Raw genomic sequence first — 55,361 nt, forward strand, 5'->3', positions numbered from 1 at the left:
AAACCATTGCCCCCCGCATCACCGCGGCCACCAGCGCCATTTCGTCCGATGTGGAAAGCACGGCCAACCGCATGGACACCGCCGTCCGCAGCGCCCTCGAGCAGATCCGTATGGCCGCCAGCAATATCGACCAGCTGGTGTCGGTGAAGGCTGTCGGCGCCGCCGATGCCATCGAAGAGCGCCTGACCACCATCAACCAGTCGGTCGAGACGCACACCAGCCAGTTCGCCAGCCTGGTCATTGAGAAGTCGGCACAGCTGCAGAATGCCCTGGCCAGCCACGGCAATTTGCTGCGCGATGCATTGAGCGAGAATGCCCGCGAAGCCGAAGAGATCATGTCGGTCTCCACCACGCGCATCCTCAGCGACGTCACCAACGCCCTTAACAAGCTCAACGACTCCAACCTGCTGCTGCAGCGGGTGCTGGACGCGTCCACCGCCAATCTGGCGAGCCTGGAAACCAGCGTCGCCCAGCAGACGGCCAATTACTCCAGCACCATGCGCGAGGCCATGGGCCAGACCGAACAGGCCGGCAACATGGTCACCCAGCATGTCGGCGCTCTGCAGAATACCATCCGCAGCATGGTCGATGAGTTCTCTTCCATTCTGGGTCGCCTCGATGCAGAGGCCGCAGGCATCAATCAGGCTGCTCAGACCCTCGACGCATCCAGCTCCATGGCACTGGAGAACCTGGAAGACCGCCGCGGTGCCATGGATGCGCTGGCGCAGAGCTTTGCCGCCCGCGCCGACGATATCGATGGCCGCATGCGCCTGTTCGCCCAGTCCATCGCCGACACGGTCAACGACACCGAACGCCGCCTGATCGGCGCCCGCCGCGCCATGGACGAGGCGCTCAACGCCACGACCCACTCAGTCACCGACGCCCTGAGCCAGACCACGGCCACCGTCACCCAGGCGCTCGAGCAGAACGCAAGCAGTGTCAATGACGCGCTCTATGCCAATAACGAGCGCTTCTCGACCACGCTGCAAAGCAATGTCTCGCAGATGGACAGCGCCGTTCAGCGCGCTGCCGAGGCGGCCGCCGCCGCTCTCAACCAGACCTCGAATTCGGTGCGCATGGCGCTGAGCGAACAATCCAGCCAGGTCAATGCTGCGCTCGAGGACAATGCCAACCGCGTCAGCGATGTTCTGGCCTCCACTGCCGGCAGCGTCACCGACGTGCTCACTTCGACCACCAGCACCCTGGCCGACACCATCTCGGATTCGACCAGCTCGGTGCGCAACGCCATCGCTTCCAATACCGGCCAGCTGCGCCGCGCGCTGGACGAAACGACCGGCGAAGTCACCGGCAAGCTGGGCGAGTTCCATGAGGTTGCCGATAGCGAAGGCCGCCGGGCCAACCAGGCCCTGCAGGAAGCCCAGCAACGCATGGTCGCCGAAATGCAGCGCGCCATCGAGGAAGCCACCCAGCGCTTCGCTGACACCGCCCGCGCCATGCGCGAGACGGCTCGTGAAGTGGGCACCGAACTCGAATCCACCCGCGCCGAACTGGCCCGTGGCGTCAACGAGCTGCCCGAGGAAACCCGCGCCAGCGCCGCCGCCATGCGCCGCGTCGTGGCCGAACAGATCGAAGCGCTCAGCGAGCTCAATGCCATCGTGCGTTCGCAGCCGGCCAGCCATGACCTGACAGACCGCCGCGCCCCCCAGCGGGCATCGCGCCAGCCAGAGCCGCCGGCCTATCAGCCGCCTCCGCGTCAGCCCGAGCCGGCCCGCGAGACCTATCGGGCCGAGCCGCCGCGCCAGACGCTGGTTGATCCGATCCGTGCCAGTGCCGTGATCGAACAGCCCGCTCCGGCGCCCACGCCAGCCCCTACCCCTGCCCCGGCACCCCGCCAGGCGGCCGAAGCCGAAGGCGGTGGCTGGTTGCGCGATGTGCTGCGCAATGCCTCCGCCAAGCAGGCGGGCGGCGCTGCGCCGCAGGCCCTGTCCGGCCTGACCGAGGAAATTGCCCGCTCGATCGACGACGCCGCGCTGAGCGAGGCCTGGGCGCGCTACCAGGCCGGCGAGAGCAATGTCTTCACGCGCCGCATCTATACGCTCACCGGCCAGGGCACCTATGACGAAGTGCGCAAGCGCATCCAGCGCGAACCCGACTTCGCCCGCACCGCCCAGGCCTATATGAGCGAGTTCGAACAACTCCTCAAACGCGCCGCCGCCGGCCCCAACCCGGCCGCCGAAACCCGCGAATATCTGCTCTCGGACAAGGGCAAGGTCTACACCACCCTCGCCCACGCCAGCGGCCGGTTGAACTGATCGCCATTGCCGAAATCAACAAGGGCCCCGGAGCGTTCAGGGGCCCTTTTTCTTGGTGCCAATTGTCTGGCAGTAGCTGGTCGATAAACGATGCCGACCTCGCTCCGCCCGGACCTACTCGACCGCCGCTCCCGGCTCGACGACGGCGCAGGCAATGCGGTTGCCCGAATTGCCGGACGGATCGCTCATCTGGTCGTCAGCGCCTTCGTGGATGACAATGGCCGTGCCGTCTTCATCGAAGAGAGAGCCTTCCTCACCCTGGGTCAAGGTTACGCGGTCTGTGGTCAGGTCCACCCTGACGGTGCCGTCCTCGCCGGCCGTCACATTGGGCATGTCGCCCAGATGCGGCCCTTCCGGGTTATCAAGGCCGTGCTGCATGTCAGTCGGATTGAAGTGGGAACCGGCGCTTTCGAAACCACTCGAGGCATCGCACTCTCCGGTTTGATGGAAGTGGAAACCGTGCTGACCGGGCGAGAGATCACGCAGCCCGCCAGCCAGTGTGACGCTGCCATCCTCATTGGGTGTCAGAGTAACAGAACCCAGCTCATTGCCGTCGGCCCCGACAAAAACGGCAAGGGCACTTTCTCCGCCCAAGGCGTCAGCGCCGCCTTGAGAGGCGTCGTCCTGCCCCATGGCCGGCGTGGCAAGTGCGAATGCAAGGAGCGAGATCAGGTGAAGCTTGGTTCGCATGAGAAGGTCCTTTCGTGTGTTGCGAAGTGACGCTGTTCAGCAACGATCAGCACCCACCCATGTTCCTCCACTCACGACGATTAGCCCATGACACAGATCGCGACCTGCTCCGGCGGTTCCATAAACCCGGCCCGCCGCCTTCCTTAAACATCCACACCCACCAGCTGTCACCCCGGGTCCGCCCCAGGGGCCAATCCAGAGATGGCGCGCGGCGGACACAACAGGCGCGCGACACACTTGGCGTCACCTCAGGATGGGCTCCGGCTTTCGCCGGGGTGACAGCCGGTGATGGCGAATGGGTTTGGGATCACCCCACCCGTCCTTTTATCCCCGGTGCCAAATCCTCCCGCATAATCCCCTCATTCCTCTCGCGATAGGGCGGCCTGCAGCGACCAGTGGCGGGAGGGAAAGCCGGGCATGGGGCAGTCGCGTGCCGTCATGGTCTGGGGGTCGGTCGGTGAGAGTTCGAGCCTGCTGCTGGTTCTTACCAGTAGCTGAAAGCGGGTGCCCAAGGGGTGGCCGCGCCGGACAGCCTTCCAAGTTATCCCCTATCGAGAAATCCCGGCGTTCCGAGACGGTTTTCGTCTCAGTTTTTTAGTTTCAGGGACGAAGACCGTCTCGGGACTCCGCTCTTTTCGTCAAAACCGGAGACGCCTGCGTCGACCGGGGCATCAACGCGTGGCCTTACCAGTGGAGGTGGACATGCACGAACGATCGTGCTGCTACGCCAGCAGCAATTCAGCCGTTTGCTCGTCGGTGATCAGGCCATTGGCCAGGCGCCGCGTGAGCGCGGCGCGGATGGCGGCGGCCTTGGCTGGGCCCATGGCGAGGGCAATGACGCGGCCATTCTCGCGGCTGGGAATGGGCGCGGAGGCCACCCGGTCATTGGTCTGGCCCTCGATCAGCTTGCCTTCGGCATCGAACACCCAGCCGCAGATTTCGCCCACGGCGCCGGCCTTCTGCAGCGCCTTGTGTTCGGCTTCGGAGATGAAGCCGTCGAGCAGTAGTGGCGCATCCGGTCCCAGATGGCCGATGCCGACAAAGGTGATATTGGCGCGGGCCGCGAGATCCAGCGTCGAGGCGATCATGGGCTGGGAGTGGAGCATTTCGCGCTCCTTGGCCGAGGAAGCGATGACCGGCAGGGGCATGGGAAAGCTGCGTGCCTTGACCGTGTCGGCCACGTTGAAGATGACGTTGTAGAACGCGGCGGAACCGTCTGGGGCGATATTGCCGGTCAACGACACTACGGTGTGGTGCGGGCAATCCATGGGCTGGAGCTGTTCGATGGCGGCCTTGAGCGTGCGCCCGGTACCAATGGCAATAATCACCGGGTCCGGGCTGCGCAGGCACCTCTCGATCTCCGCGGCTCCGGCCTCGGCAATGCCGATTGTGGTCGAGGAACTGCCAGGGTCAGACGGCACGACTTCGCAATGGTCGAGCGCGTAGCGGCTGCGCAGCCGTTCGGCCAGGTCCAGGCAATGGCCGATGGGATGATCGAGCCGCACCTTGATCAGGCCCTCGCTGACCGAGAGCGACACCAGGCGTTGCGCCGACTGGCGGGAAATGCCCATCTTGGCGGCGATCTCTTCCTGAGTGTTGCCGGCGACGTAGTAGAGCCAGCCAGCGCGGGCGGCATCGTCCAGCCGGGTCGCGGAATTGTCGTTGCGCGCAGCCATGCGTCCTCTTCCTTTGCGGTAACAGGATTATTCCGATGCGGCTTTCACCTGCAAGGGCAATGGCGCGTCATGATCGGGTCGGCCGTTCGGCCATGTTGGAGAGAGCGTTGCGGATGTCCCGCTCGGTGTCCTTGAGATGGAGGCGCATTGCTTCTCCTGCGGCGCGCGCATTGCCGGCACGAATGGCCTCGAGAATGCGTTGATGCCAGTCAATGGTATCAAGCAGCGTGTGGCCGCGATTGGCGTGACCCCGGCGGCTGATCTGGATGCCGTGCCGAAGGGGTGCGGACATGGCCTCGAACAAATAGCCCAGAATGCGGTTGCCACTGGCCAGGGCCACCGCTTCATGGAAGCCGACATCGAAGTCGTGAAAGCGCCTGTCCGCTTCCGGATCGTCCGCCATGGCCGCTTCGGCGTTTTCGCGCATGCCCTGCAGGGCGCTCTCGATCGCAGCGATGCCGGCGCGATTGGCCCGCTTTGCGGCCAGCGTTGCACTTTGCACCTCCAGCGACAGCCGCACCTCGACCAAGTCGAACAGCCCCTTGGAGTCATTGTGCATCATGGATGTCAGAAAGTCGGCGAAGGCGGCCCCGTCGGGCTCGCGCACCACGGCCTTGCGGCCGCGGGCCACCTCGAGCAGGCCGCGGCCCGCCAGGAGCTTGACCGCCTCGCGGACAGTGAGGCGACTGACCGCGTAGGTTTCGGCCAGCTCAGCCTCGCTTGGCAGGCTGGCGCCCGGCGTCAACTGGGTCAGAATCTGGCGGGCGAGGTCGTCCGCCACGACCTCAACTGCGCTGCCGCGCTCGGACATCGAATTACCTGTTTGCTAACGACGCTCACCAAAAGGTATCAGATACCTTCATTGCGCCATGACCTGCAATGAGGTGCATGGTTGAAGCTCCTCCCAGAGCGAGGCGCACCATAATTGCGTCCGAACTACCCTGCAAGTAGGCCTTGAACTTTATTGCATGAGTCGAAAAATATGCGGGTGGACGCGACTCTCCGCTTTACAGTCCTATCTGATTATCCTAGCTTTCGGCGCGTGGGCTTGGGAGAGTCCATGGCGGCAGCATTGTCGTCCATGCCGGAGGATTTCATGTAGTTCCATGCGGCAATGCCTTCGGGCATTGACCCTTTCGGATGCGGCGCAAGCCGGTGGTCGAAGGTGCGGCTTTGAGGCCGGGCCCGGGCTGCCTGAACTTTCCGAACCCAACAGGCCAACAACAACCAATCTCGAAAGTTTTTAGGGAGTCGAGACGTGAAGGTTCTCAAATCAATTGCGACGCTGTTCGCTGCGGGTGCGCTGGTCGCCACCGCCGTCACCGGCGCGTTTGCGCAGGACAAGGGACAGATCGGCATCGCCATGCCGACGCAGTCGTCGCTGCGCTGGATCTCGGACGGTAACGAGCTGAAGTCCGCGCTCGAAGGCATGGGCTACACCGTCGACCTGCAGTTCGCGGAAGATGATATCCCGAACCAGCTGGCCCAGATCGAAAACATGGTCACCAAGGGCGTGAAGGCTCTCGTGATTGCTTCGATCGACGGCACCACCCTTTCGGCCGTGCTGCAGCAGGCTGCCGACCAGGGCGTCAAGGTCATCGCCTATGACCGCCTGATCCGCGAAAGCGCCAATGTCGACTACTACACCACCTTCGACAACTTCCAGGTCGGTGTGCTCCAGGCCAACAGCCTGGTGAAGGGTCTTGAAGAGCGCTTCGGCGACCAGAAGCCCTGGAATGTCGAGCTGTTTGGCGGTTCGCCGGACGACAACAATGCCTTCTTCTTCTATGACGGCGCCATGGCCGTTCTGCAGCCGATGATCGACAGCGGTGACATCGTCATCAAGTCGGGCCAGATGGGCATGGAACAGGTTGGTACCCTGCGTTGGGACGGTGCTGTTGCTCAGGCCCGCATGGACAACATTCTGTCGGCCAACTACTCGGACGGCAGCCGTGTCCACGGCGTGCTGGCTCCCTATGATGGCCTGTCTCGCGGCATCATCTCGTCGCTCCGCGGCGTTGGCTATGGCTCGGGCGACCTGAGCTGGCCGATCATCACCGGCCAGGACGCGGAAACCCCGTCGGTCAAGGCGATCATCGCCGGTGAGCAGTACTCGACCGTGTTCAAGGATACCCGCGAACTGGCCCAGTACACCGCTCAGCTGATCGACACCGTGCTGTCTGGCGAAGAGCCGGGCGGTCTGGACACCACCACCTATGACAATGGCGTCAAGGTTGTGCCCTCGATCCTGCTGACCCCGTACGAAGTTGACATCACCAACTACGAAGAGCGCGTTGTCGCTTCGGGCTACATCAAGGCCGAAGAACTGCAGTAAGCTGCATGACCGGTGAGGGGTCCCGCCGAGGCGGGGTCCCTTATTGGACAATTTCACCAGGCCCGCTGGCCGTCCTCGTGGCGACCAGCGGGCCGGGTTCACGAGGGGAAGCCCGAAGGAACCCGTTGTCGGTCACTGAAATGACAGGGTCAGCATGACCAAGACCATTCTGGAGATGCGCAGCATCACCAAGACTTTCCCCGGCGTGAAGGCGCTGTCGGACGTCAATCTGGACGTGCGCGAGGGCGAGATTCACGCCATCTGCGGCGAGAACGGCGCAGGCAAGTCCACGCTGATGAAGGTGCTCAGCGGCGTTTATCCGTCGGGCTCCTATGAAGGGCAGATCATCTACCGGGGTGAAGAGCAGCACTTCAAATCGATCAGCGATAGCGAGCACAAGGGCATCGTTATCATCCATCAGGAACTGGCGCTGGTCCCGCTGCTTTCGATCGCCGAGAACATTTTCCTCGGCAATGAGCAGGCCAAGAACGGCGTCATCGACTGGGATGAGACCCGGGACGGCGCGCGCAAGCTGCTCAAGATGGTGGGCCTGAACGAAGACCCCGACACGCTGATCACCAATATCGGTGTGGGCAAGCAGCAGCTTGTCGAGATCGCCAAGGCGCTCTCCAAGCAGGTGCAATTGCTCATTCTGGACGAGCCGACCGCCTCGCTCTCGGAAAAGGACAGCCAGGCGCTGCTCGATCTGCTGCTTGAATTCAAGAAGCAGGGCATCACCTCGATCATCATCAGCCACAAGCTGAACGAGATTTCCCGTATCGCCGACCGCGTGACGGTCATCCGCGACGGCCGGGCCATCGAGACGATGAACACCGAGGATATCACCGAGGACCGCATCATCACCTCCATGGTGGGTCGGGCCCTGAACGATCGCTATCCCCCGCGCACGCCCAAGGTTGGCGACGTGGTGCTGGAAGTGAAGAACTGGAATGTCTTCCATCCGCAGCATCGCGAGCGGCAGATCATCCGCGACGTCAACATCAATCTGCGCAAGGGCGAAGTGGTTGGCATTGCCGGGCTGATGGGGTCGGGACGCACCGAATTCGCCATGAGCCTGTTCGGTAAGTCCTATGGCCAGAAGATTTCCGGCGAGGTGTTCATCAACGGCAAGAAGGTGGATACGTCCACGGTTGATAAGTCGATCCGTAACGGCATTGCCTATGCCACCGAGGATCGCAAGACCTACGGGCTCAACCTGATCGACCACATCAAGCACAACACCACCATCGCCAATCTGATGGGCGTGTCGCGCTGGGGTGTGATCGACGATCTGGCCGAGCTCGACGCAGCCAATGATTATCGCAAGAAGACCAACATCCGGTCGTCCAGCGTCTATCAGGTGGTGGGCAATCTGTCGGGCGGTAACCAGCAGAAGGTCGTGCTCAGCAAGTGGCTCTACGCCAATCCGGATGTGCTGATTCTGGATGAGCCGACGCGCGGTATCGACGTTGGCGCCAAATATGAAATCTACACGATCATCAACCAATTGGCCTCCCAGGGGAAAGCCATCCTGGTGATCTCCTCGGAAATGCCGGAGCTGCTCGGCATCACCGATCGTCTTTATGTTATGAATGAAGGCCGCATCGTGGGAGAAATGCCCACCAGCGACGCGAGCCAGGAAAAGATCATGCGCTCCATCGTGCGCGCCGAAGGAAAGGCATCATGACCACCGAAACTGCACCGACCGGAACCGGTTCCGCGGCCCAGCCGGCTCAGGCCCATGAACTGACGCTGATTGGCGCCCTGCGCGCCAATATGCGCGACTATGGCCTGCTGCTCGCGCTGATCCTCATTATGCTGTTCTTCCAGTATTTCACCAATGGCGTGCTGTTCAAGCCGGTCAACCTGACCAATATCATCCTGCAGAACAGCTACATCATCGTGATGGCGCTGGGCATGTTGCTGGTCATCGTGGCCGGCCATATCGATCTGTCGGTTGGCTCGGTCTCGGGCTTCATCGGCGCTCTGGCGGCCATGCTGATGGTCGGCTGGGACCTGCCGCCGGAGCTGGCCTTCCTCGCCAATCCGATCGTGGCCGGTGCCATCTGCCTGCTCGCCGGTGCGGTGATCGGCGCGGCGCAGGGCTACCTTATTGCCTATTACAAAATCCCGGCGTTCATCGTGACGTTGGCTGGCATGCTGATCTTCAAGGGGTTGTCGCTGGCTATCCTGGCGGGCAAGTCGGTTGGACCGTTCCCGGCCGAGTTCCAGATGTTGTCCGCAGGCTTCATCCCCGATCTGATCGGTCCGATCACCATGCCCTGGCTGGCCGAGAACGGCCAGAATGTCGTGCTGCATTCTACCACCATGGTCATCGCGATCCTTGCCATTGTCGGCATGATCTTCTTTGCCATTCGTGGCCGGGCCCGCCGCATCGCTCGTGGCTATGACGTCGAACCGTTCAGCCTGTTCGTCATCAAGAACGTGGTGATCGCGGCGCTGGTGCTGTTCTTCGCCTATATGCTCGCTTCCTATCGCGGCCTGCCCAATGTGCTGGTGGTGATGGGTGTGCTGATTGCCTTCTTCGTTTTCATGACCAAGAGGCTGACCTTCGGCCGCCGCATCTACGCCTTGGGCGGCAATCTCAAGGCGGCAGCGCTTTCGGGCATCAAGACCGAACGGACTACCTTCTATATCTTCGCCATCATGGGCGCCCTGGCCGCGCTGGCCGGCATGATCTATGCCGCTCGCCTCAACTCGGCGACGCCGAAAGCGGGGCAGGGGCTGGAACTGGACGTGATCGCGGCCGTGTTCATCGGCGGCGCCTCGGCGCTGGGCGGTGTTGGCCAGGTGGCGGGCGCAGTGATTGGCGCCTTCATCATGGGTGTCATGAACAACGGCATGTCGATCATGGGCGTCAACATCGATTGGCAGCAGATGATCAAGGGTGTGGTGCTGCTGGCCGCCGTGTTCTTCGACCTCTACAACAAGAACCGCTCAGCCTGACCTGACAGGCAGAGTATTCGAGGCCGCCGGAGCGATCCGGCGGCCTTTTGTTTTGGCTGGCGCTAAAGGTTCAGGCTGCTGAAACGACCGCCATGCAGGAAGATGGCTCGATCGAACACATTCAGGTCCAGCGGGTTTGGTAGGCGGATGTCGGCCGGTCCGGGCAGCCCATTGAGGATGGGATCGAAGCGGCGGTCGATCTGGCACACGAAGGCCACAACATGGCCCTGGCTCCGGGCAAAGTTCGCCAGTGTCTCCACCTGTTCCTGAAGGGGCGGGTTTGAGCGCTTCTGGTCGAGCAGCTGCAGATAGTCCACGGCGATGAAAGCTCCCCGCTGCGAGGGGCCGAGCCGGGCGATGATATGCGCTGCCGAGACAGAGTCTGAGCAATCGACTGTCAGGTGGCGCGCGAGGTCTGCGGGCATGGTAGCCAACCTTGCCGCAATATCGGCCTCCGTATAGTCCAGCGAAAAGAAATACGCCGTGCGTCCCTGTGCGACGGCAGATAGAGCCAGGCGCAAGGCGAGTATTGTTTTGCCCTGCAGGGGGCGAGCGGCGAGCAGGACCAGAGCCCCGGGCGCGAAGGATTCCAAGAGCGTGGCGGGATCGGATGATGCCTGGGTGTGCTTGGCAGCGAGCAGACTCCAACTGGAGTAGCCTTCGCTGGCGGCAATCTGGTCGAGCGCTGCATGAAGCGGGATGGCTTCTGTTCGTGCATGCTCACGGGCGGCGCGTTTGAGACGATGAATAGGCGCAGAGGTGCGCATGATTTGCTCCAGTCGTTGCTGGCTCCGGCAATCCCTCCTTTTGCCGTCGCACGACGGGGCTGATCTGAAGCGAAAGACCCTGCAGGACAGCTGCTTTCCCGTTTGGAGGGGGGAGGCGTGGATCGCGCCGACCGCCATGCTAGCTGATTCCCGCCGCGCAGTACGAGCTGGGTTGACGGGGTGCCTAATATGTAACAATAATTGTTACATATTGTGTTGGAGTTCATGATGCAAGCTGTCAACGCCTACGCCCAAAATGCGCTCATACAGGTCCCGGGGTTGGAGGGATTGCACCGCATGACCGATATCCTGTTGTCCGAACGCGTGCCGGAAAACGGAAGGGTGCTGGTGCTGGGAGCCGGCGGCGGCATGGAGCTTGCGAACCTGGCAAAGGCGCACGCCCATTGGACATTCGAAGGTGTGGATCCTTCCCAATCCATGCTTGATGCCGCGCGATTGGCAACCTCCGCGCATGCGGACCGCATCTGCCTTCATCACGGAACCATTTCGGGGGCCTCGAGCGGACCGTTCGATGGTGCCACATGCCTGCTGACGTTTCACTTCATACCGTTGGCTGAGCGCCTCGACACATTGAAGGCTTTGCGTCAGCGACTGCGTTCCGGGGCGCCACTGGTGCTGGCCCATATGAGCTTTGCTCAGGACGACGCCAGTCGCGATCTCTGGATGAAGCGGCACGCGGCTTTCGCCATCTCAAATGGCGTGGATCCCGCGCAGGCAGACGCAGGCCGGGTGGCCATGTTGGAGCGCCTGCATCTGCTGGCACCAGAAGCCGAGGAGGCCATGCTCGCCCAAGCGGGGTTTTCCGGGATCAGCCTGTTCTTTGCCGGCTTCGATTTTCGTGGCTGGGTGGCCTATGCTGGCTAGAAACCTGGCCTAGACCTCGATCTCGGCATTGGGATGCGCGCCCCATTCGGCCCAGGACCCGTCATAAACGGCTACATCCTTTGCCCCCGCCTGTTCCAGTGCCAGCGCCAAGGTGACGGCGGTGATGCCGGAGCCACAGGAGGTAATGATCGGCCGCGTCAGGTCGATGCCGCGATCGGCGAAGATTGCCTGTAGTTCCCCCGATGATTTGAGCTTGCCGTGTTCGGTCAGGAGATTGGAGGGTACGTTGAGGCTACCGGGAATGTGGCCGGGCTTCAGTCCCTTGCGCGGTTCCGGTACCTCGCCATGGAACCGGGGAGCAGGGCGGGCGTCGATCACCTGGCTTTGCTGCGTGCGCAGATTGCTGACCACCGTGTCGAAGTCCACCACGGCATCGGGGTCAAATTGGACATCGAAGCGAACCTTGTCGCGCCGGACCAGCCCAGCCTCGACGGGACGGCGTTCGGCGCGCCATTTCGGCCCGCCGCCTTCGAGGATATGGACTTTGTCCGCCCCGAACAGTCGAAAGGTCCACCAGGCGCGCGGGGCGCTGAACAGGCCAAGCTCATCGTAGACGACGATCGCATGGTCTTGGGATATGCCCAATGCCCCGACGGACCTGGCAAAGTCCGCAGGCGCAGGGAGCATGTGAGGAAGGTCGGTCTGGGTGTCCGCAATGCCGTCAATATCGAAAAACGCTGCCCCCGGAATATGCCCGGCAAGATACTCCGCCTGCGCATTCCGGGCCGCGTTCGGCATGTGCCAGCTCGCATCGACGACTACGACATCCGGGTCTGAAAGGTGCGCTGCCAGCCAGTCAGTTGAAACGAACGGATTGTCCAAGTTGCGACTCCCTCTTTGCCGAGAGAATGATCTGGCATGCAGGCGCGGTCAAACCACAATTCGAGGACCGGTGGCCGGTCGGGCACCTGCTTTTCCTGGTATGGCGCGAAGGTCTGCCTCAGGCGCCCAGGGCGAGAACGTCGCGCGAGGCGAGGTGCAGGGTGACAGCATCACCGCGCTGGGGCGGCGTGGAATTGGCGTTGAAGGTGTCGATGCTGAGGCGGACGTCGGCGACATCGACCTTGAGCCGCAATACCGAGCCCATGAAGCCGATATCGGAGACGATACCCGACAGGGTGGTGTCGGTATCGGGACGCTGCGTGAGGGAGATCAGTTCCGGCCGAATGGCCCGATCGGGGCCAAAGCTGGCGGCCGGCAGGGTGTTGAGATGGCCCACGAAGGTAGCGGCAAACCGGGTGGAGGGACGGTTGTAGATGTCGTGAGGCGTGCCGAGCTGTTCGATATTGCCGGCGTTCATGACCACGATGCGGTCGGAGATGGACAGGGCCTCTTCCTGGTCATGGGTGACGAAGACAGTGGTGATGCCCAACTCGCGCTGGATGGCGCGGATTTCCTCACGCAGGGACACACGGATCTTGGCATCCAGCGCTGAAAGCGGCTCATCAAGCAGCAGCAGTCTGGGACGGGGGGCGATGGCACGGGCGAGGGCCACGCGCTGCTGCTGGCCGCCGCTCATCTCATAAGGGAAGCGCTTCTCGAAGCCGGGCAAGCCGATGAGCTTGAGCATTTCTTCAACGCGGGCGCGCCGCTGTTCCCGGCCCAGACCGGCGACCTTGAGGCCGAAGCCGATATTGTCCCCCACGGTGAGATTGGGGAACAAGGCATAGGCTTGGAACACCATGCCGAGGCGGCGCTGATTGGGCCTCAGGGCCGTAATGTCTTCGCCATCGACCTGGATCGTGCCCGAGCTAGGTGTCTCGAAGCCCGCGATCATGCGCAGGATGGTAGTCTTGCCACAGCCTGACGGGCCCAGCAGGGATATGAACTCGCCCTTGGAGAAATCGAAGCTGACGCCCTTCACAACGGCGTTCGTGCCATAGTGCTTGGTCAGGCCTTCAACGCGAAGGAAGTGCTGGTCGCTCATGGGTTTCAATCCGTGACGGGGGCGGAGCGCGGCGCAAAACGCGCCAGAAGCTGAATCATGCCCATGGCCCCCCAGGTGATGATGAAGGAGATGATGGCCAGGGCAGAGGGCTCATAGGCCCGGTTGGCGCCGATATTCTGGAGATAGGGCCCAAACGCGGGCCGGTTCAGCAGGCTCGCAATGGTGAATTCGCCGATGACGATGGCGAAGGTCAGGAACGCGCCGGACAGCACCGCGACGAGAATATTGGGCAGGATGATCGATGTGATGATGCGAAGCGTGTCGGCGCCCATGATCTGCGCCGCCTCGGTCAGCGTCTTGACATCGATGGCCCGCATGCCGGTATCGACGGCGCGATACATATAGGGCATGGCCAAGGTGACATATCCGCAGATAAGCAGGATGTCGGTGCCCAGCGCCGAGCCGGTGAACGGCACGATCGAGCTCGAATTGTAAAGCCGGATATAGCCGTAGACGAGCACGATGGCTGGAATGATCAGCGGCAGGAGCGTGATGAATTCCATGAGCGGCCGCAGGTGCGGCAAGCGCAGGCGCACGAAATAGACTGCCGGAACCACGACGACGATGCCAACCACGATGGCGAAGACACCGATCAGCGCCGAATAGGCAAAGGTTGCCTGGAAGGCCGGGTCGGAAAAGACGGAGCCATAGCTGTCGAAGCTGTAATAGCCGCGCCGCATCTTAAGCGAGAACTCGAAGGTGGCGATCAGGGGCACCAGGAAATAGGCGGCGCCCAGGGTGAAGACCAACCAGGGCCAGAATTTCCGGGGCTTCATCGCATCCACCTTTCGGCGCGAGCTGAGATCACCAGATAGATGATGTTGGCGAGCGCGGTGATGGCGATCATGCCCAGGGCAAGGGCCGCCCCGAGGCCGGGGTTCTGCAGGGCGTCCCCGCGGATTTGGGCGTAGAGCAGGATGGGCACGATGTTCAGTGAGGAGCCGGTCAAGGCGTAGGCGGTCGCAATCGCGCCGAAGGCATTGGCGAACAAAAGGCTCAGCGTGCCCAGGAAACTGGGCCACAGGATGGGGAAGCCGACATAGAGCCAGAACTGCAGCGCACTCGCCCCCAAGGTTTGCGAGGCCTCACTCCACTCCTTTTTGAGCCCGTCGATCGCCGGGGCGATCATCAGGATCATCAGGGGAATCTGGAAATAGAGATAGGTGAGGGTGAGACCCCAGAAGGACAGGACATTGAAGCCGGCGCGGTAGATATCGAAGTCGAAAACGGTCTTGAGAATGATGGTGACCAGCCCGAGGCGCCCCAGCGTGGAAATGAAGGCGAACGCCAAAGGCACGCCAGCAAAATTCGATGCTACTCCAGAGAAGGTCATGACGGTCGACCGAAGGCCGTCGGGCAGACGGCCGCGGATGATGGCCAGGGCAATGGCCAGCCCGGCAATGGCGCCCAGCAGTGCGGAAGCACCGGATATACGAATGGAAATCCAGTAGGCCGCCAGGATCTGGTCAGTGAAAAGACCGGCGATATTCTCAAGTGTGAACTGGCCGTCGCGGCCGACAAAGGCCGCGCCGACCAGATAGAGGGTCGGCAGGATCAGGAACATCACGGCGAAGATGACGAAGGGGGCAACGCCAAGCCACTCGAAAGTGAAGCGTCTGGTTGGGCGTGGTGGTGCAACTGTCTCTGTCATGACGTGCCGCTGAAGCAGGAAGGGGCCCGCCTAGGCGGACCCCAAATCCCTTATTCGGAGACGTTGGCGCCGACGGTGGAGTCCCAGCCGGTGGTGATCACTTCCTTGGCGGCGTTCTGCTGCTCGATGGTTGGGAACACGGCCTTGGCATAGGCTTCGGCGGGCGGCAGGGCGTCGAGCAGATCTTGCGGGATGGCGCCGGCTTCGGCCAAGGCGTTGAAGCGGATCGGATGGCAATAGCCTTCCAGCCAGAGGAGCTGACCTTCGTCCGAATAGAGATACTCCATCCAGAGCTTGGCGGCATTCGGGTGCGGGGCGTGGGCGGAAATCGCCTGCACATAGACACCGGCGACAACGCCATTGGCAGGGACCACGATCTCGGCCTGCGGGTTGCCCTCAAAGCTGTCGCGCCAGGCCAGCAGATTGTAGTCCCAGGCGATCAGGACCGGCGAGGTGCCTTGGGCAACCGAAGCGGCCTTGCCGATGACGGGCACGAAATTGCCGGCGTCGTTCACGGCCTTGAAGAAGTCGAGGCCGGCCTGGGCGGCGCCTTCGTCCGAACCGGTCTGGGCGTGGCCAGCGGCATAGACGGCCTGGATGGCCTGATTGGAGGCGCGCGGGTCACCGGCCAGGGCAACCGAATTGGCGTATTCGGGCTTGGTCAGGTCGGACCAGTCGGTGGGCAGGGTGGAAACAAGGTCAGTGTTCACCAGCATGGCCATGGCGCCGTAGTAGTCGCCATACCAATAGCCTTCAGCGTCCTTGGCGTCGGCCGGGATGTCATCCCAGGTGGAGACCATATAGGGCTGCAGCAAGCCTTCTTCCTTGGCCTGCGGGCCGAAGGCGAGACCGATATCGAGCACGTCGGGAGCCTGCGGGCCCATATTGCCGATATTGGCGCGGACGGCTTCAAGCTCGTCGGCAGAGCCGGCATCAGGGTTCAGTTCGTTGACGGTGATGCCCGGATACTTGGCCTTGAAGCCCTCGATCACCTTGCCATAGCCGCACCAGGAATGGGGCAGGGCGATGGTCGTCAGCATGCCCTCGGCCTAGGCGGCTTCGTAGAGCGCATCGATGTCGGTTTGTGCGAAAGCAGGGGCGGTCAGGCTGAGTATGGTCAGCAGCGATACCGAGGCGGTGAGCGCGGACTTGAAGGTCATGTTTGATATCCCTCGTGATGACGATCGCACGCCCGGAAAGCGGCGAATGGCGAGGGATTATTCGGCGGCCATGTCAGTCCGATAACGTTTCCATGACGGATTTACGACGCAGGCAGCGCATTCACAGGGTGCGCGGCGCGGGGCCGGAGCTTTCGCGCAGCACCAGCTCGACAGGCCAGAGTTCATGCACCTCTGCGGCTGACTTGCCTGCCAAGATCTGCATGATGAGTTCGGCAATGCGGGTGCCGGCCTGGCGGATCGAGGAGCGGGTTGTCGACATTGTGGGATACATGTTGTCGGCGTTGAGATAGGGAAACACGTCATCATGAGCGATCATGGAAACGTCGCTTCCCAGATGCAGTCCGGCCTGACGGATGGCGCGGAAGACGCCCAACGCGGTCATCATCGATCCGGCCAGAAATGCGGTGGGGCGTGGTCGGAGTTCGAGCATGGCCTGGGCCATGCGGAAGGCTATTTCGTCCGTGAAGGCCGAATTGCCCACCAGTGCCGGATCCGCATTCAGTCCGCGAGCGGTCAGTGCGGCCCGATAACCGATCTCGCGATGCTCGGCAAAGGTGCGGCCCCTGACGCCATTGAGGAGCGCAATGCGCCGATGCCCAAGGTCGAGCAAATGGCTGGTGGCGCGCTCGAGGGCGCTGGTATTGTCGATGTCGAGCCAGGCGACTGGCTGACCAATATTGGTGCGGCCGTGAAGCACGAAGGGGATTTTGAGTTCCATCAGCAATTCGGCACGTTCGTCGCTGACGGTCGGCGAATGCAGGATGACTGCGTCAACCTTCTGACTGGCGGCGAGGCGTCGATAGGCGGCCAGTTCCTCCTGATGATTGGCGACCGTTGAGACTAACATGTCGATTTCCTGGCTGGCCATATAGCTGCCGACGCCCGAAAGAAACTCGGACATATGCGGCCCCAGTTCATCGGCACCACGCAGGACCAGGCCGACCGCGCCAGCGCGGCCGGTGGCCAGCCTGAGGGCGCTGGCATTGGGGCGATAGCCGAGCAGATTGGCAGCCTCCGCAACCCGGCGGCGGGTGGCTTCGTTGACTTCCGGATAGCCGTTGAGCGCACGGCTGACCGTGGTTTGCGACAGGCCGAGGTGTTCGGCGAGGTCTTTCAGTCTCATAGCGGCGATACGGCCCATGCGGTTGGATATCCCGTCAGCTCTCCGCAGGGCGCGCGAATAACCCGGTTGTTCCAGCCATTAGGGCAGGCGGCACCCTTTGAACAGGGGGCTCAGCCTTTCTCCTCCCAAAGGCATTCAAAGCGATTTCAAATTTTGAAGCAAGCCCCTGCAATCGTTTCAGTTGCGTGAGGTTCGTACATCACTGGTTTTACGAGTGAATTTGGGACGCCATTCTCAGCCAGAGCAACAAGTTATTGAAGTTAAATGTGAATTTCCGATGGTCTGGAAAAAGTTCGATATTTCCTTCTGGCGAGCGCTTGACAGTTTTTGAGGGCTCTGGTTCCTTATCTTCCAAAGCGCTTTCAAACTGAACGCCCTAGAACGGTTCGGTGGGGTGCTTTTGAGGGGGAGGAATGTCTGGTCCGGCGCAGTTGCGCAGGGCCTGAACAGTGTGCCTCTCCCGCGACGTATTATTCTCGGGAGGATTTCTAATGAAATTGAAGACGCTGCTCGTTTCGATGATGGCGAGCGTAACCCTGGTGGCCGGCGCCGCCCAGGCGGCCGAATTGTCGATTGTGTCGGGCGACACCGGCAACGGCCTGGCCTTCCTGCGTAGCCAGCTCGATCGTTTCGAAGCTGAAACCGGTCACACCGTCACGGTCGTGCCCATGCCCTCGTCCACCACCGACCAGTTCGGCCAGTATCGTCTGTGGCTTGCCGCCGGCAATACGGACATCGACGTCTATCAGACCGACGTGATCTGGGCGCCGCAATTGGCTGATCAGTTCCTCGATCTGACCGAGGCTGCTGCCGACGTCGTCGATCAGCACTTCCCCTCGATCATCGAGTCGCAGACTGTGGACGGCAAGCTCGTCGCCCTGCCGGCTTTCACCGATGCGCCGGCCCTCTACTACCGCAAGGACCTGCTGGAGAAATACGGCAAGGAAGTTCCCACCACCTGGTCCGAGCTGGAAGCGACCGCCAAGGAGATCATGGACGCCGAGCGCGCTGCCGGTAACTCCGAAATGTGGGGCTTCGTGTTCCAGGGCAATGCCTATGAAGGCCTGACCTGCGATGCTCTGGAATGGGTCGTGTCCAATGGCGGCGGCCAGATCGTCGAGCCCGATGGGACCATCTCGATCAACAATGAGCAGGCTGCTGCTGCGATTGATCGCGCTGCGGGTTGGGTCGGCACCATCGCGCCGGAAGGCGTGCTGGGGTACATGGAAGAAGAGAGCCGCGGCGTGTGGCAGCTTGGCAATGCCGTGTTCCACCGCAACTGGCCCTACGCTTACTCGCTCGGCAATGGCGACGATTCTGCCGTGAAGGGCCTGTTTGACGTGGCACCGCTGCCAATGGGTGATGGCGAAGGTGCGCGCTCGGCCGCTACATTGGGTGGCTGGAACGTTGCTGTGTCCAAGTACTCGCAGGACCCGGAAGCGGCCATTGAACTGGCCAAGTTCCTGGCCTCGGCGGATGTTCAGAAGGAACGCGCTCTGAGCCAGTCCAACCTGCCCACCATCGAAGCGCTCTATGACGATGCCGACATCGCGGCCGCTCAGCCGATCATCCCGAACTGGAAGGAAATCTTCCAGAACGCGGTGCCGCGTCCGTCCGCTCCGACCAAGACCGACTACAACGAGGTTTCCTCGCTGTTCTGGAGCGCGGTGCATGACACCCTGTCCGGCAATGGTTCTGCTGCGGAGAACCTCGAAATCCTCGAGGCCGATCTGCAGGATCTGAAGGGCGACGCCTGGTAAGTCCTCCCGGCGGCCTTAGCAGGGCGGGCGGCCGGGGTTTACCCTGCCGCCCGCTCGGCAATTCTAAATACACTGGGGGAGGAGAACGAATATGGCGACCGACGCCATGGCGCCGATAACATCGGCGAGCACACCCAAGATCAAGTCGGAACTCTTGCAGCAGCGCGTCCGCGCCGCTCGCTGGTTCCTGGTTCCGATGTTGATCGCCTTGGCGATCGTGGCCGGCTGGCCGCTGATGCGCTCGATCTGGTTCTCCTTCACGGATGCGACCCTCAATGATCTCTACGGAGCCGAATGGGTCGGCTTCGGCAATTATCTGCGCTGGCAGGTGCTGGAAAGCGGCACTGTGCGCTATCGCGGCGTGCTGGCAGATCCTGATTGGTGGAACGCCGTCTGGAACACAGTGCGTTTTGCTTTCTGGTCGGTGCTCTGGGAAACCGTTCTGGGCATGATCGTGGCGCTGGTACTTAATGCCGAGTTCCGCGGCCGGGGCATCGTGCGTGCTGCCATCCTCATTCCGTGGGCCATTCCCACCATCGTTTCCGCCCGCATGTGGGGCTGGATGCTCAATGACCAGTTCGGCATCATCAACGATCTGGGCATGAAGCTGGGGTTGCTTGCGGCGCCGGTGGCCTGGACGGCTTCGGCCGACACGGCCATGACCGCAGTGCTGATCGTCGACATCTGGAAGACGACACCCTTCATGGCGCTATTGATCCTGGCCGGCCTGCAGATGATCCCCAAGGACATTTACGAGGCCGCCGAGATTGACGGCGTGCATCCGGTCAAGCAGTTCTTCAAGATCACATTGCCGCTGGTGCGCCCCGCGCTGATGGTGGCGATCATCTTCCGCGTGCTCGATGCGTTGCGCATTTTCGACCTGATCTATGTGCTGACGCCCAATTCGCGCTCAACCAAGACCATGTCCGTGCTGGCGCAGGAGAACCTGTTCCAGTTCAACAACTTCGCCGAGGGATCGACGCAGTCCACCCTGCTGTTCCTGCTGATCGCGATCTTCACCATCCTCTATATCTGGCTGGGCAAGGTGAATTTTGAAGGGGGAGACCGATAATGGGCACGACCTTCGATCTTTGGAAATTCACCAAGTCGGCAGCGTTCTATGCGCTGGTGCTGTTCATCGTGGTGGTGTCGGTCTTTCCGTTCTACTACGCCATTCTGACCAGCCTGAAATCCGGTACCGACCTGTTCCGAGTGACTTACTGGCCGACCTCGCTGAGCTTTGACAATTTCCGGCAGGTCTTCACGCAGGGCGCTTTCCCGCGCAATCTGCTGAACTCGGTCTTTGTCGCCACGGTCACGGTGATCCTGGCGCTGTTCCTGGCGGTCACCGCATCATTCGCGCTGAGCCGCGTGCGGTTCCGTGGCCGCGGCCTGTTGCTGATGACCATTCTGGCCGTGTCCATGTTCCCGCAGATCGCGGTGCTGGCGGGTCTGTTCGAAGTGATCCGGTTCCTCGGCATCTACAATACGCCCTGGGCGCTGATCTTCGCCTATACCATCTTCACCCTACCGTTCACCGTCTGGGTGCTGACCACGTTCATGCGGGACCTGCCGGTGGAAATTGAGGAAGCGGCCATCGTCGATGGAGCGACGCCATGGGTCATCATCACTCAGGTATTCATGCCGCTGATGTGGCCGGCTCTGGTGACCACGGGCCTGTTGGCCTTCATCGCGGCCTGGAACGAGTTCCTGTTCGCGCTGACCTTCACTGTCTCGAACGAAACCCGAACCGTGCCGGTGGCTATCGCCCTGCTCTCGGGCGGTTCTCAATATGAAATCCCGTGGGGCATCATCATGGCGGCTTCGGTGGTCGTGACCGTACCGCTGGTGGCCCTGGTGCTGGTGTTCCAGCGCAAGATCGTGTCCGGTCTGACCGCCGGCGGCGTCAAAGGATAAGGAGAAGCCAAAATGGCATCAATCGAACTGCGCAATATCCGGAAGTCCTTCGGCGCCGTGAACGTCATCAAGGGCGTGGACCTGGAAGTCCGCAAGGGCGAGTTCATGGTCTTTGTCGGCCCGTCGGGCTGCGGCAAGTCCACGCTGCTGCGACTGATCTCCGGCCTTGAAGACATTACTTCAGGCGAAATGCTGTTTGACGGCAAGGTGGTCAATGCGCTGACCCCGTCCAAGCGGGGCATTGCCATGGTGTTCCAGTCCTATGCGCTCTACCCGCATATGACCGTCTACGAGAACATGGCGTTCGGACTGAAGCTTGAAAAGGGCCATAGCAAGGAAGCCATTCGTCAGCGCGTTGAAAAGGCCGCCGACATGCTGCAGATCCGGCAATATCTGGATCGCCTGCCCAAGCAGCTTTCGGGCGGTCAGCGCCAGCGCGTCGCCATCGGCCGTGCCATTACCCGCGATCCCAAGGTCTTCCTGTTCGACGAGCCCCTCTCGAACCTGGACGCGGCCTTGCGTGTGGCCACGCGCATCGAGATCGCCAAGCTGCATGAAGGCATGCACGACGTCACCATGATCTACGTGACCCATGACCAAGTGGAGGCCATGACCCTGGCCGACCGCATCTGCGTGTTGCGCGACGGGCTGGTCGAGCAGGTGGGCACGCCCATGGAGCTTTATGAAAAGCCCGACAGCATTTTCGTGGCCGGTTTCATCGGCTCGCCCAAGATGAATTTCCTCACCGGGGAAAAGGCCGCCGCCTTCAATTGCACCACGCTGGGTATCCGGGGCGAGCATATGCTGGTCAAGCCTGACGGCATCTGGGAGGGCGAGGTCATCCACACCGAAAACCTCGGTGCGGACACCTATGTCTATCTCGAAATGGGGCAGGAAGAGCCGATCGTGGTTCGCCTCGAAGGCGCCATGCAGCACCCCAGCGGATCAAAGCTGCGGGTGTCGCCCATGGAGGATCGCATCCACCGTTTCGATGAGGCCGGCAAGCCGATCCGCTGAGCAACAATTCCATGGTGATGGCCCGGAGGGCCTCACCCCAATCGAACAGCGCAGCCTTTGACGGGAACCTCGGTAGAGCACATGGGGTTCCCGACTACGTGGGAACGGCGCAAAGTATGAACACACCCGGCCCCTCCCTGCCGGGTCTAGATTATTAGGAGACTATCATGGCAATCCGTACCCTGGTGTGGGGCGAGAATGTTCACGAGCAGAAGAACAAGGTCGTCGCCGAAAATTACCCCAACGGCATGCATAACCAGATCGCTTCGCTGCTGCGGCAAGATGCCAATCTGGAGGTCAAGACCACCACGCTGCAGGAACCCGAACATGGCTGCACCGAAGAGGCGCTGGCCAATACGGACGTGCTGCTGTGGTGGGGTCACGCTGCCCATGACAAGGTGGACGATGCCGTGGTCAAGCGCGTCATGGAGCATGTCTGGCAGGGCATGGGCCTGATCGTGCTGCATTCGGGGCATCACTCCAAGGTCTTCAAGGGCCTGATGGGCGCCCCGGCCAACCTGCATTGGCGTGAGGCGGGTGAGCGCGAGCGCTTGTGGGTGGTCAATCCCGGACATCCCATCGCCAAGGGCCTGCCGGCCTATTTCGAGCTTGAATATGAAGAGATGTATGGCGAGCCCTTCACCGTGCCGGAGCCGCTGGAAACAGTGTTCGTGTCCTGGTTCCAGGGTGGCGAGGTGTTCCGCTCCGGCCTGACCTACCGTCGCGGTGCTGGCAACATCTTCTATTTCCGTCCGGGTCACGAGACTTATCCCACCTACCATGACGCCAATGTGGGCAAGGTGCTGCGCAATGCGGTCAACTGGGCCTATCAGGGGGAGCGGCATGCACACTTGATGAAGGCGCCGAATACACCGGTCGGCGAAGCGATCGAGAAGATCGAGGAGCGTGGCGCGAAACTCTCGGCCGCCGATCACGCCGGCGAAGTGAAAAGCTGACCTAAAAGCGCGGGGGTCTTGCCTGGAAAGGGAAGACCTTCGATCAAGCAAACAGGCGTTCCTGCCCAGGCAGGAACGATCCGATCCAGAGACAACTGACGAACGGCCGTCAGCGACGGCCAAGGATTTGAAATATGCGTATCCTCATTCTGGGTACCGGCGGCATGGCCAATACGCATGCCAAGAATTTTGCCAGTATCGAGGGGGTCACCCTCGCTGGCGGGGTGGATGTGGATCCCGCCCGCGTCGAGGCCTTCTGTGCTGCGCACAATATTGAGCGCGGCTTTGGCTCGCTCGATGCGGCATTGGCCTGGGGCGAATTCGACGCCGTCGCCAATGTCACGCCAGATAGTGTGCACTATCCCACCACCATGGCGGCACTGGCGGCCGGCAAACATGTGTTCTGCGAGAAGCCGCTGGCCACCGACCATGCCCGCGCCATGGAAATGACGGAGGCAGCCGAGCGGCTGGGCCTCGTCAACATGGTCAATTTAACCTATCGCAATGTCGCGCAACTGCAGAAAGCCCGCGAGATCGTGCAGTCCGGCCAGGTCGGCACCGTCAAGCATTTCGAGGCGAGCTATCTGCAGAGCTGGCTGGTTTCGCGCGCCTGGGGCGATTGGCGCACCGAGAGCCAGTGGCTCTGGCGCCTCAGCAAGAAGCATGGCTCAAACGGCGTGCTGGGCGATATCGGCGTCCATATCCTGGACTTTGCCGCCTATGGCGCAGGCAGCGACTTCTCCAAGGTGTTCTGCCGGCTGGAGACTTTCGACAAGGCGCCTGGCAACAAGATCGGCGAATATGACCTCGATGCCAATGACAGCTTCGCCATGACGGCGCAGCTTGAGAACGGTGCGCTGGGTGTGGTCCATGCGTCGCGCTGGGCAACCGGTCACTTCAACGAACTCCGCCTGCGCGTCTATGGCGAACTGGGCTCGGTGGAAGTGCAGCACCGCCACGATTGGTCCAAGCTCTATGCCTGCCTGGGTGCGGACGCGGAAACCGGGACCTGGACCGAGGTGGAGGTTGATCCGGTGCCCACCAATTACGAGCGTTTCGTGGATGCCTGCCGCGACGGCCAGAACCGGGAGCCAAGCTTCCGGCATGCGACCAACATCCAAAAAGTGCTGGATCTGGCAACGGTTACCGACCGCGAGCGGGCAGAGCACAAGGTCTGACAGCCGTAATCAAGAAGGGCCCCGTTGAACGGGGCCCTGTTTTTCTGGCCTGTGCGTACGATCAGGCGCGGTCGTCCACATAGACGATCAGCGAGCCATCAGCCTTCGACTTCACGCTCACGACATCCGCGACAGCATAACCTTCGGCCTCGAGCTTTGCCGTGATCGCGCTATTGCCTTCAACGCGCGAATGCAGGCCGGCCTGCGCATCGGCATTGGCGCTGAGCTCGGTGTCCAGTGCGGCCGCCTCGGTGGCAGCATCACCCTGCAGGGACGACAGTGTCACAATGGTGATCTGGGACTGGTCGGTGACGCTGGAAAGGTCCAGATCGGCCGATCCCTTGATCGAGGCGATCACAGAGCCATAGGTGTTGTCTGCCACATCACCGTCGACATTGGCTGCCGCATTGGCGCTGGTGGCTGCGTTTGCTTCGGCGCCGGCATTGGTGTCTGCGCCCATGCCGGTGTCGGAATTGGCGCCCGCGTCAAGGCTCGGGGTATCCACGGAAACACCGGCGTCGACGCCGACCTGGGCGTCCTGCGCAATGGCGGTGGAGGCGAGAAGAGCAGCAATGGCAGATGCAATAATGGTCTTTTTCATAATGGGACTCCTGAATGTGGGTTGTGCCCCCCACTTGAACAGGCAGACAACGGAACCTTCCGCGGAAGGTTGCCGCGCCCCGTTCACATCTCGACATCAAATTTTTCGCCGCGCTTGCAACTGCCTGGATGCATTCCAATTTGTGTGAGGAAAGCAGGAGCGTTACATGAGCATTGTCTGGGCCATCATCGTCGGCTTCTTTGCCGGCCTCATCGCCAAATGGATCACGCCAGGAGACAACAAGCCTTCCGGGTTCATTCTCACGACCGTGCTGGGCATTGTCGGTTCTGTGCTGGCGACCTGGCTCGGGCAGCAGATTGGCTGGTTCGGTCCCGATGACAGCGCCAACTTCATCGGCGCCATACTGGGCGCCGTGATCATCCTGCTGGCCTGGGGGCAATTGGCGCGGCGGGCCTGAGGACGGATCACGCACGAGAAAGGGCGCCCGAAGGCGCCCTTTCTGTGCCGAATATGGCGACTTATTGCGCCATGATGATGCGGCCATCGATGACCGGGGTATAGGGTGCATTGTCCGAGAGGTACTCGGCCAGCACTTCCTCCAGGCCCGGACCATAGTCGTAGGCATCCACCGCATTGGTCGCAAACAGCGCGTAGCCGTCGCCGCCGTTACGCATGAAGTTATTGGTGGCAACGCCGTACATTTTGGCCGGATCGATCGCTACCCAGGCGTCACCTTCACGCACCTCAACTTCGCTCACGCGACCTTCCATCGGGGCAACGCTGGGGTCGAGCTTGAAGCGGAGGCCCGAGACCTGCGGGAAGCGGCCGGCGCCTTCTTCAATCTGGCTGACCCCTTGTTCGAGGGAGGCGACGATATCGGCCCCGGAAAGCTTCATGGTGGCGAGCGTGTTCTGGAATGGCAGGACGGTGAGCACGTCACCCATGGTGGCAGTGCCAGCGCCGATCGACGCGCGCAGCCCCCCCCCATTGGTGATGGCAATGGTGTAATCCTGGCCTGCAAGCCGGGCCAGCATCGCGTCGGTCACGGTGTTGCCCATCTGGCACTCCATGGCCCGGCAGCTTTCGCGGCTGCCATCAATATCGGCGGCAACTTCAGCGACGGGGGCGGCCTTGATGCGCTCGATCGGTTCGGCCATTTCAGCAATGCGCGCCTCGATATCGGCATCGGGCTCGATGCTTGCATCGAGAACCACCGTGTCGCCCGTTGCCGCCGTCACGTAGCCGTCTTCGTCGAACTCGAGTTTCAGATCGCCAAGATATTTGGAATAGGCATAGGCCTGGACGATGGGGACGGCGCGGCCCGACGGATTTTCGACCAGGGTGGCATAAGCCGGGGCGCCCTCGACGGTGTTGGAGAGCAGCGTATGGCTGTGGCCACCAATGATCGCGGAAATACCGTCGACGGCGGCCGCGATCTCCTGGTCACGGGCGAACCCGACATGGGAGAGCAGCAGGACCTTGTTGATGCCCTCGGCGTTGACACGCTCGACGGCGCCCTGGAGGTAAGCGATTTCGTCCTCAAAGGTGACGTCCGGGCCGGGCGAGGAAAGCTCGGCCGTGTCAGGCGTCAGAACCGAGAGAACGGCGATCTTCTCTCCACCGACTTCCAGGATCGTATATTCCTCGAGCAGGCCCGAGAGGGCGCCGCCACCAACCTTCGTGTTCCCCGAGATCACCGGGAACGAGGCCAGCTCAATCAGCTCAGCAAGATTGTCCGGTCCCTTGTCGAATTCGTGGTTGCCGAGAGCCATGGCGTCGAAGCCAATGGTGTTCATGAGCTCGATTTCGGCCTTGCCGTTGTAGGTGATGTAGAAGAGTGAGCCCTGCGACTGGTCACCTGCGTCGAGCGTAACGAAATTGGCGCCTTCGCCCTCGAGTTCGGCGCGGCGTTCCCGCAGCTTGGTCGCCAGGCGACCAAAGCCGCCGAAGCATTCGCCAGCGTCTTCGGCATCGACGGAGCAGGTGGAGTCAAAGCCGCTGATCGACTCCACGCGCGAATGCATGTCGTTGATGTGCAGGACATTGAGCGCGAAGGCGCCGGTATTGGCGCGAGCCGAAGTCATCGAGAAGGTGCCGGCCCCCGCGACCACCATGCTGGCGCCTGCGACTTGAAGGAAGCGCCGGCGATTCATGGCCGTGGGTTCGGAATTGGATTTGAACTTGGAAATAAGCATGTACGTCCCCTGTCTCAGATGCCGATTGCCGCCTGTGGGATGCAGTCCCTTATATGCGGCGAAGCCAGGCGTATTTGTCCCAAACGGTGAGTCAGTTTGATGACATCGCCGTCTTGCTCCGCGGCCAGTAAACGCCAATTCCTCCCGCTCGCGAAGCAAAATTTTTATCGGGTGGTCAAATTGTGACAGTGGCGTCTTTCAAGTGTCTTCATCTTTGCGCAACCATGGAAGCAGGATTGCGCGTCAGCACTGCCGTGGTAGGCAAAATGCAAGGTGCGGCAATTTAGGATGGGCCAGCCATTCCGGCCTGCATAAATGGATGTCGCATGAGTGCCTCGCTTGAAAGTCTGATGCCCGAAATCGCTCCGGGCGAGCAGGGGCCGTCGCAATTGCATCGCCTGGTCATGTTCCTTGTCATTGGTGGGGGCGCTGCTGCGGGCTTTGTGCTTTTGAGCAGCATCGCGATTGCATTGCTCCCCATGGTCGATAACTGGTTGGTCAGCGCGCTCTGCTATGCCGGATTCATTCCGCCCGTCTATCTGCTGCATCGGCGCTTCACCTTTGCGTCGGACGTCGATCATCTGCGCGCCTTGCCGCGCTATGCCGCGGTGCAGATGATGGCGTTGGCGCTCGCGACGCTGTTCAGCTTTCTGCTGCACGGCGCATTGTCATTGCCCAGCCTGTCGGCGGCGATACTGGTCACGACCCTCACCTCGGGCGTAAATTATCTCGTCTTGCGCAATTGGGCCTTCGCTTTCGATAGACAGGTGGAGACCGTGCCGGCATGAGTCTTGCGCCACGGGGAAAGCGGCTTCTCAATCAGGTCCATGGCGCGTTGATCTTCGGGCGGCGCGTTGAGGCTCTTGCGGATGCTCTGGCGAATGCCATCCCCCATGACGCCCGCCGAATCCTGGACTTGGGGTGCGGGGACGGGCAGGTGGCCGTCGCCCTGATGCAGCGAAGGCCCGAATTGGCGGTCGAGGGTGTCGATGTCCTGGTCCGGCCGGTCACCCATATCCCGGTGACGCAATATGACGGCACGAGCTTGCCCTTTGCCGACCAGAGCTTTGACTATGTCACCATTGTCGATGTGCTGCATCACACGGACGATCCGGCGTCGGTGCTGACCGAAGCCGCGCGCGTGGCGCAGCGGGGGGTGGTGATAAAGGACCATTTGCGCGAAGGTGTGTTGGCCGGCCCAACATTGCGGCTGATGGACTGGGTGGGCAATCGTGGCCACGATGTGCGGCTGCCCTACAATTATCTCGATCGTGAAGAGTGGGGATATGCCTTCGCCCGGGCCGGGCTGGGGGAAACCCAGCGGCAGGTGCGGCTTGGACTTTACCCCGCCCCATTGAGCTGGTTCTTTGAGCGGAAGCTGCATTTTGTGAACCGGCTGGAGCATATCAATCCGGGCTGACGGGCTTTCAATACCGGCTCAGTCGGGTATTCTCCGCGCCGTTTGATTTGCAGGGGAATGCTTATGCGCAGTGCTTTGATCGTTTATGGCGGCTGGGACGGTCACGACCCGGAGGAATGCGCCAGCATCTATCGCCGCTGGCTGCATGAGGACGGCTATTCGGTGCGGACCGCCACCGAGACCAGCGCCTTCGCAGATCCCTCCATCGCCGATCTCTCCCTGATCATACCCATTTTCACCATGAGCAAGATCGCCAAGGAAGAGGTGGAAAACCTGACCAAGGCGGTCCGTGGCGGCGTGGGTCTGGCTGGCCATCATGGCGGCATGAGCGATGCTTTTCGGGAGTCGGTGGACTACCAGTTCATGGTCGGCGGCCAGTGGGTGGCCCATCCTGGCGACATCATCGACTACACGGTCGATGTGACCAAGCCCGACGATCCGATCATGGCGGGGATCAAGCCCAGCTTCCCCTACACCTCCGAGCAGTACTACATGCATGTCGATCCGATGATTGAGGTGCTGGCGACCACCACGTTCAGCGGCGAGCATGCCCCATGGATCGAAGGCGCCGTGGTGCCGGTCGTCTGGAAGCACCGCTACGGCCAGGGCCGCGTCTTCCACATGACGCTTGGCCACCGCGCCAAGGAGTTCGAGAACCCGAATATGGCCACGATCATGCGCCGGGGCCTCAACTGGGCTGCCCGCGACGAATAGTATCCGGCGCCTACCAGCGCAGAAGGTATCGCCCGATCAGTGCGCCGAGCAGGGCCGTCAGGGCGATGCCCAGCGAATACCAGACCGCCATGAACATCATGCTGGTTTCCCCGCAATAAAAGGCATAGGCGGCGGCACCAAAGCCGCCCGCCAGCAATCCTGCACCGAAGCCGGCCAGGGTGGGGGAGGCCGGCGCAAACCGGCGCATCGCTGTCAGCAGCACCATCAGCAGCGGTGCCGCGGTGAGAATGATCAGCCAGGGGCAGACCAGCGCCGTTCCACCCATGAGCACGGGCATGGCCCAATCGGCCTGCATCCAGCCAGCAATGCCCGCTGCCAGGGCCAAGAGGATCACCGCGCCGGCGGCCCAGAAAGGCCAGACGCGGTGGGCATCGGGCCGCGACAGAGCCGGAACCGCGACCAGGCCGAGAAGCCCCAGGCCGATCGTATAGGCCAGCTTGCCCCAGAACATGGGGCTGCCCCATGCGCCACCAAACGGACGGCCGACAAGAAGATCGAGCACGATTGGCCCCATCAGTAGGGTGCCCATGAGCCCCAAGGCGATGGCCAGCAGGATCCGCTTTTCCAGATCCCGCGCCGCAGTCGGCTTCAGTTCGGCAGAGAGGCGGTCGATCAGCTCGTCCGTCATTTCCCGCTCCCTGCAAATTTGCTCATCAGGGATTTGAGCCCGCGATGAATGGAGACCTTGGCGGCGGTTTCGGTCATGCCGTGGCGCGCCGCGGCCTCGGCCACGCTCGTGCCTTCCAGCCGCGTCTGGCGGATAAGGTCGGCGGTTCGCTCCGGAACCTGGGTCAGGACTGCGTCGACATCGCGCCGGTCGGCGGCATTGGCGCTGTCGTCAACGGCGAAGATGGGCGCGTCATCCTCCAGCGGCACTGTCGGGCGAATGGCGTGGCGGCGGACATGGTCGACAAATTTGTGATGCGCCACCGCATGCAGCCAGGATGTGAAGGGGCGGCTGCGGTCATAGGTCATCCGTTTGGTGTGCAAGGCGAGCAGTGTTTCCTGCACGAGGTCCTCCGCGTGCGAAGCATGGGACGGGCTCAGGCGGCGCGCGAACCAGGGTCGCAGGTAGCGCGTGAGCTCGGCCAGCAGCCGACGATAGGCGGCTGCGTCGCCGTCGAGTGCGGCGAGCATCAACTCGCGCATCCTCTTTTCGGTCGCATCCGCCTGCATTGGTACTCCATTCGCGCCCAGCACCACCGAAGTTACACAGGACGCCTGAAAAAGCGAGCACCGAACACGCCTGCGTGAACAGGTAACCTCACCGGGCGCCATGCGAATATCTGCGCGAGGCCCTGCGGGTGAGCGTGGCAGGGACCATAACATCGACGTGATGGCGAGCATTGGCGCGATGCGTTAGCGTTACTAAAGGCACAGCGCCAGCCGCGCGCTCCGGAAGGGGGAGAAATGTCTGAAGAACAAGGCCTGCCGCCGATCAGGGGTCCGCTGGTCTATCGCCAGTCCATCTGGACGCGGGTGACCCATTGGGTATGGGCGATCTGCCTGTTCTTCCTCCTGCTTTCGGGGCTGCAGATCTTCAACGCTCATCCCAGCCTCTACATCGGACAGCAATCGGGCTTCGAGTTCGACAATGCGATCCTCAGCATCGGTGCGGTCAATACACCAGAGGGGCCGCGCGGGCGCACGACCCTGTTCGGGCAGCAATTCGATACCACTGGTGTGCTGGGCATGAGTGGCCCGGAGGCCAACCCGACCTTCGTGGGTTTCCCGGGTGCGGTGACCATTCCCTCCTTCCGCGATCTTGCCACCGGGCGCGTTGTGCACTTCTTCTTTGGCTGGATTTTCGTTGCCGCGCTTTTCGTCTGGTTCCTGGCCAGCTTTATCAATGGTCATTTGCGACGGGATATTGTGCCCCGGGGCAAGGACATTGAGGACTTGCCAGGTGACGCGCTCGACCATGCGCGATTGCGCCTCACTCATGGGCGCAGCTATGCTCCGCTGCAGAAGCTGAGCTACTTCACCGTTTTCTTCGTCTTGTTCCCGCTCATCATTCTGACGGGGCTGACCATGAGCCCGGGCATGGATGCGGCTTGGCCGTGGCTTCTCGACATCTTTGGCGGACGGCAAACGGCGCGGACCATCCACTTCGTCGTGATGGTGTTGCTGGTGCTGTTCTTCATCGTCCACATTATCATGGTGCTCTTGGCGGGACCGCTCAACGAACTGCGCTCGATGATCACCGGCTGGTATCGCACTAGCCCCGGCACGCCGAGTGAACAGGGAGACAGGCCATGAGCCGGTTGATCCTCAATCGCCGCAAGTTTCTCATTGGGTCTGCAGCGCTGACCTCGTCGGCAGCCCTTTCCGGCTGCAGCCAGTTCGACTTCTTGGGACAGCGCGACAATCCCATCCGCAACGCCATGGAGCGCGCCAATGTGCTGACCTATTCGGCGCAAAGGGCGCTGATCGGCGAGCAGACCCTGGCCCGGGAATTTGCCGAAAGTGAAATCCGGCAAGGCATGAAGCCGAATGGGTCCACCGAGCCGACCACCCCCGAATACATGTTCCTGCGGCAGGCGAATTTCGAGCCCTACCGGCTCACCATCAAGGGCATGGTAGACAGAGAGTTGAGTTTCTCCCTGGCCGAATTGCGCAACATGCCGGCGCGAACACAGATAACTCGCCATGACTGCGTGGAAGGGTGGAGCTGCATCGCCAAATGGACGGGCACGCCGTTGGGGCCGATCCTGGATCAGGCGGGGGTGAAGCCGGGCGCGCGCTATTGCGTCTATCATTGCTTCGACAATATCCAGCGGACGATTTCCGGCGACATCCTCTATTACACCAGCTCGGACCTCATTGATGCCTACCACCCCCAGACAATCCTCTCCTATGGCCTGAACGATCAGGTCCTGCCCGTGAGCAATGGCGCGCCGGTCCGTCTGCGGATTGAGCGGGCACTGGGCTACAAGCAGCCCAAATATCTGCACACCATCGAACTGGTGGACGATCTCTCCCCGTTCGGGCGCGGCCAGGGTGGCTATTGGGAGGACAATGGCTACGACTGGTACGGTGGGATCTAGGCGCTGCTCCTGCACACCCCTCATGCGGCTGGCGCGCTTGCTATTTGCCGCCAACTCGCCCATATGGGCATGACGTCACGGCAGAATGGCCGTCGATGGACTTCTCTTCTTGCTTCTGCGGTGAGCGGCGAAGTCGACCCGAATACCAGATTGGCCGAGGAGCCAGCGGTTCGGGTTTGAGCCAGCACCCGCGCGATACCCCCTATCGCCCGATTGCATTATTCAACTGCGCCTTCCGCTGTCGGAGTGGCGCTCGCGCGATTTCGCGCCAAAGGAAAGACAATTAGTTTGTCCGATTTCATTTCGCTCGGTCTGCCAACCACCATCACCGACAGCCTGACGGCCGGTGGCTTTACCGAGCCCACAAAAATCCAGACCCAGGCCATCCCTAAGCTTCTTGAAGGCCGGGACATGCTGGGCATCGCCCAGACCGGTTCGGGAAAGACGGCCGCCTTTGGCCTGCCTATCCTGGCCGGCATTCTGGGCCTCACTGGTCGGCCCCGCCCGATGACCACGCGCGCGCTGATCCTGGCGCCGACGCGCGAACTGGCGGTGCAGATCGACGAAAATATCCGTAAGTTTGCCGGTTCCAAGATGAAGCTTGATACCGTGCTCGTTCTGGGCGGCGTCTCGCGCTATCACCAGGTGCAGAAAATCGCCAAGGGCGTCGATGTGGTCGTTGCGACCCCCGGTCGTCTCAAGGACCTGTTAGACGACAACAAGATTCGTCTCAACGAAACCCGCTGGCTGGTCCTGGATGAAGCCGACCGCATGCTGGACATGGGCTTCATTGCGCCTGTCCGCGCCATTGCCAAGGCAATCGGGTTGCGCCGCCAGACCATGCTGTTTTCGGCCACCATGGCGCCGGAAGTCGAGGATTTGGCCAAGTCATTGCTGAAGGAACCGATCAAGGTCGAGGCGGCGCCGCAGGGCTCCACCGTCGTCAAGATCGACCAGCGTGTCATCATGTCCGGCTCCAAGGCCAAGCGCGGCGTACTCAACGACCTTCTGGCCGACGAGGCCGAAGGCATGGAGCGAGTGATTGTCTTCGCGCGCACCAAGCATGGCGCCGACCGCGTTGCCAAGAACCTGGCCATTGATGGTCACGAGGCGGCGGCCATCCACGGCAATAAGAGCCAGAATGCCCGCCAGGCGGCGCTCAAGGGTTTTGCCAGCGGCGGTGTGCGCATTCTGGTCGCTACCGACATCGCGGCGCGCGGCATCGATGTGCAGGGCATCACCCACGTGGTCAATTACGATCTGCCCGACGATGCGGAGAACTATGTCCACCGCATCGGCCGCACCGGCCGCAATGGCGCATCAGGCAAGGCGATTACCTTGTGCGACGGCACCGAGAAATCCAAGCTGCGCGATGTCGAGCGGCTCATCCGCCGCACGCTGCCGGTCTCGGGCGATATCAACCTGGTCGAAGAAGCGCCGGTGCAGCGCCAGCCGCGCAACAATGCTGGCGCTCCGGGCGGGGCCCGTACGGCCCGCAACCCCAAGGCCAAAAGTCCGCGCAAGTTCAATACGCCGCGCCCGGGTGGAGAACGGACCAAGGCGGCCGATGGCAAGCCACAGGATGGTCGGCCTGCTGGTGCCAAACCCAGCGGCGCGAAATCGGGCAAGCCGCGCTGGTCCAAGGGCCAGCGTGATGCTGGTCGGGCACGCCGCGCCTCGGCAAACGCATAAGACCGATAAATCGGTTACAAGGATGGGCGGCCTTCGGGTCGCCCATTTCATTTGGAGGGATTGTCGTGACGTCCATTGCCGTTATCGGGCCTGGTGCCATTGGAGGAACGCTTGCGGCCTGGCTGGCGCAAAGCCCCGCATTTAATGTTTCGGTTTGCGCCCGGACGCCGATTGCCGATCTGCTGGTCGAGACACCGCAGGGCACGATTGCTGCAACCCCAAAGGTTCTCACCGAGCCATCCGAGGCCCGGCCTGTCGATTGGGTCATCGTCGCGACCAAGACCTATAGCGCCGATGCAACGGCACCATGGCTGACGGCGCTGTGCGGCCCCGATACACGCGTGGCAATCGTCCAGAATGGCGTGGAGCATGTGCGTCTGTTTGCGCATTTGGTGCCCGAGGAGCAACTGATCCCGGTGATGATCAATCTGCCGGCCTCACGCTCCGCGCCGGGGCGCATCGTCCAGAGCCGCCATGGCATCATTGCGGTCCCCACAGGACCCAATAGCGAGGCGTTCGTCGACCTGTTTGCCCATACGGAGATCGAGGCGGCGGTGCATGCCGATTTTCTGAGCCAGCTCTGGGTCAAGCTTACAGGCAATAGCGCGGCAATTGTGCCAGCCCTGACCCTGCGCGCCACTGGTCCGGTCTGGTCCGAGGATCTGGCGGACATCATTCGCGCAATTGTCGACGAGTGCGCAGCTGTTGGGCGGGCGGAGGGCGCAGACGTGCCGCAGAGCGTGGTGGAGGCGACGATCGACAACATGCGCAACATGAAAGAGGGCGCCTTAAGCGGTTCCATTCACGCCGATCGCCTGGCCGGCAATCCCATGGAGATCGACGCGCGCAATGGCGTCATTGTACGGTTGGGCAAGAAACATGGCATCGCCACGCCCGCCAACCGCATGCTCGTTACGCTGCTGGCGGCGTCTGGGACGCCATGGATTTCGGAGGCGTAGCCGCTTCGGCCACAGAGCCCAGATAAAGGACGTCGCGCGTGGCGCTGGTCTTGTCCAGACCATCATGGGTGAGATGTTCGAGGAAGCTGACGGCCCAGTCGTTGACATTGTGCTTGCGTGCCGAGTCCATCAGCGCTTCCCAGCGCTGCTTACGCTCGGCAAGCGGCATGTCGAGGGCCATGCGCAGCGCCTCAGAGGTTTCGTCGGTATCAAAGGGGTTGACCAACAACGCCTCGGGGAAGATCTCGGCGGCGCCGGCAAAGCGTGACAGCACCAGCACGCCCGGATCTTCCGGGTTCTGGGCGCCCACGAACTCGTGTGCAACAAGGTTCATGCCATCCCGCAGCGGGGTCACCAGGGCCACCCGAGCCATGCGGTAGAGGCCCGCGAGGCTGGGTTGGCCATAGGCCCTCTTCACATAGGTCAGGGGTTGCCAGTCGGGTTCGGCGAAGTGCCCCATGACGCGCCCGCAGATTGCATCCAGCGTGTCGCTGGTTTCCTGGTATTCCTTGATCGTGTCGCGCGACGGGGGCGCCACCTGCAACAGGTGTACGGAACGGCGCATGCGGGCATTGTTGGCGAGAAGCTTCTCATAGGCTTCGACACGCTGGGGGAGACCCTTGGAGTAGTCGAGCCGATCAACGCCCAGGATCAGCCGTTGCTCGCCCAAAGCGCGTTTCATGCGGTGAACCATCTTGGTCGCTGCCGGGCTGACGGCAAGACGGGCAAAGGCGTCTGGGTCGGAACCGATCGGGAAGGCCTGCACTTCGGTGCTGCTGAAGTCGATCGTCTGCACCTTGTGTCCCCCAAAGGTCGAGGGGGCCTGGTGCTCGGCAAATTCGGTGAAAGCAGCGACGTCCCGCTTGGCCTGCATGCCCACTAGGTCATAGCGCGACAGGTCCCGCATGAGTTCTTCATGGTGCGGAATGGCATAGAGTGCGTCCGTCGTGGGGAAGGGGATGTGCAGGTAAAACCCGATGCGGTTGCGCGCGCCGAGCCGGCGCAGCTCGGCGGCCAGCGGGATCAGGTGGTAGTCGTGGACCCAGACGATGTCATCGGGTTTGAGCAGCGGCAGCAGGGCCTTGGCGAACTGCTGGTTCACCCGGCGATAGCCTTCGTACCAATGGCTTTCGATGGTCGCCAGGTCCAGCCGCAAGTGGAAGCTGGGCCAGAGAATGGAGTTCGAGAATCCGGCATAATAGGCGTGATGGTCCTCGCGGGTGAGGTCGATCTGCGCCACCTCAAGGCCATCAATGTCCTCAACGCGTGCCTCGCGAGAGGGTTGGTCGGTCAGTTTGCCCGACCAGCCGAACCAGAATCCCTCCCGTTCGCTCAGCACCTTGCGCAGCGCCACGGCGAGGCCGCCTGCGGCGGGACCCTTGCCGGGCGTGCGGTTCGATACAATGACGATGCGGCTCATCTGGATGGTGCCCCGTTTTGTGTTCAACGTGTGATTGCCGCGCCGTCCGGCCCGGTCGAGAAAGTCAGTGTGCAGTCGTGGTGTCTGCCAGTATCGGCGCGTCTCCAGCGATGGCGGCGGCGGGTCGTGAGCTGTTGGCGATCTCTGCCAGGCCCTCGAGCAGCGCATGGACCGAGGCCACGTCGGCGATGCGCATCTGCGCCACCGTCCTGCCGGGACCAAGCTTGATCCCGATGCCCCCCAGCTCCTGCGCCACGCGGAACGCGTCTTCGTCCGTCTTGTCGTCGCCAATGAAAATGGGCGTGCGCCCGACGAATGGTTCTTCCTGCATGAAGGCGCGCAAGGCGCTGCCCTTGTCGAAACCGGCCGGGCGCGCTTCGATCACCATCTTGCCCGGCACCAGGGTGAACTCAGCATGGTCGGAGATCGCATCCTGCATGGCGAGCAGGCACTCTTCCTCGAGATAAGGTGCCTGCCGGTAGTGCAGGGCCACCGCGCCGTCCTTGGGTTCAAGGATGAGGTCGGAATGTTCGGCGACCAGCGGCGCAATGGCGCTGGCGATCGCCTGGGCTGCGCTGATGATTTCGGTGTCCAGCTCGATCAAGGTGCCATCGGCCCGCCGACGCTGGGCGCCGTGTGCCCCCGCGACGGGCAAGTGCGCCGGCGCCAGGAAACGGTCAATATCGGCAATCTCCCGACCGGTGATGACAGCCAGGGCGTGACCGAAGTCGCGCGCCACGCGATCGAGTTGTTCGGGCAGGCCAGGGTGAACTTCGACCGCGTCAGGTGTCTGGGCGATTTCGACCAGGGTCCCGTCGAAATCGGTGAAAATGGCGAGCATTGGTGCCGCGCCGCCAGACTGTGCGATCGGTTCGGACATGGCTTCCCCTTTGGTTGCATTGATGGTCACAGCTTGCAACGCGGGGCGGGGCGAAAAGTTCGCCCCTCATGGCTGGTATGCGCTCGGCGGGATTTATGAACGTCACATTAATGGTGCATTGGAGCAGCGTTCAAAGCGGCATCGATAGAAGGAGGGCAGGGCGGATATCGCCGCCCCGGCATCAAATGAGGGTCCTTCACATCATGTCACAGCTCATGCTCACCGCATTGTTCGCCCTGTCGATCAGCTTCCTGACCTTTGCCGCCTCCTTCGCTGAGGCGCCCAGGAGCGAAATTGCGCCCGCCGCTGTTGAGGATGCCCGCTAGGCGAGCGGTATGCCCCTGCCACCTTTGTCTTTCTGATAGCGTTCGGAAAGCTCGGCATAGAGCGCGTTGAGGTCGTCAACGCGCGCCAGCAGGGCCTCCCGGCCGCTGCGATCCAGGCCCGCTATCATCTCCTGCAGGCCATGGCTGGTCCAGAAATCATTGCGCCGATTATAGAGGTCGCGCTCGGCGGAAACCTTCCCGGTTTCCGGTTCCGGCACAGCATAGACGGCTTTGAGGATCTGAATGTCGTAGGGGATCGCGAAGCTGTCCCGGCTGTCCTGGTGGCTGAACAGATAATAGAAATTGTCAAATCCGGACCAGGTAATGCCGGATAGGCAGAGCGAGCAGGGCTCGTGCGTGGCAAGGAACAGGCAATCCTTGGCCGCGGGTCGCTGGCCCTCCGGCAGTTCGAAGAAGCGCTTGATGGCGTGCATTTCGCCGTGCCAGAGCGGATTTTCGATTTCATTATTGGTTTCCGCCACCACCAGCGACAGGTCAGACTTTTTCAGGATGGCGGCGCCAAAGAGCTTGTTGCCCTGCGCCACGCCCTTGGCTGTCAGCGGCGCAATGTCCCTCTCGATGACATCGAGAAGGCGGGAAATCAGTTGCACAGTCTCCAAGTGACTACTCCGAGGGTCGTACCAGACCAATAAGGGGGATGCCTGCAGCATCGAGCAGCCGCAGGGCTGGTCCGTCAAGCTCGTAGAATGCCACGGCGGAGAGAGCTGTGAAGTAGTCCGTCTCCAGTTCCGTCACACTGGCTTCGCAGGCCATGCGGGTGGCTGCCGCCGGTCCGAAGTGTAGTTTTGTTCCCTCGAAGCTGGCTTCTGTGAAGTAGTTGTTGCAGCCCCCAAATCCGCCGGCGCGATTGTCCGCGGCGATTGACAGTGTCGGCGCGCGCGATCCCGTAACCGGCCGACCGCCAATGCTGGTGACTGTCCAGAGCGTGTTGACCAGTTCTGCGGGCGCGGTGGGTATCGGCGGCTCCGGCGGCAAGGCTTGCTTGGGCACAGGATATACCGTGATCGCTGTCGGCATGTCGTGCCCAAGCGCTACGGGGTAGGGAGCGCTGCTGCGGAACAGCACCTGATCCGCGCTGGAGATTTCGGCGGCAAGTCCATATGCCCCCGCAGCATCGTCAAGCTGCGCCTCGACATTGAGTACGAAACGGATCGGCACCTGCCCCTTTGCGGGAATTCCCGCAGAGGCGCCGACAACGGGGGTCATTGTCGACAGATCAACCAGCGTAACGCGCAGCCATGCATTCGGCGGCAGACCGATGCGTTCGCGGTAGGTCACCGTGCCATTGATTGTAGCGGCAGCCAGTGCGGCGGTCGACCAGAATGCCAGGATCACGGCCAGCGCGCCGACCAGTCTCGACAATTGCATTTCCGCCTCCATCCCTTTGCTGACAAACTACAGCAACGGCCTGACGGTTGCGAGACAAGAGGGGAATGTAGGTTAGCGGGCCAGCCTCAGGCGATAGTCCAGGGCTGGTTGAAGTGGTGCTCTTCAAGGTTGTTGCCATCTCCCCCGCGGTCAACAACAAGGTAGGTGCTTTCGCGCTCAAGCGGTGTCAGGACACCGTGCCAGGTGTTCATGGCGATATTGACGCCCTGTCCCGGTGCCGGGCGGAAGGCTCGCAGCCGAACCGGAATGCCGTCATCGTCTTCGGCAACGATGACGAGCCAGGGATGCTCCGAAAGCGGGTAGAAGGCCTGGCTGCCCAGGGGGTGTCGTTCCACCATCCGCAGGGTGAGTGGCAGGGCATAGGGCTGGCCATGGAAGATCGAGATCATCGGGCGGGCGCCCGGGCCGGCCAGTTCGATCCTGGCGAGGTCGTGGTAGCGCTCAGTCATCCCGGCATTGATGGGATAGTGGTGGGCGCCATTACGCTCCAGCACCTGCCCAAAGGGCGCGAAGGTGGTCGCCGTCAAGGGTTCGATCTGGATCGTGCGTTGGTTCTGCATGATCAGAAGGGCAGCTTGGCGTGGCGGTTGACGTCCTTGTAGAGCAGATAGCGGAAGCGCTGTGGCCCCGCGTAGCAGGCCTGCGGACAGAAAGCGCGCAGCCACATGAAGTCGCCGGCCTCGACTTCTACCCAGTCGCGGTTGAGCCGATAGACCGCCTTGCCTTCGAGCACGTAAAGGCCATGCTCCATGACATGGGTTTCCTCGAAGGGGATCACGGCGCCCGGCTCGAGGGTGACGATGTTGACATGCATGTCGTGACGCACGTCGCTGGGATCGACGAAGCGGGTCGTGCCCCAGGTGTTGTTGGTGCCGGGCATCCAGATGATCGGCTCGTCCTGCTCATTGGCCACGAAGGCCGCCGGCACATCGATGCCTTCGACGACTTCGTAGCGCTTGCGCACCCAATGGAAACGGGCGGGCTCGGTGGACTTGTTGACCAGGGACCATTTGATGCCTGGGGGCAGAAAGGCATAACCGCCTTCTTTGAGCAGGTGCGTCTTGCCGTCGATGGTCACGGTCACCTGGCCCGCGACGACAAACAGAACGCCCTCGGCTTCGGGATTCTCCTCAGGCCTCTCGCTGCCGCCACCGGGGAACACCTCCACGATATATTGCGAAAAGGTCTCCGCAAAACCGCTCATCGGCCGGGCGATGATCCAGACACGGCTGTCGCGCCAGTGCGGCAGGTAGGAGGTGACGATATCGCGCATGACCCCATGCGGAATGACGGCATAGGCCTCGGTAAAGACGGCGCGGCCGGTATGTAGGGCCATTTGGGGCGGCAGGCCCGCCGAGGGAGAAGCATAGCTGGTCATGAAAATCTCCGCTCAAGCCTTGCGGCGAATGTCGCTGATGATGGTGCCGGCCGCCAGAACTTCAGCTTCATGATCCGGTTCGCGCCAGGTTTCGGCCAGCCCGGCCTCATACCATTCGACCATGGGCGGCAGCGCGCGCAGGCGCGCCGCATAGGCATCCGTTTCAGCACCAAGTGAAATGCCGTAGGTCTGCAAGCGGAAGGCAACCGGCGCGTAGAAGGCGTCCGCGATGGAGAAGCGATCGCCGGCCAGGAACGGTCCGCCGAAGCGCTGGAGGCCCGTGGTCCAGATTTCGGCAATCCGCGCCAGATCGCGTTCAAGCGCGGGGGAGCGGTGGTGCAACTGCACCCGCATTCCGCAATTCATGGTGCACACATTGCGCAACTCGAAGAACCCGGAATGCATTTCGGCCGTCACAGAGCGGGCATAGGCGCGCGCCGCCCGGTTGGTGGGCCACATGTCCGGATGGGTCTCGGCGACATGGTCCACGATGGCCAGCGAGTCCCAGATGCTGATCTCGCCATCGACCAGCAGGGGCACGCGGCCAGTGGGCGAGAAGGCGCGGAACTGGTCATGGCTGCCGTGGTCGACAAAGGGACGCAATTCCTCCTCAAACGGGATATTCGCCATGCGCAGCGCCAACCATGGGCGCAGCGACCAGGACGAGTAGTTCTTGTTGCCGATGATGAGTTTGAGCATGACGCGGTCTCCTGCCATTAGGGAGTAGCGCGGGGCGGGGCTGCGTCGCAAGCGCTCAGGCGTCGAGCGTTTGCTTGAGCCGGCTCAGCATGGCGGCCGCGTAGACCGCATAGGGCCCGATGAAGCGCTCGTGGATGGCGTGGATGGGCAGGGCGTCGAGGTGGTTCCAACGCTCGCGGCCCCGCTTTTCCGAGACCACGAGCCCCGCCGCTTCAAGCACGCCCAGGTGCTGCATCACCGTGCAGCGGTCGATTTCGGGAAACAGGTCGCACAACATGCCGGTGGTGCGCGGTTCGGTCTTGAGAAAATCGAGAATCCGCCGCCTGACGCGGTGGCTCAATGCCTTGAAAACCAGGTCGTCTGCATCGTCATTTGACATGTTATAAAAATATAACATATTGTGTTGTCAGTCAACCAAGGGAGATCAGTTCATGCGTGCCGTGGTCGCCAAGGAAAAGGACCTGCAACTTCAGTTCCGTGTGTCAGGCCGGATCAACAGACCGGTCCATGATGTGTTCGAAGCCGTGGCCGATCCCGACCAGCTATCAGGGTATTTCACCACGGGAGGCGCCAAGGGGCGGTTGGAAACCGGCGCCGTGGTGACTTGGGACTTTCATGACTTCCCGGGGGCGTTTCCTGTGGAAGTTGTCGAGGTGGTGCCCGATCAGCGGATCGTATTGCGCTGGGATGCGAGCGAGGCAACCGAGCCCAGTAGCACGGGCGAGACACCGCAGCCCGTGGGCTACAAGACGACCGTGACGATGGAGTTCGCTGCGCTTGAGGATGGCCGGACGCTGGTCACCATCTCGGAAAGCGGCTGGCGGCAGACGCCGGGCGGGCTCAAGTCATCCTATGGCAATTGCGAGGGCTGGACCGGAATGCTTTGCGCCATGAAGGTCTATCTCGAGCACGGCATCAACCTGCGCGAGGGGTTCTACAAGTGACCGCCAACCCCGGCCAACCTTGCTCCGCGTTGTGCAGGCAATAAAGTCGGGCGGACCTTTCGGGCGGCGCCGAGGGCAAGAACTCAACCCATTCAGTCGGAGATTTTCATGACCAACACCGTTGCTGCGACCGAATACATTTTTGCAAGCATCTCGCCCCAGCAGGTCTACGATGCTTGGCTTGATCCTGCCCTTGTTCGCCGCTGGATGAGCCGCAACATGCAGGCCAAGTTCGATGATTACGAAGTTACAGATATCCGGATCGAAGCGAAGGTCGACGGCCGCTTCTTCTTCGGCGGCAAACAGGACGGGGAGCAGTCCGACGCCTGGGGCTATTATCGCGAGCTTGTTTCCGGGCGCCGCATCGTCTTCACCTGGTTTGTCGAGGAGGGTGAGGAGAAGGAAGATAATTCAACCGTGACTCTGGACCTCGAACCACTCGGCTCGGGTACGCGTGCCCGGATCTCACACGAGATGGATGCACAGTGGGAGCCCTATGCCGCGCAGACGGCGGACGCCTGGCGCGGCATGCTGGTGGCGATCGACGAAACGTTTGGATGAAGGAGTTTCTGACGATGAAGACGACGCTTCGCGGTGTTTTCCTCACCTCCGATCAACCGGAAAAGCTGGCTGCGTTCTACCGTGATGTGGCCGGTCTGCCGCTCGAAGCGGTGGTTAGTGCCGACTATACATATTGGATGCTCGACAGGGAGGGCATGCAGCTGGCCATCCATGATGCGGAAGCTTTTGCGGACTATGCGCATCCGCCGCTGGCCGGGTCTAATCTGACGCATCTCTACTTCCAGGTCGCCGATCTGGCCGCTTTCCTGGATCACCTCAAAAGCAGCCGGATCGCTATCCATGCGGTCGACGATGTGACGGCGACGGTGATCGATCCCGATGGTCGCAAGGTGCTATTCGGCACGGCCTGATAGGCTTTGTTAGGGTTACCCATTCTTCAACACTTGGCGCTATTCTCCGATAATCATGCGTCAAGTGTTGTTGAGTATCGGCGTTTCCCCGCACCATTGGGTGCAGCACAACCTGCCCTGGCTGGCTGTGCTGGCCATGGTCTTTGGTTTTGACCGAGACGAGGATGAGGGACGCGAGCCTGCGGCCCGCACCGATCGCACCTCCTAGGGCAGGACAGCCTTCAATCGCAGCAGGGCGATGCGCTCCACCTGGGCGCATGCAGTGGCAAACTCGGCTTCCGCAACATTGGCGAGGCGCTGCTCAAAGCTTTCCAAGATGGACGCCTTGGTGTGGTCACGAACCGCGATGATGAAGGGAAACCCGAATTTTTCGACATAGGATGTGTTGAGCGCGGTGAACTTTTCGCGCTCGGCGTCGGTTAAGGCATCAAGCCCGGCCGACGCCTGTTCGGCCGTGGAGTCCGCAGTCAGGCGTTTGGCGGTCGCCAGCCTGCCTGCCAGGTCGGGATGGGCGCGCAACACGGCCAGGCGCTCCTCTGGCGAGGCCATGCGGAACTGACTGCGCAGGGCGAAATGGAGGCCGACGGCGGTGTCATTGGCCGGACCCATCTCGGCATCCCAGGCGCGTTCGGCAATCCAGGGCGAGTGCTCGAAGATCGAGCCATAGCGGGCGACGAAGTCGGCCTTCTCCAACTGGCTGGGAACAACTTCAGGCGCAACATAGGGGTGCGCCTTGGCCCAGTGCTCGGCGATCTCCAGCCGGGTCGGCACCCAGACCTTGTCGAAACCCTTGATGTAGTCGACGAATTTCTTGAGCCCTTGGTATCGGCCGGGCTGGCCGACAAGGCGGCAGTGCAGGCCGATCGACATCATCTTGGGCGAACCTGCCTGGCCCTCGGCATAAAGGCAGTCGAAGCTGTCCTTGAGGAAGGTGAAATACTCCTCGCCATTGTCGAAGCCCGGCCCGGTGACGAAGCGCATGTCATTGGTGGAGAGGCTATAGGGAATGATCAGCTGCGGCTTGCCACCAATGACCTTCCAATAGGGCAGGTCGTCGTCATAGGTGTCCGAGATATAGGCAAAGCCGCCCGCTTCAGCGACGAGTTCAATGGTGTTGAGGCTGGAGCGGCCCGTGTACCAGCCGAGCGGGCGTACGCCGGTGGCAATGGTGTGGAGGCGAATAGCCTCGGCGATCTGGGCGCGTTCCTCCTCTGCCGGCATGTCCTTGTGCTGCACCCATTTCAGTCCGTGACTGGCGATTTCCCAGCCGGCCTCCTGCATAGCGGCGAGTTGCGCGGGCGCGCGCATCAGCGCGGTGGCGACGCCATAGACGGTGACCGGTAGGCTGGCCTCGGTGAACAGCCGATGCAGCCGCCAGAAGCCTGCGCGGGCGCCATATTCATACATGCTCTCGACATTGGCGTGGCGCTGGCCGGGCCAGGGCGCTGCCCCCAGCACGTCGACGAGAAATGCCTCTGAGGCGGCGTCGCCGTGCAGGATATTATTCTCCCCACCTTCTTCATAGTTGAGCACGAACTGCACTGCGACATGAGCGCCACCGGGCCAATTGGCATGAGGCGGATTTTGGCCATAGCCGTGCATGTCGCGGGGATAACGGTTCATGGGGAGGTCTCTACAACATCAGGCAGGAGACCTAATGGTAAGCAGAAGGCGGAGGCGGATGCTAGGCCCCTGACTTGGCGGTCGGTCGCCCCGCCCCCATTCTCCCCATCAAGGGGAGTGACAGGTTGGGGATGCCGCAATAGCTCCTATGCATCCTTGCCGGCCACCTCTTCCAGCTTCTGCAGAAACGCCTTCCAGCCCGCATGGGCGCCGCCATAGGCCTGCTTCTGTTCCGGCCGGAACCCGGTCTGTTCGACGCGCAGATGCGTGCCGGTGGCGGTCGGGGTGAGGGTATAGGTGACCACGCTTTTGAGCGCATAGAGCGGGTCAGGGTTGTCGTGGTCCCAGGCATAGGACAGCGAGCGCTCCGGCTCGATGGCGAGGACCTCGCAATCCAGCACGCCACCCCATTCGCCGCGCAGCTTGAACTTGTGCCCGATCTCGGCCTTGAAGTCGTTGTTCATCAGCCATTCCGAAATCAGATGCGATTGGGTCAGCGCCTTCCAGATCTTGGCGACGGGCTGGTGGATTTCGCGCTCGACGACGACGGAGCGGGTTTCGGGGGCGGTCATCATGGGGTTGCCCTACGTCCTGGCTTTCTTGGTGGCGGCCCCGCCATTGGCGCGCGCCGCCGAGCGGATCAACTCCTTGAAGGCCCCGGCGTCGATGGTTTCGCCTTCGAAGAAGTCGATGGCGCGACGGACATTGCCCTCCAGGCTCGAATTGAACAGGTGGTCTGGGTCGGCAAGCGACGCACCCTTGGGAAAGGTGGTCTTCACCGCCGCCTTGTAGACCTCGCCGGTGCAGAGAATGCCGCTATGCGACCAGACCGGCTTGCCCCATTTCCACTCCTCGACGACGTCGGGAAGGGCCTCGTGAATGAGCTTGCGGATCATGGCGAGCTTGTCGCCGCGCCAGTCCGGCAGATCGGCGATGCGCTTGTCGATGAGTTCGGTGGGCGTGGCACCAGTTGCCAGGTCGGCGGCGCTGTTCTTGGAAAAAGTCATGGTTCCAACCTTCACATCTTCTCGCCAGGCAATTGGCTTGCCTGTTTCACCCAATCGGTGAACTGGTCCTCATCAATGGTGTCGTTCTCGTAGATATCGAGATAGCGCACCTTTTCCTGCTTGGAGGTCCCGGGCGGCTTGGGGTCAAGCATTGCGCCATTGTGGAAGGCGACCTTCACGTATTTGGTCATGCAATGATAGCTGACGAAATAGATGTCCTGCTTAGTCCCGTAAAATGGCGTGTTCCACTTCACGGCCTTCTCGACGCCGGGGACGGCCCTTGCGATGAGGGCATCCAGCTTTTCGCCGACGGCCCGCTGCCAACCGGGCATGGCAGCGATGTAGCGCTGCACCACCTCGTCGCCATAGCCCTTGGCGATCTGCGGATTGCCGCCAGCCAGGCGGACGATGCCGTCCGGTCCCGGTTTGAGCGGCGGCCGTTTTCCCTTGCCCTCAGGCATGGTTCAGCCCGGCGCGACGACGCGCAAAGTAGTGCTGGAAGAACATGAAGAGGCCCGAGAACAACAGCAGGAAGAGCGGCAGCAGCGGCGAATAGGTTACCAGTGCGGGCACATCGGCCTGGCCGAGCAAGCCTATGGCCACGAAATTGGCGATGACGGTGAGCGTGAAAACCATCGAGGTCCAGCGATGAAAGGCACGAATGAAACGGATCATTGGTCTATCCTTGTGAGCAAATTTTCGAGGGCATCCAGCCGCCCCTCCCAGAAGCCGGCCATTTCCCGGGTCCAATCCATCAGGGGGCTCAGGCCTTGTACTTGGGCCGAATAATGCGTCTGTCGTCCGGCGTGGCGATCCCGCACCAGGCCCGCCTGCTTGAGCACTGCCAGATGCTTGGAGACGGTGGGCTGCGCGACTCCGGCGGCATTTGTCAATGTGCCGACCGTCTGTTCGCCCTGTTTGCAGAGCTGTTCGAAAATGGCCCGCCGCGTGGGGTCGGCAAGAGAGCGGAACAGGGCATCCTGACGGTCGTTCATGGTTATCCATTCACGTTTGGCTATGGGTTTATTCATAGCTGATCGTGAATGGATGTCAATCGGTGCTGGGATCAGACTGCGCCCGGCAGGCTCAGGTTTTCGAAATAGGCTTTGGCGTGTTCGTAGAAAATGGCCGGTGCGAGGTGCAGCGAACTGCCCGCGCGCACTAGGATGCCGAAGCGGTTGGTGGGTACGCCGCCGTCCTGAAGCGGCCGGAAAACCAGCCGTCCGGAGGCAATTTCGTTCTGCGCACCAATCGGGGTCATGATCGAGACATAGTGTCCGCCCAGCGCCAGTTCCACCAGCAGGCGAATGGAACTGACCTCCACCAGCGGCGGGGTGATGTTGGCCGAGGATTTGAGGAAGGGCTCGATCACCTCGCGAATGGATATCTCTGGCTTGCCAACGGCGAGGGGATGGTCGAGGCATTGCGCCATGGTCAGGTGCTGAACCGTCGCCAGCGGATGGTCGGGAGACATGAGCGCACCGATAGAAACGTCGCGGCGAAAGGCGACGTCGACCTGGCGCGGGGGCTTGGCGATGAAGCCAAAGCCGATGTCGATCCGCTCATCGACCAACCGTTCAACCACTTCGGCCGAGGGAATGATCGCGACATCTAGTGTCAGGCGGGGATAGCGCTTGCCAAACTCGGTGAGCAGGATCGGCAGGAAGGATAGTCCGACGCTTTCGGCGGCTGCGATGCGCACCGAGCCGGCGCGGACCCCACGCAGCAGTTCGATTTCCGAGACGGCCGCTTCCATGGGCGCTACGAGCCTGCGCGAATGACGAAACAGGATTTCGCCAGCCGGAGACAGGCGCAGGCGGCGCTTTTCCCGCAGAAACAGGGCTATGCCCAGGGCGTCTTCCAGTTGCGCCACCTGCCGTGTCACTGCCGAAGAGGCGACGTCGAGCCGCCGCGCCGCCTCCCTTATGGACAGGTGCGTGGCCACCGCGTTGAAATAGAGCAGGGAAGGCTGGTGAAACACACGCGCCAGAAGGCTTGAGGAAAGCGCATGCTCACGGGGTCGGTCGGCGGCTGGACGGTGTTCCATGGCGCTGCTCCGTTGTTGCCGTTTCGGCAGCATAATGCTCCCAATTTGAGAGTATCAAGAGCAGAAGTGCATGCTAAGGTGCACCTTGGGGAACGAAGATGGAGCAGCAGATGGGCGGAGCCCTCACCACCCATGTCCTGGATACCATGCATGGCAAGCCGGCGCGGGGCATGCGGCTGGAGTTGCATTTCGTGCATGGTGATCACACCCACCACCTGCTCGATAGCTATACCAATGCTGATGGGCGGGTCGATCAACCGCTGCTGAGCGACGAGTTCCAGCAGGGCGAATATGAAATCCGCTTCCATGTCGGCCAGTATTTCGAGCGCATCGGGGTGGAGATCGAGACACCGTTTCTCGATGTGGTGCCGATCCGGTTCACCATCTCCGAGGACAAGCACTACCACGTGCCGCTGCTGGTCAGTCCCTTCGCCTATTCGACCTATCGGGGGAGCTGAGCCATGGTCGAGGTCGGCAACGCCATTCGTTTCCTGCTCAATGGCGAGGAGATCAGCCTCACTGACGTCGCCCCCGACCTGACCCTGCTCGATTGGCTGCGGCTGGAACGCCGTTTGCGCGGCTCCAAGGAGGGCTGCGCCGAAGGCGATTGCGGCGCCTGTACCGTTCTGGTCGGGCGGCTGATGGATGACGAGATCATCTATGACACCGTCACCGCCTGTATCCGCTTTGTGGCGAGCCTGCACGGCACGCATGTGGTGACCATCGAGCATCTGCGTGGCGAAAACGGCGCCTTGCATCCGGTGCAGCAGGCCATGGTCGATCACCACGGGTCCCAATGCGGCTTCTGTACGCCCGGCTTCGTCATGAGCCTTTATGGCTTGTGGATGCGCAATCCCGACCCCTCGCAGGCGGCGGTGGAAAAGGCCCTGCAGGGCAATCTCTGCCGCTGCACCGGCTATGCACCGATCATCCGGGCCGCGCAATCCATGTCCAGCTATGGCCAGCCGCAGGGCGACCCGCTCTGGGCCGAGCGCATTGCTGTCACCAACACGCTCAAGGCCATGCATGACGGATGTCGTGTCGAAATCGGCGAGGGTGATGGCAAGATCATCATTCCTGCGTCTGTCGACGATTTCGCGGCGGCTTATGAGGCCAGCCCGGACGCAAGGATTGTGGCTGGCTCGACCGATGTGGGGCTTTGGGTCACCAAGTTCATGCGCAGGATCGGCCCGGTCATTTTCATCGGGCATCTGCAGGAATTGAAGCGCATCGCCGAGAATGACAGCGAAGTGCGCTTCTATGCCGGTGTCTCTTACTCGGAAGCGCAGCCGGTCATCGCCGCCAATTTCCCGCAACTGGTCGAGCTGTGGGACCGCATAGCCGGTGAGCAGATCCGCAATATGGGGACGATCGGGGGCAATATTGCCAATGGTTCGCCCATCGGTGACACGCCTCCTCCCTTTATTGCGCTGGGCGCCAAGCTGCATTTGCGCCGCGGCGAGCATCGGCGTGAGATCAAGCTGGAAGATTATTTTCTGGCCTATGGCAAGCAGGACCGGGAGCCAGGCGAGTTCGTCGAAAGCGTGACCATTCCGCTGCTGCCGGCAGGGGAGAAGTTTGCCACCTACAAGCTCTCCAAACGCCGCGACGAAGATATCTCGTCATTGTGCGGCGCTTTCCGGGTTTTCGTGAATGATGCTGGCGTGGTGGGCATGGCCCGCATCGCCTTTGGCGGCATGGCCGCAACGCCAAAGCGCGCCAAGGCCGTCGAGGCCGCGCTGGTGGGCAAGCCGTGGACGATGGAAACCATTGAAGGCGTAGTCGGCCAATTTGCCGAGGACTACCAGCCGATCAGCGATATGCGCGCGTCTGCCGATTATCGCATGCTGGCCGCGCAGAACCTGCTCAAGCGTTTCTTCCTGTGGACCCAGGAGCGGAGTGAGCGGCTGGCGAGGGAGGTGGCCTGATGAACAAGCAGAACATGTCCCTCGCCACACTCCATATGCCCACGCGCCACGACAGCGGCCCCAAGCATGTCACCGGCACCGCCGAATATATCGACGACATGATCGAGCCGGTCGGCACCATGCATGCCTATCTGGGGCTTTCGACCCGCCCGCATGCCGAGATCGCCGGCGTGGACCTTGAGGCGGTGCGATCAGCACCGGGTGTCATAGGGGTGCTGACAGCTGACGATATTCCCGGCGAGAACGATGTCAGCCCCAGCCACAAGCATGACGAGCCGATCTTTGCGGTGGGCGAAGTTCAATTCTGGGGACAGTCGCTTTTTGCGGTCATAGCCGAGACGCGGGATGCCGCTCGGCGGGCAGCGCAACTGGCCCGGATCGACTATCGCGACAGACCGTGGATACCCGATGTCCGCGCCGCACAGGCGGCTGGCGGCAAGTTCGTGACCGAGCCGCTGAAACTGGAGCGGGGCGAGGTCGATGCCGGATTGGCGGCGGCACCCCGCCGGGTCAAAGGCGCCATTTCCATTGGTGGTCAGGACCATTTCTACCTTGAGGGACAAATCGCCTTTGCCATCCCGGGCGAGGATGAGGATGTCACTGTCTATTCCTCGACGCAGCATCCCAGCGAAGTGCAGCTGATGGTCGCGCAGGTGCTGGGCATCCGGCACAGCGCTGTGACCGTCAATGTGCGGCGCATGGGTGGTGGCTTTGGGGGCAAGGAAACACAGGGCAACCTGTTCGCTGCCGTTGCCGCGCTGGCGGCCAAGAAGTGGAACCGCGCCTGCAAGATTCGTCCGGATCGCGACGACGACATGCAGGCGACCGGCAAGCGGCATGACTTCGTGGTCGATTACGACGTGGGTTACGACGACAGCGGCAAGATACTTGCGGTCGATGCAGTCTATGGCGCGCGGGGCGGCTTCTCGTCGGACCTCACCGGGCCGGTCACCGACCGGGCGCTGTTCCACGCCGACAATGCCTATTGGTACCCTGCGGTCCGGGTCCGGTCGGAACCGCTCTACACCAACACCGTATCCAATACCGCTTTTCGTGGGTTCGGCGGGCCGCAGGGCATGGTCGCCTGCGAGCGCTGGGTGGAAGACATCGCCTATGCGCTCGGCAAGGACCCGCTCGACATTCGCAAGGCCAATTTCTACGGCACCGACAGCAATAACGTCACGCCCTATCATCAGGTCGTCGAGGACAATATCGTTCACCGCGTGGTGGACGAGTTGGAAAAGTCATCGGATTACCAGGCGCGACGCAAAGCGGTTCTCGCGTTCAACAAGACCAGCACCACGCTCAAGAAGGGTATCGCACTGACGCCGGTGAAATTCGGCATTTCCTTCACCGCCACCTGGTACAATCAGGCCGGTGCCTTGGTCCATGTCTATAAGGATGGCTCGATCCACCTCAGCCATGGTGGCACCGAGATGGGGCAGGGCCTTTACGTCAAGGTCGCCCAGGTCGTGGCCGAGGCCTTCGGGGTTAATCTCGACACGGTCAAGATCATGGCCACGTCCACCGGCAAGGTCCCGAACACTTCCGCCACAGCCGCTTCCTCGGGTTCTGATCTCAATGGCATGGCTGCATGGGATGCCTGCGAACAGATCAAGTCGCGCATGCTGGCGCATGCGGCCAGGCTCTATGATGCCGACGAGGCGGATTGTCACTGGGTTACCGGCGGATTGAACGTCGGCAAGAAGCATGTGCCTTTTGCCGAATTGGCCGCGTCCGCGTACCTGAACCGGGTGCAGCTTTCGGCGGCTGGTTTCTACAAGACACCCAAAATCCATTGGGACCGGGCCACGGGCCGGGGGCACCCCTTCTACTACTTCGCCTATGGCGCCTCGGTCAGTGAAGTGACCATCGATACGTTCACCGGAGAATATACCGTCGACCGCGTCGACATCCTCCACGACGTCGGCAGATCGCTCAACCCTGCCGTCGATCTTGGGCAGATCGAAGGTGGTTTCATCCAGGGCATGGGGTGGCTGACGACCGAGGAGCTTGTCTGGGACCAGAAGGGCCAACTGCGCACCCACGCCCCCTCGACCTACAAGATTCCCCTGGCCTCGGATGTGCCACCGATCTTCAACGTCAAAATTGCCGAATGGTCGGTCAATCGCGAACCGACGATCGGCCGGTCCAAGGCCGTGGGCGAACCCCCCTTCATGCTCGCCATCAGTGTGGTGGAGGCCCTGGGCATGGCGGTGGCCAGCGTGGCGGACTATCGCCATGCGCCCCGGCTCGATACCCCGGTCACCCCGGAGCGGGTGCTGATGGGGGTGAAGCGGCTCAAGGGGCTCGGCATCTGACATGATGACCCCTGTGTCCCTCGAAGCCTTTTTCGCCGCAAATCCTGATGCGATTGCATGCGAGCTGGTTTCGGTCCGGGGGTCCTCGCCGCGCGAGCAGGGCACGTTCATGTTGGTAGGCCTGGAGGGGGTCCTGGGTACCATCGGGGGCGGAGCGCTCGAATATCTGGTTATCGACCATGCCCGCCGGCTGCTCAAGGACGGCCGCGCCGATGAGGCCATGGACGTGCCGTTAGGCCCGGAAATCGGGCAATGTTGCGGTGGCAATGTCACCGTTTCCCTGCGCTATGCAGATGCGCCCCTGCGCCGGAACATCCTCGCCCGGTTGTCCGCCGAAGCCGCCTCCGCTCCCCATGTCTATGTCTTCGGCGCCGGCCACGTGGGACGCGTTTTGGCCCAGATTCTCGCGCTTTTGCCGGTCAGGCTCGAGGTTATCGATACCCGGCAGGGCGAAATCGATGCCTTGCCGGCGGGCATTCCACATCGTCGGGTTGCCATGCCGGAGGCAGTCGTGCGCAGCGCGCCGCCAGGCAGTGCCTATGTCATCGTCACTCATGACCACGCGCTCGACTTCCTGATTGCCAATGAAGCGCTGGCGCGAACCGATAGTGCCTATGTCGGCATGGTTGGGTCGAGGACGAAGCGGGCGCGGTTCGCGCGCTGGTTCGCCGACCAAGGTGGCGACCCCCGGGTGCTGGAACGACTGATTTTACCTATTGGCGCTCAAGGGCTTGGGGATAAACGACCTTCCGTCATTGCGGCACTGGCGGCAGCGGAAATTATGGTCCACATTGGGGGACGGGAAGTTTCGAACGGGCGCAGGTCCATCCCCAGCAATGAGGGGGTGGCGAGTGGAATCTGACATGCCCAATCGGCTTGAGCTCAGTGGAATTACCAAGCAGTTTCCAGGGGTTCTGGCCAACGACAATGTGTCGTTCGCCGTCAAGCCGGGCGAAATCCATGCGCTGCTCGGCGAGAATGGTGCGGGCAAGTCCACTCTGGTCAAGATGATCTACGGCATCATGCAGCCCGATAGCGGCGAAATCCGCTGGAATGGCGAGCCTGTCGTCGTGCCAAATCCGAAAGCCGCCCGTCGGCTCGGTATCGGCATGGTTTTCCAGCACTTTTCCTTGTTCGAAGCGCTGACCGTGCTGGAAAACATCGCGCTGGGCATGGACGCGAAAATTCCCTCGCGCGAGCTTGAGGCCCGCATCCGCGAGGTTATGCAGACCTATGGACTGGCGCTCGACCCGCACCGGACGGTGGCGACCCTGTCGGTTGGTGAGCGTCAACGGATTGAAATCGTTCGGGCTTTGCTGCTCAATCCACAATTGCTGATTATGGATGAGCCGACTTCGGTGCTGACGCCGCAGGAGGTGGAGCAGCTGTTCACGGTGCTGCGGCAGTTGGCCAGCGAAGGGTGCTCGATCCTCTACATTTCCCATAAGCTTCATGAAATCAAAGCTTTGTGCGATACGGCAACGATCTTGCGGGGCGGAAAGCTGGTCGATACATGCGATCCGAAAGAAGAAACCAGCCGGTCGATGGCCGAGAAGATGATCGGCACGGGGCTCAAGGACATCGTCAAGCCCGCAGGTCGCAGTTTTGGCGAACCGAAGCTTGTCGTTAACAGACTGCTGACGCACAGGACTGGCCATTTCGACGTTCCGGTGACGGATGTGTCATTCACGGTGCGGGCGGGTGAAATTCTCGGCATCGCCGGCGTTGCCGGGAACGGACAGAACGCCCTGCTCGACGCGCTCTCTGGCGAAATTCGCAGCGAGGATCGGGAGGCCATCACCATAGATGGCAAGGCCATCGGCCATATGGATACGACGGAGCGGCGGCGTCATGGATTGTGCGCCGTGCCTGAGGAGCGCAATGGTCATGCGGCGGTCGCAGATTTCAGTCTCTCGGACAATTCGGTGCTGACGGCACGTGACCGGCTCGGAATGGTGGTCATGGGCTTGATCAATTCGGGTGCCGCCAGGACCTATACCGGCAAGGTCATCGCCGACTTTGCAGTCAAGGCCCTAGGCCCGGCTGCGACGGCTGGGTCATTGTCGGGCGGGAATCTGCAGAAGTACATCATGGGGCGCGAAATCCTGCAAAAGCCCACCGTGCTGGTAGTCAGCCAGCCGACCTGGGGGGTCGATGCAGGCGCGGCGGCGGCGATCCATCAGGCCCTGGTGGACCTTGCAGCAGCCGGTTCGGCCATCGTGGTGATCAGCCAGGATCTCGACGAATTGCGGACGCTCTCGGACACGCTGGCGGTGATCAATATGGGCCGGTTGAGCGAAAGCCGGCCGGTCGCCGAGTTCAGCGTTGATGAGATCGGGCTGCTGATGGGTGGGGTTCACGGTGCGGAGGCAGCGGCCTGATGCAGTTTCGTCTGGAAAAGCGTCCCGAACCGTCACGCCTGATGCTCTATGGGACCCCGGTGGCCGCCGTGGTGCTGACCATGTTCATCGGAGCGATCATCTTTTCGCTGATCGGCTATGACGGGATCGGCGCTGTGCGGGAGATATTCTTCACGCCCCTGACCAATGCCTTCAAGTGGCAGGATCTGGGCGTGAAGGCCGCGCCGCTGATCATCATCGGAGTGGGGCTTTCGATCGCCTATCGCGCCAATGTCTGGAATATCGGCGCCGAAGGTCAGTACATCATGGGCGGGCTGGCCGCCCCCTGGGGGGCACTGGCCAGCCACGGGGCGGGGGGATGGTGGACCCTGCCGGCCATGATGATCGCGGGCGTGGCCGGCGGCGCTGCCTATGCAGCAATTCCTGCCCTGCTGCGCACCCGGCTCAACGTCAATGAAATCCTGACCTCGCTGATGCTGACCTATGCGTCGGTGCAACTGATCTACTATCTGGTCCGCGCGCCGTGGAAAGACCCCATGGGCATGGGCTTTCCGCAGACGCGGCGCTTTGCCAGCGAGGCTTTGCTGCCCAACATCATCCCGGGCACGATCGTACATGCCGGTGTGCCCATCGCGATCATCGTGGCGCTGGTGGCCTGGTTCATCATGACCCGGTCCGTGTTCGGCTATCAGATGCGGGTCGTGGGCGCGGCGCCCCATGCGGCCCGCTATGGCGGGTTCTCCGAAAACAAGACCATCTGGCTGGCGCTGTTGGTGAGTGGCGGCCTGGCGGGCCTGGCCGGCATGCTGGAGGTTGCCGGGCCGTTCCAGCGCATGGTGCCGGGCTTCCCCACCAATTACGGCTTCACGGCCATCATCGTTGCCTTTTTGGGGCGGCTCAATCCGCTGGGGGTTATTTTCGCCGGCATTGTGATGGCCATCACCTTTGTCGGCGGCGAGATTGCTCAGACCACGATCGGGCTGTCCAACTCAGCAACAGGGGTGTTCCAGGCGATGATGCTGTTCTTCCTGCTCGCCGGGGACATTCTGGTGCGCTACCGCGTCCGCCGCGTGACGCCGCAGGTGGAGGCGCGCGCATGAGCCTGGAGCTGACCATTGCGATCATTGTGAC

General features: G+C 61.9%; 58 protein-coding genes and 2 pseudogenes (1 of these 60 running past the window's edge). 31 read left to right on the forward strand and 29 right to left on the reverse strand.

Features of this window, described 5'->3' with window-relative positions:
* Positions 1-2,273, forward strand: a 2,273-nt coding sequence (locus tag QZ564_RS02950) for a hypothetical protein (protein ID WP_297104337.1), incomplete at its 5' end; no start/stop codon positions are given.
* A gap of 114 nt (positions 2,274-2,387) precedes the next feature.
* Here the strand turns inward: QZ564_RS02950 and QZ564_RS02955 are convergent.
* From QZ564_RS02955 to QZ564_RS02965, 3 genes are all read right to left on the reverse strand, one after another.
* Positions 2,388-2,963, reverse strand: coding sequence for a superoxide dismutase family protein (locus QZ564_RS02955; protein ID WP_297104340.1), 576 nt, complete (start codon positions 2,961-2,963; stop codon positions 2,388-2,390).
* Between the two features lie 722 nt (positions 2,964-3,685).
* The gene (locus QZ564_RS02960; protein ID WP_297104343.1) at positions 3,686-4,639 is read right to left on the reverse strand and encodes a sugar-binding transcriptional regulator; all 954 of its coding nucleotides are present in this window, start codon (positions 4,637-4,639) and stop codon (positions 3,686-3,688) included.
* 67 nt (positions 4,640-4,706) lie between these two features.
* The gene (locus QZ564_RS02965) at positions 4,707-5,450 is read right to left on the reverse strand and encodes a FadR/GntR family transcriptional regulator (RefSeq protein ID WP_297104346.1); all 744 of its coding nucleotides are present in this window, start codon (positions 5,448-5,450) and stop codon (positions 4,707-4,709) included.
* Between the two features lie 447 nt (positions 5,451-5,897).
* Between QZ564_RS02965 and chvE the strand changes: the two genes are divergently transcribed.
* The 3 genes from chvE (at position 5,898) to mmsB (ending at position 9,941) form a co-directional block, all read left to right on the forward strand.
* Positions 5,898-6,974 (forward strand): multiple monosaccharide ABC transporter substrate-binding protein, encoded by a 1,077-nt coding sequence (gene chvE, locus QZ564_RS02970; protein WP_297104349.1) that lies wholly within the window; start codon positions 5,898-5,900, stop codon positions 6,972-6,974.
* A 154-nt stretch (positions 6,975-7,128) separates the two neighbouring features.
* On the forward strand, positions 7,129-8,661 hold the full coding sequence (gene mmsA / locus QZ564_RS02975) for a multiple monosaccharide ABC transporter ATP-binding protein (protein WP_297104352.1): 1,533 nt from the start codon (positions 7,129-7,131) through the stop codon (positions 8,659-8,661).
* Positions 8,662-8,750: 89 nt separating this feature from the next.
* The gene (mmsB, locus tag QZ564_RS02980; protein WP_297104653.1) at positions 8,751-9,941 is read left to right on the forward strand and encodes a multiple monosaccharide ABC transporter permease; all 1,191 of its coding nucleotides are present in this window, start codon (positions 8,751-8,753) and stop codon (positions 9,939-9,941) included.
* Between the two features lie 62 nt (positions 9,942-10,003).
* On the opposite strand, the gene QZ564_RS02985 is transcribed toward mmsB, so the two are convergent.
* On the reverse strand, positions 10,004-10,708 hold the full coding sequence (locus tag QZ564_RS02985; RefSeq protein ID WP_297104354.1) for a DNA helicase: 705 nt from the start codon (positions 10,706-10,708) through the stop codon (positions 10,004-10,006).
* Between the two features lie 297 nt (positions 10,709-11,005).
* Between QZ564_RS02985 and QZ564_RS02990 the strand changes: the two genes are divergently transcribed.
* Entirely contained in the window at positions 11,006-11,593 is a 588-nt protein-coding gene (locus QZ564_RS02990) for a class I SAM-dependent methyltransferase (RefSeq protein ID WP_297104357.1), read from the forward strand.
* A gap of 9 nt (positions 11,594-11,602) precedes the next feature.
* On the opposite strand, the gene sseA is transcribed toward QZ564_RS02990, so the two are convergent.
* The 6 genes and pseudogenes from sseA to QZ564_RS03020 form a co-directional block, all read right to left on the reverse strand.
* Positions 11,603-12,436 (reverse strand): 3-mercaptopyruvate sulfurtransferase, encoded by an 834-nt coding sequence (gene sseA, locus QZ564_RS02995; RefSeq protein WP_297104360.1) that lies wholly within the window; start codon positions 12,434-12,436, stop codon positions 11,603-11,605.
* A 118-nt stretch (positions 12,437-12,554) separates the two neighbouring features.
* Positions 12,555-13,541 (reverse strand): ABC transporter ATP-binding protein, encoded by a 987-nt coding sequence (locus tag QZ564_RS03000; protein ID WP_297104363.1) that lies wholly within the window; start codon positions 13,539-13,541, stop codon positions 12,555-12,557.
* 5 nt (positions 13,542-13,546) lie between these two features.
* Positions 13,547-14,338, reverse strand: coding sequence for an ABC transporter permease subunit (locus tag QZ564_RS03005; RefSeq protein ID WP_297104366.1), 792 nt, complete (start codon positions 14,336-14,338; stop codon positions 13,547-13,549).
* A pseudogene (locus QZ564_RS03010) lies at positions 14,335-15,162 on the reverse strand (ABC transporter permease subunit); the annotation flags it as partial. The gene QZ564_RS03005 and the pseudogene QZ564_RS03010, both read right to left, overlap by 4 nt.
* A gap of 101 nt (positions 15,163-15,263) precedes the next feature.
* Positions 15,264-16,373 (reverse strand): annotated as a pseudogene (locus tag QZ564_RS03015) (ABC transporter substrate-binding protein).
* A gap of 121 nt (positions 16,374-16,494) precedes the next feature.
* Positions 16,495-17,517, reverse strand: a complete 1,023-nt coding sequence (locus QZ564_RS03020; RefSeq protein ID WP_297104656.1) for a substrate-binding domain-containing protein — start codon at positions 17,515-17,517, stop codon at positions 16,495-16,497.
* 491 nt (positions 17,518-18,008) lie between these two features.
* On the opposite strand from QZ564_RS03020, the gene QZ564_RS03025 reads away from it, so the two are divergent.
* The 6 genes from QZ564_RS03025 to QZ564_RS03050 all read left to right on the forward strand — a co-directional run bounded on the left by QZ564_RS03025 (position 18,009) and on the right by QZ564_RS03050 (position 24,345).
* Complete coding sequence (locus tag QZ564_RS03025; RefSeq protein ID WP_297104372.1) at positions 18,009-19,277, forward strand: ABC transporter substrate-binding protein; 1,269 nt, start codon at positions 18,009-18,011, stop codon at positions 19,275-19,277.
* Positions 19,278-19,368: 91 nt separating this feature from the next.
* A complete protein-coding gene (locus QZ564_RS03030; protein WP_297104375.1) occupies positions 19,369-20,349 on the forward strand; it encodes a sugar ABC transporter permease in 981 nt (326 codons plus the stop codon).
* Entirely contained in the window at positions 20,349-21,194 is an 846-nt protein-coding gene (locus QZ564_RS03035; RefSeq protein WP_297104378.1) for a carbohydrate ABC transporter permease, read from the forward strand. Before QZ564_RS03030 ends, QZ564_RS03035 begins: the two co-directional genes overlap by 1 nt.
* Before the next feature lie 12 nt (positions 21,195-21,206).
* Positions 21,207-22,211 carry an ABC transporter ATP-binding protein gene (locus tag QZ564_RS03040; protein WP_297104382.1) on the forward strand — a complete coding sequence of 335 codons (1,005 nt, stop codon included), beginning with the start codon at positions 21,207-21,209 and terminating at the stop codon, positions 22,209-22,211.
* 167 nt (positions 22,212-22,378) lie between these two features.
* A complete protein-coding gene (locus tag QZ564_RS03045) occupies positions 22,379-23,167 on the forward strand; it encodes a ThuA domain-containing protein (RefSeq protein ID WP_297104385.1) in 789 nt (262 codons plus the stop codon).
* Positions 23,168-23,301: 134 nt separating this feature from the next.
* On the forward strand, positions 23,302-24,345 hold the full coding sequence (locus QZ564_RS03050) for a Gfo/Idh/MocA family oxidoreductase (protein WP_297104387.1): 1,044 nt from the start codon (positions 23,302-23,304) through the stop codon (positions 24,343-24,345).
* A 61-nt stretch (positions 24,346-24,406) separates the two neighbouring features.
* Here QZ564_RS03050 and QZ564_RS03055 read toward each other — a convergent pair whose 3' ends face one another.
* The gene (locus QZ564_RS03055) at positions 24,407-24,946 is read right to left on the reverse strand and encodes a hypothetical protein (protein WP_297104389.1); all 540 of its coding nucleotides are present in this window, start codon (positions 24,944-24,946) and stop codon (positions 24,407-24,409) included.
* Between the two features lie 166 nt (positions 24,947-25,112).
* Between QZ564_RS03055 and QZ564_RS03060 the strand changes: the two genes are divergently transcribed.
* The gene (locus tag QZ564_RS03060) at positions 25,113-25,364 is read left to right on the forward strand and encodes a GlsB/YeaQ/YmgE family stress response membrane protein (RefSeq protein WP_297104392.1); all 252 of its coding nucleotides are present in this window, start codon (positions 25,113-25,115) and stop codon (positions 25,362-25,364) included.
* Positions 25,365-25,425: 61 nt separating this feature from the next.
* On the opposite strand, the gene QZ564_RS03065 is transcribed toward QZ564_RS03060, so the two are convergent.
* Positions 25,426-27,102, reverse strand: a complete 1,677-nt coding sequence (locus tag QZ564_RS03065; protein ID WP_297104395.1) for a 5'-nucleotidase C-terminal domain-containing protein — start codon at positions 27,100-27,102, stop codon at positions 25,426-25,428.
* 326 nt (positions 27,103-27,428) lie between these two features.
* On the opposite strand from QZ564_RS03065, the gene QZ564_RS03070 reads away from it, so the two are divergent.
* The 3 genes from QZ564_RS03070 to QZ564_RS03080 all read left to right on the forward strand — a co-directional run bounded on the left by QZ564_RS03070 (position 27,429) and on the right by QZ564_RS03080 (position 29,236).
* Positions 27,429-27,890 (forward strand): GtrA family protein, encoded by a 462-nt coding sequence (locus QZ564_RS03070; protein ID WP_297104398.1) that lies wholly within the window; start codon positions 27,429-27,431, stop codon positions 27,888-27,890.
* On the forward strand, positions 27,887-28,522 hold the full coding sequence (locus tag QZ564_RS03075; RefSeq protein ID WP_297104401.1) for a class I SAM-dependent methyltransferase: 636 nt from the start codon (positions 27,887-27,889) through the stop codon (positions 28,520-28,522). Before QZ564_RS03070 ends, QZ564_RS03075 begins: the two co-directional genes overlap by 4 nt.
* Positions 28,523-28,585: 63 nt before the next feature.
* Positions 28,586-29,236 carry a ThuA domain-containing protein gene (locus tag QZ564_RS03080; protein WP_297104404.1) on the forward strand — a complete coding sequence of 217 codons (651 nt, stop codon included), beginning with the start codon at positions 28,586-28,588 and terminating at the stop codon, positions 29,234-29,236.
* A 10-nt stretch (positions 29,237-29,246) separates the two neighbouring features.
* Here QZ564_RS03080 and QZ564_RS03085 read toward each other — a convergent pair whose 3' ends face one another.
* Positions 29,247-29,885, reverse strand: a complete 639-nt coding sequence (locus tag QZ564_RS03085) for a DUF1109 domain-containing protein (RefSeq protein WP_297104407.1) — start codon at positions 29,883-29,885, stop codon at positions 29,247-29,249.
* Positions 29,882-30,406 (reverse strand): sigma-70 family RNA polymerase sigma factor, encoded by a 525-nt coding sequence (locus QZ564_RS03090; RefSeq protein WP_297104659.1) that lies wholly within the window; start codon positions 30,404-30,406, stop codon positions 29,882-29,884. The genes QZ564_RS03085 and QZ564_RS03090 overlap by 4 nt, the downstream gene beginning before the upstream one ends.
* A 261-nt stretch (positions 30,407-30,667) precedes the next feature.
* Here QZ564_RS03090 and QZ564_RS03095 point away from each other — a divergent pair, with 261 nt between their 5' ends.
* From QZ564_RS03095 to QZ564_RS03110, 4 genes are all read left to right on the forward strand, one after another.
* Positions 30,668-31,516 carry a cytochrome b/b6 domain-containing protein gene (locus QZ564_RS03095; protein WP_297104410.1) on the forward strand — a complete coding sequence of 283 codons (849 nt, stop codon included), beginning with the start codon at positions 30,668-30,670 and terminating at the stop codon, positions 31,514-31,516.
* On the forward strand, positions 31,513-32,304 hold the full coding sequence (locus QZ564_RS03100; RefSeq protein ID WP_297104413.1) for a molybdopterin-dependent oxidoreductase: 792 nt from the start codon (positions 31,513-31,515) through the stop codon (positions 32,302-32,304). Before QZ564_RS03095 ends, QZ564_RS03100 begins: the two co-directional genes overlap by 4 nt.
* Before the next feature lie 288 nt (positions 32,305-32,592).
* Positions 32,593-33,996, forward strand: a complete 1,404-nt coding sequence (locus QZ564_RS03105) for a DEAD/DEAH box helicase (RefSeq protein WP_297104417.1) — start codon at positions 32,593-32,595, stop codon at positions 33,994-33,996.
* Positions 33,997-34,061: 65 nt separating this feature from the next.
* On the forward strand, positions 34,062-34,955 hold the full coding sequence (locus QZ564_RS03110; RefSeq protein WP_297104420.1) for a 2-dehydropantoate 2-reductase: 894 nt from the start codon (positions 34,062-34,064) through the stop codon (positions 34,953-34,955).
* Here QZ564_RS03110 and QZ564_RS03115 read toward each other — a convergent pair.
* Both QZ564_RS03115 and otsB read right to left on the reverse strand, forming a co-directional pair.
* Positions 34,909-36,402 (reverse strand): trehalose-6-phosphate synthase, encoded by a 1,494-nt coding sequence (locus tag QZ564_RS03115; RefSeq protein ID WP_297104423.1) that lies wholly within the window; start codon positions 36,400-36,402, stop codon positions 34,909-34,911. The genes QZ564_RS03110 and QZ564_RS03115 overlap by 47 nt on opposite strands.
* 37 nt (positions 36,403-36,439) lie before the next feature.
* Positions 36,440-37,255 (reverse strand): trehalose-phosphatase, encoded by an 816-nt coding sequence (gene otsB, locus QZ564_RS03120; RefSeq protein ID WP_297104426.1) that lies wholly within the window; start codon positions 37,253-37,255, stop codon positions 36,440-36,442.
* A 203-nt stretch (positions 37,256-37,458) separates the two neighbouring features.
* Here otsB and QZ564_RS03125 point away from each other — a divergent pair, with 203 nt between their 5' ends.
* A complete protein-coding gene (locus QZ564_RS03125; protein WP_297104430.1) occupies positions 37,459-37,581 on the forward strand; it encodes a hypothetical protein in 123 nt (40 codons plus the stop codon).
* Here the strand turns inward: QZ564_RS03125 and QZ564_RS03130 are convergent.
* The 6 genes from QZ564_RS03130 to QZ564_RS03155 all read right to left on the reverse strand — a co-directional run bounded on the left by QZ564_RS03130 (position 37,578) and on the right by QZ564_RS03155 (position 41,447).
* Positions 37,578-38,201, reverse strand: coding sequence for a nucleoside deaminase (locus QZ564_RS03130; RefSeq protein WP_297104433.1), 624 nt, complete (start codon positions 38,199-38,201; stop codon positions 37,578-37,580). The two genes, QZ564_RS03125 and QZ564_RS03130, sit on opposite strands and share 4 nt — an antisense overlap.
* A 4-nt stretch (positions 38,202-38,205) precedes the next feature.
* Positions 38,206-38,970, reverse strand: a complete 765-nt coding sequence (locus QZ564_RS03135) for an META domain-containing protein (protein ID WP_297104436.1) — start codon at positions 38,968-38,970, stop codon at positions 38,206-38,208.
* An 86-nt stretch (positions 38,971-39,056) separates the two neighbouring features.
* Positions 39,057-39,551 (reverse strand): ureidoglycolate lyase, encoded by a 495-nt coding sequence (locus QZ564_RS03140; protein WP_297104438.1) that lies wholly within the window; start codon positions 39,549-39,551, stop codon positions 39,057-39,059.
* A 2-nt stretch (positions 39,552-39,553) separates the two neighbouring features.
* Entirely contained in the window at positions 39,554-40,369 is an 816-nt protein-coding gene (locus tag QZ564_RS03145) for a bifunctional allantoicase/(S)-ureidoglycine aminohydrolase (protein WP_297104441.1), read from the reverse strand.
* Between the two features lie 12 nt (positions 40,370-40,381).
* Positions 40,382-41,068, reverse strand: a complete 687-nt coding sequence (locus tag QZ564_RS03150; RefSeq protein WP_297104446.1) for a glutathione S-transferase family protein — start codon at positions 41,066-41,068, stop codon at positions 40,382-40,384.
* 55 nt (positions 41,069-41,123) lie between these two features.
* The gene (locus QZ564_RS03155; RefSeq protein WP_297104449.1) at positions 41,124-41,447 is read right to left on the reverse strand and encodes a helix-turn-helix domain-containing protein; all 324 of its coding nucleotides are present in this window, start codon (positions 41,445-41,447) and stop codon (positions 41,124-41,126) included.
* Between the two features lie 82 nt (positions 41,448-41,529).
* Here QZ564_RS03155 and QZ564_RS03160 point away from each other — a divergent pair, with 82 nt between their 5' ends.
* From QZ564_RS03160 to QZ564_RS03175, 4 genes are all read left to right on the forward strand, one after another.
* The gene (locus tag QZ564_RS03160; protein ID WP_297104662.1) at positions 41,530-42,012 is read left to right on the forward strand and encodes an SRPBCC domain-containing protein; all 483 of its coding nucleotides are present in this window, start codon (positions 41,530-41,532) and stop codon (positions 42,010-42,012) included.
* 108 nt (positions 42,013-42,120) lie between these two features.
* Entirely contained in the window at positions 42,121-42,573 is a 453-nt protein-coding gene (locus QZ564_RS03165; protein ID WP_297104452.1) for an SRPBCC family protein, read from the forward strand.
* 14 nt (positions 42,574-42,587) lie between these two features.
* Entirely contained in the window at positions 42,588-42,944 is a 357-nt protein-coding gene (locus tag QZ564_RS03170; protein WP_297104456.1) for a VOC family protein, read from the forward strand.
* A gap of 70 nt (positions 42,945-43,014) precedes the next feature.
* Positions 43,015-43,152 (forward strand): hypothetical protein, encoded by a 138-nt coding sequence (locus QZ564_RS03175; RefSeq protein ID WP_297104459.1) that lies wholly within the window; start codon positions 43,015-43,017, stop codon positions 43,150-43,152.
* Here the strand turns inward: QZ564_RS03175 and puuE are convergent.
* The 7 genes from puuE to QZ564_RS03210 all read right to left on the reverse strand — a co-directional run bounded on the left by puuE (position 43,149) and on the right by QZ564_RS03210 (position 47,621).
* Entirely contained in the window at positions 43,149-44,567 is a 1,419-nt protein-coding gene (gene puuE, locus QZ564_RS03180; RefSeq protein WP_297104461.1) for an allantoinase PuuE, read from the reverse strand. The genes QZ564_RS03175 and puuE overlap by 4 nt on opposite strands.
* A gap of 146 nt (positions 44,568-44,713) precedes the next feature.
* The gene (locus QZ564_RS03185) at positions 44,714-45,139 is read right to left on the reverse strand and encodes an SRPBCC domain-containing protein (protein ID WP_297104666.1); all 426 of its coding nucleotides are present in this window, start codon (positions 45,137-45,139) and stop codon (positions 44,714-44,716) included.
* 12 nt (positions 45,140-45,151) lie between these two features.
* Positions 45,152-45,574: a DUF1801 domain-containing protein gene (locus QZ564_RS03190; RefSeq protein WP_297104463.1), complete on the reverse strand. Its 423-nt coding sequence runs from the start codon at positions 45,572-45,574 to the stop codon at positions 45,152-45,154.
* Between the two features lie 11 nt (positions 45,575-45,585).
* The gene (locus QZ564_RS03195) at positions 45,586-46,035 is read right to left on the reverse strand and encodes a DUF1801 domain-containing protein (RefSeq protein ID WP_297104466.1); all 450 of its coding nucleotides are present in this window, start codon (positions 46,033-46,035) and stop codon (positions 45,586-45,588) included.
* Positions 46,028-46,249 (reverse strand): hypothetical protein, encoded by a 222-nt coding sequence (locus QZ564_RS03200; RefSeq protein ID WP_297104469.1) that lies wholly within the window; start codon positions 46,247-46,249, stop codon positions 46,028-46,030. The genes QZ564_RS03195 and QZ564_RS03200 overlap by 8 nt, the downstream gene beginning before the upstream one ends.
* Positions 46,246-46,569 carry a metalloregulator ArsR/SmtB family transcription factor gene (locus QZ564_RS03205; RefSeq protein ID WP_297104472.1) on the reverse strand — a complete coding sequence of 108 codons (324 nt, stop codon included), beginning with the start codon at positions 46,567-46,569 and terminating at the stop codon, positions 46,246-46,248. The genes QZ564_RS03200 and QZ564_RS03205 overlap by 4 nt, the downstream gene beginning before the upstream one ends.
* 71 nt (positions 46,570-46,640) lie before the next feature.
* Positions 46,641-47,621 (reverse strand): LysR family transcriptional regulator, encoded by a 981-nt coding sequence (locus QZ564_RS03210; RefSeq protein ID WP_297104475.1) that lies wholly within the window; start codon positions 47,619-47,621, stop codon positions 46,641-46,643.
* Between the two features lie 98 nt (positions 47,622-47,719).
* On the opposite strand from QZ564_RS03210, the gene uraH reads away from it, so the two are divergent.
* The 7 genes in view from uraH to QZ564_RS03245 are tightly spaced (at most 4 nt apart) and all read left to right on the forward strand, a layout consistent with a single transcriptional unit that may run on beyond the window.
* Positions 47,720-48,079, forward strand: a complete 360-nt coding sequence (uraH, locus tag QZ564_RS03215) for a hydroxyisourate hydrolase (protein WP_297104477.1) — start codon at positions 47,720-47,722, stop codon at positions 48,077-48,079.
* 3 nt (positions 48,080-48,082) lie between these two features.
* Positions 48,083-49,549 carry a xanthine dehydrogenase small subunit gene (xdhA, locus tag QZ564_RS03220; RefSeq protein WP_297104482.1) on the forward strand — a complete coding sequence of 489 codons (1,467 nt, stop codon included), beginning with the start codon at positions 48,083-48,085 and terminating at the stop codon, positions 49,547-49,549.
* Positions 49,549-51,870, forward strand: coding sequence for a xanthine dehydrogenase molybdopterin binding subunit (gene xdhB / locus QZ564_RS03225; protein ID WP_297104485.1), 2,322 nt, complete (start codon positions 49,549-49,551; stop codon positions 51,868-51,870). Before xdhA ends, xdhB begins: the two co-directional genes overlap by 1 nt.
* Positions 51,871-51,874: 4 nt before the next feature.
* Positions 51,875-52,732 carry a xanthine dehydrogenase accessory protein XdhC gene (xdhC, locus tag QZ564_RS03230; protein WP_297104489.1) on the forward strand — a complete coding sequence of 286 codons (858 nt, stop codon included), beginning with the start codon at positions 51,875-51,877 and terminating at the stop codon, positions 52,730-52,732.
* A 1-nt stretch (position 52,733) separates the two neighbouring features.
* Positions 52,734-54,251, forward strand: a complete 1,518-nt coding sequence (locus QZ564_RS03235; protein WP_297104491.1) for an ABC transporter ATP-binding protein — start codon at positions 52,734-52,736, stop codon at positions 54,249-54,251.
* A complete protein-coding gene (locus QZ564_RS03240) occupies positions 54,251-55,330 on the forward strand; it encodes an ABC transporter permease (RefSeq protein WP_297104493.1) in 1,080 nt (359 codons plus the stop codon). The genes QZ564_RS03235 and QZ564_RS03240 overlap by 1 nt, the downstream gene beginning before the upstream one ends.
* 2 nt (positions 55,331-55,332) lie before the next feature.
* Positions 55,333-55,361, forward strand: the start of a protein-coding gene (locus tag QZ564_RS03245) for an ABC transporter permease (protein ID WP_297104669.1). The gene runs 895 nt beyond the window's last position; only the first 29 of its 924 coding nucleotides appear in the window; its start codon is at positions 55,333-55,335; its stop codon lies off the right edge, out of view.

It is taken from the genome of uncultured Devosia sp. (assembly GCF_913055165.1).
Lineage (GTDB): Bacteria > Pseudomonadota > Alphaproteobacteria > Rhizobiales > Devosiaceae > Devosia.

Coding starts and splice junctions, on each gene's coding strand:
- QZ564_RS03065 (WP_297104395.1), bottom strand. CDS start 27,102: ATGCTTATTTCCAAGTTCAAATCCAATTCCGAACCCACGGCCATGAAT.
- QZ564_RS02955 (WP_297104340.1), bottom strand. CDS start 2,963: ATGCGAACCAAGCTTCACCTGATCTCGCTCCTTGCATTCGCACTTGCC.
- QZ564_RS03040 (WP_297104382.1), top strand. CDS start 21,207: ATGGCATCAATCGAACTGCGCAATATCCGGAAGTCCTTCGGCGCCGTG.
- xdhA (WP_297104482.1), top strand. CDS start 48,083: ATGGTCGAGGTCGGCAACGCCATTCGTTTCCTGCTCAATGGCGAGGAG.
- QZ564_RS03030 (WP_297104375.1), top strand. CDS start 19,369: ATGGCGACCGACGCCATGGCGCCGATAACATCGGCGAGCACACCCAAG.
- QZ564_RS03075 (WP_297104401.1), top strand. CDS start 27,887: ATGAGTCTTGCGCCACGGGGAAAGCGGCTTCTCAATCAGGTCCATGGC.
- QZ564_RS03210 (WP_297104475.1), bottom strand. CDS start 47,621: ATGGAACACCGTCCAGCCGCCGACCGACCCCGTGAGCATGCGCTTTCC.
- mmsA (WP_297104352.1), top strand. CDS start 7,129: ATGACCAAGACCATTCTGGAGATGCGCAGCATCACCAAGACTTTCCCC.
- QZ564_RS03125 (WP_297104430.1), top strand. CDS start 37,459: ATGTCACAGCTCATGCTCACCGCATTGTTCGCCCTGTCGATCAGCTTC.
- QZ564_RS02960 (WP_297104343.1), bottom strand. CDS start 4,639: ATGGCTGCGCGCAACGACAATTCCGCGACCCGGCTGGACGATGCCGCC.
- QZ564_RS03145 (WP_297104441.1), bottom strand. CDS start 40,369: ATGACCAGCTATGCTTCTCCCTCGGCGGGCCTGCCGCCCCAAATGGCC.
- QZ564_RS03195 (WP_297104466.1), bottom strand. CDS start 46,035: ATGCCTGAGGGCAAGGGAAAACGGCCGCCGCTCAAACCGGGACCGGAC.
- QZ564_RS03205 (WP_297104472.1), bottom strand. CDS start 46,569: ATGAACGACCGTCAGGATGCCCTGTTCCGCTCTCTTGCCGACCCCACG.
- xdhC (WP_297104489.1), top strand. CDS start 51,875: ATGACCCCTGTGTCCCTCGAAGCCTTTTTCGCCGCAAATCCTGATGCG.
- xdhB (WP_297104485.1), top strand. CDS start 49,549: ATGAACAAGCAGAACATGTCCCTCGCCACACTCCATATGCCCACGCGC.
- QZ564_RS03190 (WP_297104463.1), bottom strand. CDS start 45,574: ATGACTTTTTCCAAGAACAGCGCCGCCGACCTGGCAACTGGTGCCACG.
- QZ564_RS03170 (WP_297104456.1), top strand. CDS start 42,588: ATGAAGACGACGCTTCGCGGTGTTTTCCTCACCTCCGATCAACCGGAA.
- QZ564_RS03135 (WP_297104436.1), bottom strand. CDS start 38,970: ATGCAATTGTCGAGACTGGTCGGCGCGCTGGCCGTGATCCTGGCATTC.
- QZ564_RS03035 (WP_297104378.1), top strand. CDS start 20,349: ATGGGCACGACCTTCGATCTTTGGAAATTCACCAAGTCGGCAGCGTTC.
- QZ564_RS03055 (WP_297104389.1), bottom strand. CDS start 24,946: ATGAAAAAGACCATTATTGCATCTGCCATTGCTGCTCTTCTCGCCTCC.
- QZ564_RS03095 (WP_297104410.1), top strand. CDS start 30,668: ATGTCTGAAGAACAAGGCCTGCCGCCGATCAGGGGTCCGCTGGTCTAT.
- mmsB (WP_297104653.1), top strand. CDS start 8,751: ATGCGCGACTATGGCCTGCTGCTCGCGCTGATCCTCATTATGCTGTTC.
- QZ564_RS02985 (WP_297104354.1), bottom strand. CDS start 10,708: ATGCGCACCTCTGCGCCTATTCATCGTCTCAAACGCGCCGCCCGTGAG.
- QZ564_RS03005 (WP_297104366.1), bottom strand. CDS start 14,338: ATGAAGCCCCGGAAATTCTGGCCCTGGTTGGTCTTCACCCTGGGCGCC.
- QZ564_RS03080 (WP_297104404.1), top strand. CDS start 28,586: ATGCGCAGTGCTTTGATCGTTTATGGCGGCTGGGACGGTCACGACCCG.
- QZ564_RS03240 (WP_297104493.1), top strand. CDS start 54,251: ATGCAGTTTCGTCTGGAAAAGCGTCCCGAACCGTCACGCCTGATGCTC.
- otsB (WP_297104426.1), bottom strand. CDS start 37,255: ATGTCCGAACCGATCGCACAGTCTGGCGGCGCGGCACCAATGCTCGCC.
- QZ564_RS03200 (WP_297104469.1), bottom strand. CDS start 46,249: ATGATCCGTTTCATTCGTGCCTTTCATCGCTGGACCTCGATGGTTTTC.
- QZ564_RS03090 (WP_297104659.1), bottom strand. CDS start 30,406: ATGCGCGAGTTGATGCTCGCCGCACTCGACGGCGACGCAGCCGCCTAT.
- QZ564_RS03070 (WP_297104398.1), top strand. CDS start 27,429: ATGAGTGCCTCGCTTGAAAGTCTGATGCCCGAAATCGCTCCGGGCGAG.
- QZ564_RS03045 (WP_297104385.1), top strand. CDS start 22,379: ATGGCAATCCGTACCCTGGTGTGGGGCGAGAATGTTCACGAGCAGAAG.
- uraH (WP_297104477.1), top strand. CDS start 47,720: ATGGAGCAGCAGATGGGCGGAGCCCTCACCACCCATGTCCTGGATACC.
- QZ564_RS03020 (WP_297104656.1), bottom strand. CDS start 17,517: ATGAGACTGAAAGACCTCGCCGAACACCTCGGCCTGTCGCAAACCACG.
- QZ564_RS03150 (WP_297104446.1), bottom strand. CDS start 41,068: ATGCTCAAACTCATCATCGGCAACAAGAACTACTCGTCCTGGTCGCTG.
- QZ564_RS03140 (WP_297104438.1), bottom strand. CDS start 39,551: ATGCAGAACCAACGCACGATCCAGATCGAACCCTTGACGGCGACCACC.
- QZ564_RS03235 (WP_297104491.1), top strand. CDS start 52,734: ATGCCCAATCGGCTTGAGCTCAGTGGAATTACCAAGCAGTTTCCAGGG.
- QZ564_RS03060 (WP_297104392.1), top strand. CDS start 25,113: ATGAGCATTGTCTGGGCCATCATCGTCGGCTTCTTTGCCGGCCTCATC.
- QZ564_RS03165 (WP_297104452.1), top strand. CDS start 42,121: ATGACCAACACCGTTGCTGCGACCGAATACATTTTTGCAAGCATCTCG.
- QZ564_RS03185 (WP_297104666.1), bottom strand. CDS start 45,139: ATGACCGCCCCCGAAACCCGCTCCGTCGTCGTCGAGCGCGAAATCCAC.
- QZ564_RS03100 (WP_297104413.1), top strand. CDS start 31,513: ATGAGCCGGTTGATCCTCAATCGCCGCAAGTTTCTCATTGGGTCTGCA.
- QZ564_RS02965 (WP_297104346.1), bottom strand. CDS start 5,450: ATGTCCGAGCGCGGCAGCGCAGTTGAGGTCGTGGCGGACGACCTCGCC.
- QZ564_RS03155 (WP_297104449.1), bottom strand. CDS start 41,447: ATGTCAAATGACGATGCAGACGACCTGGTTTTCAAGGCATTGAGCCAC.
- puuE (WP_297104461.1), bottom strand. CDS start 44,567: ATGAACCGTTATCCCCGCGACATGCACGGCTATGGCCAAAATCCGCCT.
- QZ564_RS02990 (WP_297104357.1), top strand. CDS start 11,006: ATGACCGATATCCTGTTGTCCGAACGCGTGCCGGAAAACGGAAGGGTG.
- QZ564_RS03050 (WP_297104387.1), top strand. CDS start 23,302: ATGCGTATCCTCATTCTGGGTACCGGCGGCATGGCCAATACGCATGCC.
- QZ564_RS03000 (WP_297104363.1), bottom strand. CDS start 13,541: ATGAGCGACCAGCACTTCCTTCGCGTTGAAGGCCTGACCAAGCACTAT.
- QZ564_RS03085 (WP_297104407.1), bottom strand. CDS start 29,885: ATGACGGACGAGCTGATCGACCGCCTCTCTGCCGAACTGAAGCCGACT.
- QZ564_RS03025 (WP_297104372.1), top strand. CDS start 18,009: ATGAAATTGAAGACGCTGCTCGTTTCGATGATGGCGAGCGTAACCCTG.